Origin of the sequence: Exiguobacterium sp. TNDT2, from assembly GCF_003331145.1 — a bacterium.
Lineage (GTDB): Bacteria > Bacillota > Bacilli > Exiguobacteriales > Exiguobacteriaceae > Exiguobacterium.
In genome coordinates this window covers 1-56,962 of sequence record NZ_QLVE01000030.1, presented here as the reverse complement: position 1 = coordinate 56,962, position 56,962 = coordinate 1, and the positions used below count along the sequence as shown (strand labels likewise).

Annotated in this window: 59 protein-coding genes and 1 other annotated feature (1 of these 60 cut by a window edge); of the genes, 20 read left to right on the top strand and 39 right to left on the bottom strand. The window is 51.2% G+C overall.

Annotation, left to right across the window (positions count from 1 at the left end; genetic code table 11):
- Positions 1-1,549, bottom strand: the start of a protein-coding gene (gene dnaE / locus DPV68_RS13020) for a DNA polymerase III subunit alpha (RefSeq protein WP_232819648.1). 1,622 nt of this gene lie to the left of the window's left edge; 1,549 of the gene's 3,171 nt are visible here — the first part of the coding sequence; the start codon lies at positions 1,547-1,549; its stop codon lies beyond the left edge, outside the window.
- Positions 1,550-1,651: 102 nt separating this feature from the next.
- Between dnaE and DPV68_RS13015 the strand changes: the two genes are divergently transcribed.
- A complete protein-coding gene (locus tag DPV68_RS13015; RefSeq protein ID WP_021065615.1) occupies positions 1,652-1,843 on the top strand; it encodes a YtzJ family protein in 192 nt (63 codons plus the stop codon).
- Between the two features lie 18 nt (positions 1,844-1,861).
- Here the strand turns inward: DPV68_RS13015 and DPV68_RS13010 are convergent, their stop codons facing one another.
- Positions 1,862-2,827, bottom strand: a complete 966-nt coding sequence (locus DPV68_RS13010) for a DHH family phosphoesterase (protein ID WP_114167254.1) — start codon at positions 2,825-2,827, stop codon at positions 1,862-1,864.
- Between the two features lie 77 nt (positions 2,828-2,904).
- Here DPV68_RS13010 and DPV68_RS13005 point away from each other — a divergent pair, with 77 nt between their 5' ends.
- Positions 2,905-3,219, top strand: coding sequence for a YtpI family protein (locus DPV68_RS13005; protein ID WP_232819647.1), 315 nt, complete (start codon positions 2,905-2,907; stop codon positions 3,217-3,219).
- 45 nt (positions 3,220-3,264) lie between these two features.
- On the opposite strand, the gene DPV68_RS13000 is transcribed toward DPV68_RS13005, so the two are convergent.
- Positions 3,265-4,575: a DRTGG domain-containing protein gene (locus DPV68_RS13000; RefSeq protein ID WP_114167252.1), complete on the bottom strand. Its 1,311-nt coding sequence runs from the start codon at positions 4,573-4,575 to the stop codon at positions 3,265-3,267.
- A gap of 161 nt (positions 4,576-4,736) precedes the next feature.
- Here DPV68_RS13000 and DPV68_RS12995 point away from each other — a divergent pair, with 161 nt between their 5' ends.
- The gene (locus DPV68_RS12995; protein ID WP_114167228.1) at positions 4,737-5,834 is read left to right on the top strand and encodes a M24 family metallopeptidase; all 1,098 of its coding nucleotides are present in this window, start codon (positions 4,737-4,739) and stop codon (positions 5,832-5,834) included.
- Positions 5,835-5,878: 44 nt separating this feature from the next.
- On the opposite strand, the gene DPV68_RS12990 is transcribed toward DPV68_RS12995, so the two are convergent.
- A complete protein-coding gene (locus tag DPV68_RS12990) occupies positions 5,879-6,595 on the bottom strand; it encodes a metallophosphoesterase family protein (protein ID WP_232819649.1) in 717 nt (238 codons plus the stop codon).
- 18 nt (positions 6,596-6,613) lie between these two features.
- Positions 6,614-7,339: an SDR family oxidoreductase gene (locus DPV68_RS12985; protein WP_114167226.1), complete on the bottom strand. Its 726-nt coding sequence runs from the start codon at positions 7,337-7,339 to the stop codon at positions 6,614-6,616.
- 183 nt (positions 7,340-7,522) lie between these two features.
- Between DPV68_RS12985 and DPV68_RS12980 the strand changes: the two genes are divergently transcribed.
- The gene (locus tag DPV68_RS12980) at positions 7,523-7,960 is read left to right on the top strand and encodes a universal stress protein (protein WP_114167225.1); all 438 of its coding nucleotides are present in this window, start codon (positions 7,523-7,525) and stop codon (positions 7,958-7,960) included.
- 54 nt (positions 7,961-8,014) lie between these two features.
- On the opposite strand, the gene DPV68_RS12975 is transcribed toward DPV68_RS12980, so the two are convergent.
- From DPV68_RS12975 to tpx, 4 genes are all read right to left on the bottom strand, one after another.
- Complete coding sequence (locus DPV68_RS12975) at positions 8,015-8,608, bottom strand: 3D domain-containing protein (protein WP_114167224.1); 594 nt, start codon at positions 8,606-8,608, stop codon at positions 8,015-8,017.
- 433 nt (positions 8,609-9,041) lie between these two features.
- Positions 9,042-10,253: an acetate kinase gene (locus tag DPV68_RS12970; RefSeq protein WP_114167223.1), complete on the bottom strand. Its 1,212-nt coding sequence runs from the start codon at positions 10,251-10,253 to the stop codon at positions 9,042-9,044.
- Positions 10,254-10,379: 126 nt separating this feature from the next.
- On the bottom strand, positions 10,380-11,267 hold the full coding sequence (locus tag DPV68_RS12965; RefSeq protein ID WP_114167222.1) for a class I SAM-dependent methyltransferase: 888 nt from the start codon (positions 11,265-11,267) through the stop codon (positions 10,380-10,382).
- Positions 11,268-11,366: 99 nt separating this feature from the next.
- Positions 11,367-11,855, bottom strand: a complete 489-nt coding sequence (gene tpx / locus DPV68_RS12960) for a thiol peroxidase (RefSeq protein ID WP_114167221.1) — start codon at positions 11,853-11,855, stop codon at positions 11,367-11,369.
- 165 nt (positions 11,856-12,020) lie between these two features.
- Between tpx and DPV68_RS12955 the strand changes: the two genes are divergently transcribed.
- Positions 12,021-12,830 (top strand): NAD kinase, encoded by an 810-nt coding sequence (locus DPV68_RS12955; protein WP_114167220.1) that lies wholly within the window; start codon positions 12,021-12,023, stop codon positions 12,828-12,830.
- A gap of 42 nt (positions 12,831-12,872) precedes the next feature.
- Here DPV68_RS12955 and DPV68_RS12950 read toward each other — a convergent pair whose 3' ends face one another.
- The gene (locus DPV68_RS12950; RefSeq protein WP_114167219.1) at positions 12,873-14,444 is read right to left on the bottom strand and encodes an amidohydrolase; all 1,572 of its coding nucleotides are present in this window, start codon (positions 14,442-14,444) and stop codon (positions 12,873-12,875) included.
- A 74-nt stretch (positions 14,445-14,518) separates the two neighbouring features.
- Positions 14,519-16,249: a septation ring formation regulator EzrA gene (gene ezrA / locus DPV68_RS12945; protein WP_114167218.1), complete on the bottom strand. Its 1,731-nt coding sequence runs from the start codon at positions 16,247-16,249 to the stop codon at positions 14,519-14,521.
- Between the two features lie 237 nt (positions 16,250-16,486).
- Between ezrA and DPV68_RS12940 the strand changes: the two genes are divergently transcribed.
- Entirely contained in the window at positions 16,487-16,969 is a 483-nt protein-coding gene (locus tag DPV68_RS12940) for a GAF domain-containing protein (RefSeq protein ID WP_114167217.1), read from the top strand.
- A 223-nt stretch (positions 16,970-17,192) separates the two neighbouring features.
- Positions 17,193-17,792 (top strand): 30S ribosomal protein S4, encoded by a 600-nt coding sequence (rpsD, locus tag DPV68_RS12935; RefSeq protein ID WP_114167216.1) that lies wholly within the window; start codon positions 17,193-17,195, stop codon positions 17,790-17,792.
- A 42-nt stretch (positions 17,793-17,834) separates the two neighbouring features.
- Here the strand turns inward: rpsD and DPV68_RS12930 are convergent, their stop codons facing one another.
- Entirely contained in the window at positions 17,835-18,461 is a 627-nt protein-coding gene (locus DPV68_RS12930) for a GTP pyrophosphokinase (protein ID WP_114167215.1), read from the bottom strand.
- Positions 18,462-18,568: 107 nt separating this feature from the next.
- Positions 18,569-19,816 carry a tyrosine--tRNA ligase gene (gene tyrS, locus DPV68_RS12925; protein WP_114167214.1) on the bottom strand — a complete coding sequence of 416 codons (1,248 nt, stop codon included), beginning with the start codon at positions 19,814-19,816 and terminating at the stop codon, positions 18,569-18,571.
- 47 nt (positions 19,817-19,863) lie between these two features.
- Positions 19,864-20,061 (bottom strand) — a binding site (T-box leader).
- 168 nt (positions 20,062-20,229) lie between these two features.
- On the opposite strand from tyrS, the gene DPV68_RS12920 reads away from it, so the two are divergent.
- Positions 20,230-22,644 (top strand): transglycosylase domain-containing protein, encoded by a 2,415-nt coding sequence (locus tag DPV68_RS12920; RefSeq protein WP_114167213.1) that lies wholly within the window; start codon positions 20,230-20,232, stop codon positions 22,642-22,644.
- A 49-nt stretch (positions 22,645-22,693) separates the two neighbouring features.
- Here DPV68_RS12920 and acsA read toward each other — a convergent pair whose 3' ends face one another.
- On the bottom strand, positions 22,694-24,400 hold the full coding sequence (gene acsA / locus DPV68_RS12915) for an acetate--CoA ligase (RefSeq protein ID WP_114167212.1): 1,707 nt from the start codon (positions 24,398-24,400) through the stop codon (positions 22,694-22,696).
- 155 nt (positions 24,401-24,555) lie between these two features.
- On the opposite strand from acsA, the gene DPV68_RS12910 reads away from it, so the two are divergent.
- The 3 genes from DPV68_RS12910 to DPV68_RS12900 are packed head-to-tail and all read left to right on the top strand — an operon-like array spanning position 24,556 to position 26,996.
- A complete protein-coding gene (locus DPV68_RS12910) occupies positions 24,556-25,185 on the top strand; it encodes a GNAT family N-acetyltransferase (RefSeq protein WP_114167211.1) in 630 nt (209 codons plus the stop codon).
- Between the two features lie 12 nt (positions 25,186-25,197).
- Complete coding sequence (locus DPV68_RS12905) at positions 25,198-25,830, top strand: acetoin utilization AcuB family protein (RefSeq protein ID WP_114167210.1); 633 nt, start codon at positions 25,198-25,200, stop codon at positions 25,828-25,830.
- Entirely contained in the window at positions 25,827-26,996 is a 1,170-nt protein-coding gene (locus tag DPV68_RS12900) for an acetoin utilization protein AcuC (protein ID WP_114167209.1), read from the top strand. Before DPV68_RS12905 ends, DPV68_RS12900 begins: the two co-directional genes overlap by 4 nt.
- Before the next feature lie 53 nt (positions 26,997-27,049).
- Here DPV68_RS12900 and ccpA read toward each other — a convergent pair whose 3' ends face one another.
- The 4 genes from ccpA to DPV68_RS12880 all read right to left on the bottom strand — a co-directional run bounded on the left by ccpA (position 27,050) and on the right by DPV68_RS12880 (position 30,742).
- Positions 27,050-28,063: a catabolite control protein A gene (gene ccpA, locus DPV68_RS12895; protein ID WP_114167208.1), complete on the bottom strand. Its 1,014-nt coding sequence runs from the start codon at positions 28,061-28,063 to the stop codon at positions 27,050-27,052.
- A gap of 126 nt (positions 28,064-28,189) precedes the next feature.
- A complete protein-coding gene (locus tag DPV68_RS12890) occupies positions 28,190-29,281 on the bottom strand; it encodes a bifunctional 3-deoxy-7-phosphoheptulonate synthase/chorismate mutase (protein WP_114167207.1) in 1,092 nt (363 codons plus the stop codon).
- Between the two features lie 136 nt (positions 29,282-29,417).
- Positions 29,418-30,194, bottom strand: a complete 777-nt coding sequence (locus DPV68_RS12885) for a YtxH domain-containing protein (protein ID WP_114167206.1) — start codon at positions 30,192-30,194, stop codon at positions 29,418-29,420.
- A gap of 23 nt (positions 30,195-30,217) precedes the next feature.
- Positions 30,218-30,742, bottom strand: coding sequence for a DUF948 domain-containing protein (locus tag DPV68_RS12880; protein ID WP_114167205.1), 525 nt, complete (start codon positions 30,740-30,742; stop codon positions 30,218-30,220).
- A 172-nt stretch (positions 30,743-30,914) separates the two neighbouring features.
- On the opposite strand from DPV68_RS12880, the gene DPV68_RS12875 reads away from it, so the two are divergent.
- The gene (locus tag DPV68_RS12875) at positions 30,915-32,027 is read left to right on the top strand and encodes an aminopeptidase (protein WP_114167204.1); all 1,113 of its coding nucleotides are present in this window, start codon (positions 30,915-30,917) and stop codon (positions 32,025-32,027) included.
- Between the two features lie 39 nt (positions 32,028-32,066).
- On the opposite strand, the gene DPV68_RS12870 is transcribed toward DPV68_RS12875, so the two are convergent.
- The 6 genes from DPV68_RS12870 to DPV68_RS12845 form a co-directional block, all read right to left on the bottom strand.
- Positions 32,067-32,519: a Dps family protein gene (locus DPV68_RS12870; RefSeq protein ID WP_114167203.1), complete on the bottom strand. Its 453-nt coding sequence runs from the start codon at positions 32,517-32,519 to the stop codon at positions 32,067-32,069.
- Positions 32,520-32,621: 102 nt separating this feature from the next.
- Complete coding sequence (gene murC, locus DPV68_RS12865) at positions 32,622-33,929, bottom strand: UDP-N-acetylmuramate--L-alanine ligase (protein ID WP_114167202.1); 1,308 nt, start codon at positions 33,927-33,929, stop codon at positions 32,622-32,624.
- An 85-nt stretch (positions 33,930-34,014) separates the two neighbouring features.
- Positions 34,015-34,899, bottom strand: a complete 885-nt coding sequence (locus DPV68_RS12860) for a hypothetical protein (protein WP_114167201.1) — start codon at positions 34,897-34,899, stop codon at positions 34,015-34,017.
- Positions 34,900-34,952: 53 nt separating this feature from the next.
- Positions 34,953-35,573 (bottom strand): YtpR family tRNA-binding protein, encoded by a 621-nt coding sequence (gene ytpR / locus DPV68_RS12855; RefSeq protein ID WP_114167200.1) that lies wholly within the window; start codon positions 35,571-35,573, stop codon positions 34,953-34,955.
- 47 nt (positions 35,574-35,620) lie between these two features.
- A complete protein-coding gene (locus tag DPV68_RS12850) occupies positions 35,621-36,412 on the bottom strand; it encodes a DUF1444 family protein (RefSeq protein WP_114167199.1) in 792 nt (263 codons plus the stop codon).
- 5 nt (positions 36,413-36,417) lie between these two features.
- Positions 36,418-36,729 (bottom strand): thioredoxin family protein, encoded by a 312-nt coding sequence (locus tag DPV68_RS12845; protein ID WP_114167198.1) that lies wholly within the window; start codon positions 36,727-36,729, stop codon positions 36,418-36,420.
- Positions 36,730-36,843: 114 nt separating this feature from the next.
- Here DPV68_RS12845 and DPV68_RS12840 point away from each other — a divergent pair, with 114 nt between their 5' ends.
- Positions 36,844-37,176 (top strand): hypothetical protein, encoded by a 333-nt coding sequence (locus tag DPV68_RS12840; protein WP_114167197.1) that lies wholly within the window; start codon positions 36,844-36,846, stop codon positions 37,174-37,176.
- 51 nt (positions 37,177-37,227) lie between these two features.
- On the opposite strand, the gene DPV68_RS12835 is transcribed toward DPV68_RS12840, so the two are convergent.
- Both DPV68_RS12835 and DPV68_RS12830 read right to left on the bottom strand, forming a co-directional pair.
- Entirely contained in the window at positions 37,228-38,244 is a 1,017-nt protein-coding gene (locus DPV68_RS12835; RefSeq protein WP_114167196.1) for a PTS sugar transporter subunit IIC, read from the bottom strand.
- A gap of 126 nt (positions 38,245-38,370) precedes the next feature.
- On the bottom strand, positions 38,371-39,444 hold the full coding sequence (locus tag DPV68_RS12830; RefSeq protein ID WP_114167195.1) for a M42 family metallopeptidase: 1,074 nt from the start codon (positions 39,442-39,444) through the stop codon (positions 38,371-38,373).
- Between the two features lie 135 nt (positions 39,445-39,579).
- Here DPV68_RS12830 and DPV68_RS12825 point away from each other — a divergent pair, with 135 nt between their 5' ends.
- The 4 genes from DPV68_RS12825 to dhaM all read left to right on the top strand — a co-directional run bounded on the left by DPV68_RS12825 (position 39,580) and on the right by dhaM (position 41,939).
- Entirely contained in the window at positions 39,580-39,882 is a 303-nt protein-coding gene (locus DPV68_RS12825; protein WP_114167194.1) for a PepSY domain-containing protein, read from the top strand.
- A gap of 103 nt (positions 39,883-39,985) precedes the next feature.
- Positions 39,986-40,963: a dihydroxyacetone kinase subunit DhaK gene (gene dhaK, locus DPV68_RS12820; protein ID WP_114167193.1), complete on the top strand. Its 978-nt coding sequence runs from the start codon at positions 39,986-39,988 to the stop codon at positions 40,961-40,963.
- A 24-nt stretch (positions 40,964-40,987) separates the two neighbouring features.
- A complete protein-coding gene (dhaL, locus tag DPV68_RS12815) occupies positions 40,988-41,578 on the top strand; it encodes a dihydroxyacetone kinase subunit DhaL (protein ID WP_114167192.1) in 591 nt (196 codons plus the stop codon).
- Positions 41,571-41,939 (top strand): dihydroxyacetone kinase phosphoryl donor subunit DhaM, encoded by a 369-nt coding sequence (dhaM, locus tag DPV68_RS12810; RefSeq protein ID WP_370447080.1) that lies wholly within the window; start codon positions 41,571-41,573, stop codon positions 41,937-41,939. The genes dhaL and dhaM overlap by 8 nt, the downstream gene beginning before the upstream one ends.
- Positions 41,940-42,007: 68 nt before the next feature.
- Here the strand turns inward: dhaM and DPV68_RS12805 are convergent, their stop codons facing one another.
- The 3 genes from DPV68_RS12805 to trmB form a co-directional block, all read right to left on the bottom strand.
- Positions 42,008-42,127 carry an IS3 family transposase gene (locus DPV68_RS12805; protein ID WP_114167191.1) on the bottom strand — a complete coding sequence of 40 codons (120 nt, stop codon included), beginning with the start codon at positions 42,125-42,127 and terminating at the stop codon, positions 42,008-42,010.
- Positions 42,128-42,195: 68 nt separating this feature from the next.
- Positions 42,196-42,705, bottom strand: coding sequence for a hypothetical protein (locus DPV68_RS12800; RefSeq protein ID WP_232819646.1), 510 nt, complete (start codon positions 42,703-42,705; stop codon positions 42,196-42,198).
- 105 nt (positions 42,706-42,810) lie between these two features.
- Positions 42,811-43,458, bottom strand: coding sequence for a tRNA (guanosine(46)-N7)-methyltransferase TrmB (gene trmB, locus DPV68_RS12795; protein ID WP_114167189.1), 648 nt, complete (start codon positions 43,456-43,458; stop codon positions 42,811-42,813).
- Between the two features lie 135 nt (positions 43,459-43,593).
- Between trmB and cydS the strand changes: the two genes are divergently transcribed.
- Entirely contained in the window at positions 43,594-43,704 is a 111-nt protein-coding gene (gene cydS / locus DPV68_RS15235) for a cytochrome bd oxidase small subunit CydS family protein (protein ID WP_483297295.1), read from the top strand.
- Between the two features lie 45 nt (positions 43,705-43,749).
- On the opposite strand, the gene DPV68_RS12790 is transcribed toward cydS, so the two are convergent.
- From DPV68_RS12790 to pepV, 6 genes are read right to left on the bottom strand one after another with little or no spacing between them, the layout of a single operon-like run.
- On the bottom strand, positions 43,750-44,544 hold the full coding sequence (locus tag DPV68_RS12790) for a phosphotransferase family protein (RefSeq protein ID WP_255418327.1): 795 nt from the start codon (positions 44,542-44,544) through the stop codon (positions 43,750-43,752).
- Between the two features lie 50 nt (positions 44,545-44,594).
- Positions 44,595-46,760: a type I pullulanase gene (pulA, locus tag DPV68_RS12785; protein ID WP_198662318.1), complete on the bottom strand. Its 2,166-nt coding sequence runs from the start codon at positions 46,758-46,760 to the stop codon at positions 44,595-44,597.
- A 21-nt stretch (positions 46,761-46,781) separates the two neighbouring features.
- On the bottom strand, positions 46,782-47,621 hold the full coding sequence (locus DPV68_RS12780) for an NERD domain-containing protein (protein WP_114167187.1): 840 nt from the start codon (positions 47,619-47,621) through the stop codon (positions 46,782-46,784).
- Positions 47,591-48,166 carry an RNA 2',3'-cyclic phosphodiesterase gene (thpR, locus tag DPV68_RS12775; protein ID WP_114167249.1) on the bottom strand — a complete coding sequence of 192 codons (576 nt, stop codon included), beginning with the start codon at positions 48,164-48,166 and terminating at the stop codon, positions 47,591-47,593. Before thpR ends, DPV68_RS12780 begins: the two co-directional genes overlap by 31 nt.
- Positions 48,167-48,171: 5 nt before the next feature.
- Entirely contained in the window at positions 48,172-49,323 is a 1,152-nt protein-coding gene (locus DPV68_RS12770) for an MFS transporter (RefSeq protein ID WP_232819645.1), read from the bottom strand.
- Positions 49,324-49,382: 59 nt separating this feature from the next.
- A complete protein-coding gene (pepV, locus tag DPV68_RS12765) occupies positions 49,383-50,768 on the bottom strand; it encodes a dipeptidase PepV (RefSeq protein WP_114167185.1) in 1,386 nt (461 codons plus the stop codon).
- A gap of 306 nt (positions 50,769-51,074) precedes the next feature.
- Between pepV and DPV68_RS12760 the strand changes: the two genes are divergently transcribed.
- Complete coding sequence (locus DPV68_RS12760; protein WP_081637897.1) at positions 51,075-51,296, top strand: DeoR family transcriptional regulator; 222 nt, start codon at positions 51,075-51,077, stop codon at positions 51,294-51,296.
- 82 nt (positions 51,297-51,378) lie between these two features.
- Here DPV68_RS12760 and DPV68_RS12755 read toward each other — a convergent pair whose 3' ends face one another.
- Positions 51,379-52,086, bottom strand: coding sequence for a pseudouridine synthase (locus DPV68_RS12755; RefSeq protein WP_114167184.1), 708 nt, complete (start codon positions 52,084-52,086; stop codon positions 51,379-51,381).
- On the bottom strand, positions 52,086-53,783 hold the full coding sequence (locus tag DPV68_RS12750) for a putative polysaccharide biosynthesis protein (protein WP_114167183.1): 1,698 nt from the start codon (positions 53,781-53,783) through the stop codon (positions 52,086-52,088). Before DPV68_RS12750 ends, DPV68_RS12755 begins: the two co-directional genes overlap by 1 nt.
- A 139-nt stretch (positions 53,784-53,922) precedes the next feature.
- Between DPV68_RS12750 and DPV68_RS12745 the strand changes: the two genes are divergently transcribed.
- Positions 53,923-55,197, top strand: coding sequence for a BaiN/RdsA family NAD(P)/FAD-dependent oxidoreductase (locus DPV68_RS12745; RefSeq protein WP_114167182.1), 1,275 nt, complete (start codon positions 53,923-53,925; stop codon positions 55,195-55,197).
- Between the two features lie 39 nt (positions 55,198-55,236).
- Here DPV68_RS12745 and DPV68_RS12740 read toward each other — a convergent pair whose 3' ends face one another.
- On the bottom strand, positions 55,237-55,749 hold the full coding sequence (locus DPV68_RS12740) for a pyrophosphohydrolase domain-containing protein (RefSeq protein WP_114167181.1): 513 nt from the start codon (positions 55,747-55,749) through the stop codon (positions 55,237-55,239).
- 14 nt (positions 55,750-55,763) lie between these two features.
- Positions 55,764-56,804: a hypothetical protein gene (locus DPV68_RS12735; RefSeq protein ID WP_114167180.1), complete on the bottom strand. Its 1,041-nt coding sequence runs from the start codon at positions 56,802-56,804 to the stop codon at positions 55,764-55,766.
- Positions 56,805-56,962 lie beyond the last annotated feature (158 nt).

Here is a 56,962-nt window from a genome sequence, read left to right as displayed (position 1 = left end):
TCAACGCCTCCATCTGCCGGAGCCTCGTCAAGTTGCGCAGACCGAGCAAATCGATTTTCAACAGACCGAGCGCTTCGAGATCCTTCATATTATATTGGGTCACTTGCTCCCCTGTCGTCGGCTGCAACGGCGTAATCGCATCGAGTGCTTCCCGGCTGAGCACGAGTCCGGCCGCATGGACCGAGGCTTGACGCGGCAACCCTTCCAACTCGGAGGCGATCTTCAAGAGCTGTGAGCGCTTTTGACTGCCGGCAAACCATTTCACTTTCGATGGGTTGGCCAAAATCCCGGCCAGCCCGTCATCTTTCACTTGCTTACTTGCCGCTTGTCCTTCTTCAAGCGTCAGGCCGAGCGCCCGCGCGACATCCCGCAGTGCCGCTTTCGCGCCGAACGTGGCGAGCGTACCGATTTGGGCCGCGTGGTTTTCGCCATACTTCTCTAACACGTAACGGACGACCTCGTCGCGCCGTTCATCCTCGAAGTCCAAGTCGATATCTGGCATCGTGATTCGTTCGGGGTTCAAAAAGCGTTCAAACAAGAGACCGAACCGGACCGGGTCGACCTCGGTGATGTGAAGCGCGAAACTGACGAGCGACCCGGCAGCCGAACCACGGCCTGGCCCGACCTCGATTCCCTGTTCTTTCGCATAGCGGACGATATCCTCGACAATGAGGAAGTACGAGGCGAAGCCAGTCCGCGCGATGACGTCAAGTTCATAGCGGGCCCGCTCGATATACTCTTCCTGAAACAAATCGAGCGCCTTCAATCGAACGGCGACGAGGCGCTTCAACCGGTCGACGGCCCCTTCGAACTCCGGGATGGACGTCGTCGCTTGCGGCAACCGGGTAACGGATACGAGAGACTCGAATCGGTCGAGTGCCTCGAGTTCGACGGGCTCGAACCAATCGTTCATCTCGCTCGGCAGGCGGACGTACCTCCCTTTTTGATGCACGTCTTCTTGGGAGATGAGCTCCCCTTCTCCGATGGCGACGATCGCACGATACGCCTCGAAATCTTCTGGTCGCATGTAACACGTTTCCGGGGCCGGGACGAGCTTTGTCCCGAGTTCGTCCCGCATCTCGCGGAGTTGTCTGAGCAACAATGTCTGTTCCGTCGTCTGCGGCGCCGGCAATCCGAGCCATAGTTTCTCTTCGTTCACGTAACCGAGCAGATGGTTATATAAGCGGCGCCTGTGAACAGGATCGTTCGTCTTCCAGTTCTCCGGTAAGACGAGGACCGCCAGTTCGGTCGTCTCGGTCAATCCATTGGCCTGGACGAGGCGATAGAGCTCCGGCAACTGTTCCTCGGTCAACGCGTAGACGAGGACCGACACGTCAAAACCGTCCATCCGCAGTGTTGTCCGCAGCCCGATGACGGGTTTGACCGCATACCGTTCACATAATCGGACGAACTGCGGCAAGCCGTATAACGCATCATCGGCAAGCGCGACGGCCCGGCTCCCCCGTTCGGCCATCAGCGCGACGTATTGTTCAAGTCGGATTGTGCTCTGCATCAAGCTAAAAGCTGATCGTACATTCAAGTGGATCACATGACCCCCCCTTTCTTTTTTCACAATTGTCAAACTCATTTCGGCACTTGTCTGATACAATAATTATAGACAAAACTTCTCCTAAAAGGGGGTATAAACCGTATGATTATTAATCGGGGTAAAATCGCACGTGACAAGCTAGAAAATTTACAGAATGGCCAGACCGTCTTCGCCGACAGTCCGGAGATTATCGAACGACTCCGCCGCTATATCACTGAGTATCAACTCGACGTCGTCGAGGATGTGACCGACCGCGGTACGTGGTTCATTCCACAAGAAGAGGATAAACGCTGAAGAGAGCTGACCAACGGGTCAGCTCTCTTCTGTTTCGAACGTGAAGGGGGCCGCGACTTCATCGAGGGCCGCAATCACCTCGTCCATCTCTTCCCATGTATCGATGGTGGCACCGGCCGCCATCGGATGACCGCCGCCGCGATAGCGCTTCGCCACATCGTTGATGACGGGTCCTTTTGAACGAATCCGTACCCGAATCTCATCTTTGTTCTCGACGAACATGACCCAGCACTTCAGTCCTTCGAGGCCTGAGAAACTGTTGACGAGCAAAGACGCCGCTTCCGGTGTCGCGTGAAACGTACGCAGGACGTCCGCGTCAATTTTGACGTAGCCGACTCCGGCCTTCGTCACGTTGACGTTTTGAAGCACGTAACCTTGGAGTTGCAACGTCGCCAAGTTTGTCTTGTACATTTGGCGATACAACCGGTTCGTATCGATGCCATAGTTAATCAACTCGGCGGCGACTTCAAACGTGCGCGGTGTCGCGTTGCGGAATTGGAACCGTCCCGTGTCGCCGACGATTCCGGCGAACAACAAGAATGCGGACGCCTCGTCAAGGACAAGCCCCCATATTCCCGCTAGTTCAGCAATCATCTCCGACGTCGAACTGACCGTCGTATCGACGATTTGATGCGCCGCGTACGCGTCCTCATCAGGGTGGTGATCGATTTTGACGACCATCTTGCCTGTCAGGGCGTGCGGTCCATCAATCCGCTCATGGTTGGCCGTGTCGAGCACGATGACGAGCGCGTCTTTGTACATGTCGGGTTCAACATGCTCCATCTTGCCTAAAAATTCTAAGTCGCGGACGATGCCGCCGACGACGTAAATCCGTTTCTCGGGATATGCGACCTTTAACATCCGCTTCAATCCGAGCTGACTGCCGAGCGCGTCAGGGTCGGGACGGACGTGTCGGTGGATCATGATCGTGTCCGCCGCTTCTATCAATTTTAATATCGTTGCTGCCTCTGGCCAGTGTGCCATCGCCATTCCTCGCTTTCTTGAACACTATTCTATGGTATGATGATAACAGATTACACGTCTGAAAGGGGTTTCTTCACTTGGGTCAATTAATTATGATCGGACTCATTTTGTTTTCGTTAGGCGCCTATTTCGTGTCAAAACGACGCGCCTATTTGACGAAGACACCATACCGGAAAGCGCTCTTTAACACGCAAGCGCTTATCTGGTTGAGTTTGTTCCTCGCACTTTTCGCCGTCAACCAAATGATTGGCGGCCTCGGGCTCGACTCGACAATCGGTTGGATCGTCAGTATCGTCATGCTCGTCTTAGGGGTCGGCAATGCCGTCGTCGGATTCATTCGCTACCGTAAAATCTATCCGCTCGCGAACGAAGAGCCGATCAAACAAGCATAAGAACAGACAGAAACGAGCTGATGACGTCATCAGCTCGTTTTTTTGTTAACGGTCGATCAATTGCGCCGTGACGAGCGCTTTGGCAACGAGTTGCGTGCCTTGCGTCATCTCGACGTCAACTTTCCCGAACTTCCGGCCGAGGTCGAACACGTTGGCCGAGACACGGATTTGACTCTCGATTTGAATCGGTTTCATGAAATAGACCGTGATATTCTCGACGACGAGGTCGCCTTTTTTCATGTGCCGCAGACTCCGGGTGGCCCCTTCGACGAGCAGTGTCGTCAGAACACCTGACGACGCCGTCCCCATATGGCTCGTCATTTGCGGCGCGACCTCGACGGTGAACGCCGTCCCGTTCGAGTTCGGGTCTTCTTTCAATTGATTCGTAATCATATTGTCGAACGTTTCACCAACTTGCGGTTGGCGGTTGGCGAGCTGGAGCGCCTTCAACACGTCTTGACGGCTGATGATCCCGAGCAGGCGACCGTAATTGTCAACGACCGGCAACATCTCGATGCCTTCCCATACCATTTGGTGGGCGGCATTGGTGACGCTCGTCTGAACGCCGACGGTAATTGGACTTTTCGTCATCACCTTCTCAATTTCGGTATCGTGCGGACGGTCGATCAAGTCTTTCGCGGTGATGACCCCGACGACTTTCATCTGCTCATCGATGACGGGATAACGGTTATGTTTCGTCCGTTCATTCAGTTCGTGCCACCGCTTGACCGTATCATCCACTTTCAAATAAAACGTGTCATGGAGCGGGATGACGATGTCCGATACGAGCAGGATTTCTTTTTTGATTAGACGGTCATAGATGGCACGGTTGATCATCGTCGCGACGGTAAAACTATCGTACGACGTGGAGATGACCGGCATATGATATTTATCCGCCATCCGTTTCACTTCATCGGTCGTGTCAAATCCTCCCGTGATCAAGACGGCGCCGCCGGACTGGAGCACGAGTTCGTGCGCCTTTTCCCGGTTCCCGATAATGACGAGCGAGTCGACATCGATGTAACGCATCATCGCTTCGAGCTTCATCGCCCCGATGACAAACTTCGAGAGTGTTTTATGAAGACCGTCTCGCCCACCGAGCACTTGTCCGTCCACGATATTGACGACTTCAGCGAACGTCAGTTTTTCAATATTCTCTTTTTGCTTGCGCTTGATGCGAATGGTGCCGACCCGCTCAATTGTCGACACAAAACCCAAATTCTCCGCTTCTTTAATAGCTCGATATGCCGTTCCTTCAGATACACCTAATTCTTTTGCGATTTGGCGGACCGAAATTTTGGACCCGACGTCGAGCGACTCAATATGTGCAATGATCTGTTCATGTTTTGTTGTCATGTCACGAGTCCCTTTCGTCAATACATTTTCTGTCATCCTCAGTATACTGTATCAGTCTTTCTTCTTCAAACTGTACTACTGAAAATGCAACATTTCCTTTCCGTTTTAGAAAACGTTATAATGGAACAGAACGCCAATGAACGAGAAGGAAGGGAAACGAGTTGAATCAACGAACCAACCATATTGCACAATCTTTGGCCACGAAAGGATTAGACGCCGCTTTCGTCACTTCGAAAGCATCGGTTTTTTACTTTTCAGGAGTGTACGCCGAAGCCCACGAACGGCTCATCGCAATTCTTGTGCTGAAGAACGGGACGACCGCAATCGTCTGTCCGGCCCTCGAAAAGGGAATCGTCGAGGCGAGCGAGTGGACTGGCGACATCGTCACCTACATGGACCACGAAAATCCATGGGACAAAGTCGTCAAACTGTTCCTCGACCAACAAATCATTCCTGAACGCATTGGGGTAGAAGGCGAGCATTTGACGTATAACCGCGCCGAACAACTCCGCGCTGGGTTCGCGGGGCTGTCAATCATCGACTTGACGGAAGAGCTGCAGGCGCTTCGCATGATCAAGTCACCGGACGAGGTCCGCTTGATGAAGCGAGCCGCCGAACTTGCCGACATGGCGATTGAAACAGGAATCCGAGCATTGCGTGAAGGCGTGACCGAACTAGAGGTCATCGCGGAAATCGAATATGCGATGAAAAAACAAGACGTCCGGGAGATGTCGTTCGATACGCTCGTCTTATTCGGAGAGAACAGCGCCGACCCGCACGGCGTCCCTGGAAACAATCGCTTGAAGAAAGGCGATTTCGCCTTGTTCGACCTCGGTGTCATTTGGCAAGGATACGCCTCGGACATCACGCGCACCGTCGTCTACGGCGAAGCGAACACGAAGCAACGGGAGATATACGAGACCGTCCTCAAGGCTGAAGAAGCCGCCATCGCGATGGCGAATGTCGGCACGACGCTCGGATCGATTGATATCGCGGCCCGCCAAGTCATCACGATGGCAGGCTACGGGGAATACTTCACGCACCGTGTCGGACACGGCATCGGCATCGAAGTTCACGAATTTCCGTCGATGGCCGCCAATAACGATATGACGGCCCAAGTCGGGATGACGTTCACCGTCGAACCGGGGATTTATCTCCCTGGCGTCGGCGGCGTCCGCATCGAGGACGACGTCGTCATGACCGAGAGCGGCCCGATTCTGTTGACGAGTTATCCGAAATCACTCCAAGAAATTGATTGAGTCGCATAGAAAGACCAGCCGCGCGCGGCTGGTCTTTCTCACGGTCAATAAAAGAGCCGGAACATGACGTCCCGTTGTGACACGTCACGGCGTTCCATCGTCTCAAGGAACGAACGTTTGTCATACGGCACGGCTTGAGGGTGAATCGAGAAGCCGGCCTCACCCCACTCGAGGATGCCGTATCGGGCCAAGTCATCACGGGCGACGCCGAGCGCTCCTGGATTGAAATAGTGTTTCGTGTCATCTCGGAACAGATGCTCCGGGTGGTGATGCCCGAAACAGATGACGTCTGCCTCATACGTTGCATATAACGCCTGCATGTTCGGGAGTGTCGCTTCTAGAATATCGTGGAACGGCTCCTCGGTGATCGGCACGTCCCGTTTCTCGGTCGGGATATGATAATGGATGCCGGATACGCGCATTTCCTCGACAACACGTTCGATCGTGCGAGGCAGCTTGAAAAGCAACTCTGCATAGGCAGGATTCAACGTTCGAGCCACCCACTCATGATGCGGACGTGTATGCGTATAGCTGTCAGGATGGCCCATCCCGGCCAGGAGCGACAAGACCGCCTCATCATGATTGCCCGTGATCATGTGCACGCCCCGGTCGAGCAGTCGTGCCATCACTTCGTTCGAGTCCGGTCCCATCGCGATCATGTCCCCTAAACTCCATATGTGGTCGATTTGTTGCCGGTCCAATTCGGCCAGCACCGCGTCGAGTGCTTGGACGTTGCCGTGGATATCGGTCAATATGGCCATCTTCACACAGACCCCTCCTTATTTTCGATATTGGTGGACGACGTTGACACCGCCGGTCACATCGATGACGGCACCCGTCACCATATCGGAATCGCGAGCGAGCAGGAATAAAATCATTCGCGCGATATCTTCGCCCGTTCCATGCCGGCCGACCGGTGTCTGGTCATCCGGTTCGGCCGCTTGAATGCGCATCTCTTTTTGAGCGCCGACGATATTGCCTGGATTGATCATATTGGCCGTGATGCCGTATGCCGCCTCCTCGAGCGCGACCGACTTCGTCAAACTGACAAGTCCTGTTTTCGCTGCCGCGAACGCCGATCGGTGAATCCAGCCCGGTGCTGTCCCGCTCTCCGGAAAGCCGTATGTGATGATGCGGCCGAACCGTTTTGTCCGCATGCTCGGGATGGCCCGGCGCATCAACCAAAACGAGGCCGACAAGTTGCCGGTGATGACCTCATCCCACTCTTCGTCCGTCAAGTCGACGAGACACTTCCGTTCGAAGATATAGGGCCCGGCGTTCAAGATGAGCGCGTCCGGCTCTCCGAATTTGGCCACCGCCTCTTCATAGCCACTTATGACAGCCTCACGGTCCGTCAACGGGGCCTCGACCATATGTAACCGTTCATGTTCCCAATCGATTGGCTTCCGCTGCAATACGCTGACATGCCAACCTTCTTCTAACAGTCGTTCCGTCACAATGCGGCCGATCCCTTTCGCACCGGCCGTGATGACTACGTGTTTCATCGTCATCCCTCCTCTGTATCATCTTACCCGTTCCGCCTGTGCATTTCCAAACTTCAACCTGTTCAAGTAGAAAGTTGTGAAAATTTCACACATTTCTGAAAGAACCGGGCGTGAATTTAGACGAAAGTGGTATACTATACATGTAAGCCGCACGTACATTTCAAGCGAAAGGTTGGGATTTACATGGCCATTGTCTACAAACATATTCTATCTGCCGTCGACGGCTCAAAAGAGGCGGAACGTGCTTTTGAAACTGCAATTGACGTCGCCCTTCGAAACGAAGGCAAGCTGTATATCGGCCACGTGATTGATACACGGACGTTCGCCACGGTCGAAGCGTATGACCGGACGATTACAGAGCGTGCCGAGACGTATGCGAAGGAATTACTCGAAGATTATGTCAATCGAGCAAAAGAACGAGGTGTCAAAGACATCGAGACAGTCATCGAGTATGGCTCTCCGAAAGTGACGATTGCTAAAAAAATCGCACCGAATCACGACATTGATCTTATCATCTGTGGAGCGACCGGATTGAACGCCGTCGAACGCTTCTTTATCGGTAGCGTCTCTGAAAGCATCGTCCGCTACTCGAAGTGTGATGTTCTCATCGTCCGCCAATAACACAATACATGAGAAGGGCCATCACGTATGCGATGGCCCTTCTCATGTATCTACTTATAACACTTTGACGGTAACTGTCTTACGACCGAAATGAAGGGCCGCACTTTGCGAATACATCAAAATATCGATTTTATTCCCTTTAATGGCGCCGCCCGTGTCAGCCGCTGTGTATGTGCCCATCAACTTCCCACCGACAAACACTTGTACTTTTTTACCGAGTGGAATGACGCGCGGATCGACAGCGACGACGTTACGTTTTTGAGCCCGGACGTTCCAACCTAGTGCCGTTACGCCTGAACATCCTCTGCAATATGGTGTATAGGCCGATGCGTTCATTGTATATGTTTTCCCGCTTGACTTCGCGACCGATCCTTTCACAGTGCGTAAGTATTTTGTAGCGATCCAACCTGCCTTGCCTTTATAGTTGACACGAATCCAAGCCCCTTTTGAACCGGTGCGTTGGAGTTGTTGACCTTTATTGATTTTGCCGATGACTTTGCCGCTAAGGGAGCCCGCCGAGCGCACATTCAATCCGTTGACCTGGCTTTGAACGTAAACTTTTGAAGACGCTTCAACTTGTTGTTGTGGTAAGAACATTGCGAGTGTCATGACCGTCAGTAGTAAGACCGTTCCAATTTTTTTGAGCATGGGGTTCGTCCTCTCCTATTCGGTTTGTGAGCTGTCTATTCATGGTGTCGAATCCGTGGTGCTGCATTCACTGTCACATATCGCATACATTGCTAATTGTTTCGTCCAGATAACTATATGACGAAATATGAAGATGTGCGTTTACAACTAAAATTCATTTAAGTGTCAGGAAAGTTACGTTTCAATTACAAAACCGTCATTCTTTAAAGGCAAATCACGGTTGTGACAAGAAACTTAAGTTTTCGTCATAACAATTTCCAATTAACGGAACTAATATATCTGATTTGTTACGAAACCTACCTTTTCTTACGTCAAATGTTACAAGCAAGATTAAAGTATTCGGTCTATTGTCATCATGTCATTCCACTTCATGTGTCAAAAGCACTAAAAAAAACGCCCGTCCCGCAAGAAACGGAACGGACGTAGCAATTGCTTAAACGTGTGATTCGACGAGGTTGGCGATGCGAACTGTATCGCGCGCGATGACCAATTCTTCGTTCGTCGGGATGATGATGACTTTGACCGGTGAGTGCGGGTAGTTGATGAACAACTCTTTGCCGCGTGCCCCGTTGTTGAGCGATGGGTCCCAGTAGACGCCCATGAACTCAAGGCCACGAAGGATACGCTCACGGATGACGTCAGAGTTTTCTCCGACACCAGCTGTGAAGATGATCGCATCGACACCGTTCATCTCTGCCGCATACTGACCGATGTAGCCGTGAATACGGTTCGAGAAGATTTTGAGCGAGATTTCGGCACGGTGGTTACCTTCAGCCGCTGCCTGCTCGATGTCGCGCAAGTCACTCGAAATCCCTGAAAGACCGTAGACGCCTGACTCTTTGTTCATGACGTTCAATACGTCTTCAGCCGACTTGCCTGTCTTTTGCATCAAGAACGGGATGAGAGCCGGGTCGAGTGATCCGGAACGTGTGCCCATCGTGATCCCTTCAAGCGGTGTGAAGCCCATCGTCGTATCGATTGAACGACCACCGGCAACCGCTGCAATCGATGCACCACTACCGAGGTGACATGAGATCAAACGAAGGTCTTCAAGCGGACGACCGAGAAGCTCCGCCGCGCGTTGCGTGACGTACTTGTGGCTCGTCCCGTGGAAACCGTACTTCCGGACGCCGTGCTCTGTGTAGTACTCATACGGGAGGCTGTACAAGAAGTTCTCTTCCGGCATCGATTGGTGGAACGCTGTGTCGAAGACAGCGACTTGTGGCACGTTCGGCAAAATCGATTGGAACGCACGAATCCCCGTCAAGTTTGGCGGGATATGGAGCGGTCCGAGTTCGACGAACGATTCGATATTCTTCATGACTTCATCGTCGATGACGACCGAATCCGCGTACAACTCTTTCCCGTGAAGGACACGGTGACCGACGCCTGCGATTTCATCGAACGACTGGATGATATCAAGGTCAATCAATTTTTCGAGCGAGAGTTCGACCGCTTCCTTATGTGAATGAAGCGGCGTGACGATATGGAACTTTTGTCCTTCGCCATATTTAATCGTGAAGATCGCATCTTCTTTTCCGACACGCTCGACGAGACCGACGGCGAGCATCTTCTCAGATGGCATCTCGAGAAGCTGGAACTTTAATGACGAACTACCTGCGTTGACTGCCATAATTTTTGTCATGTCATACACCTCTTACCTTTCGATTTAAACACGAGTCTTTATCTGTTCTCTTAAAAACCGATAACTGTATCATAATGAAGATACTTGATATGGTATATGTTTTTCAAGTCTTTTGCCCAATAAAAATTATGTTGTTTTAAACCAGTCATCAATCTGTTTCACAATGTTGGCAACCGCACGTACGTCCGTGAACGACGGCAACTCGACGAGGAGCGCTTGTTTCGGGCGTTTGACGCCTTCCCCGAGCTTTTGTAACAGCAATAGGCTCTTCGCATACCGCTCATCTTTAAACATCGTCGTCGGCAATTGAAGTACACCTTTGACGACGGCCTCACGGTCCATCCACTGTTTTAATTTCCCTTCGTCATCTTGTTCAAACAAATTGTTCGGGATGACAAAAATCCCGTGACCGCCTGGTTTCAAGTGACGCATCGCTTGTTCAATCAACAAGAAGTGCGAGTAGGAATGACCTTCATCCCGTTTCAAGGCGTAGCCGGACGCCACCTCATCATTCGGATAATATCCGATTGGCAAATCGACGAGCGCCAAATCGCTCGGCTCGACGAACAGGGACGCGAGCGCATCTTGATGGAAGTACGATACCGGTTTTCCAAGCAAATTGCTGATTGCGTACGACAGACGGAGCATCGTCTCATCGACCTCGACAGCTTGGGCGGTGGCATCTTCCAATTGTGTCAACACGGCATGGGTGAGCGTCCCCGTCCCGCTTCCAAGTTCAAGCACATTCGCCCCGTCTTTGACGAGCTTCGTCGCTAAGTACCCGATGAAGAGGCTAACGGCGTCCGGCGTCGGTTGGTGGTTCGGCGGGAGCGTCGTCGTCTCTTCGAGGACGAGCAGGCTTACCGCTTTGCGGACGTCATCTGCCTTCTCTCGTTCAACATCGACTCGTTCAAATACTTCAATCAACGCCTCGAGCGGCAACAAATCAAGATCGGTCGTCAGCTTCTTCGCCTCTTTCTTCCAATCCCGATATAACTGTTCAAATCGTTCCATCTTCGATCATCCTTTCCATACAAAACCGGCTCTCTTGTGGAGAGCCGGTCGGTTCACGTCTATAAGTGTAAGCGATTCGTGGCCATTTCGCCAAGCGAATCAGTTCGCTTTATCAAACGCCTCGAGCGCTGCATCGAAATCAACCTCGTCTGTCATCTCATCCATGTACTGGACATACTGGACCGTGCCTTCCGAATCGATGACGAACACCGAACGCGCGAGAAGACGAAGTTCTTCCATCAGTACCCCGTACGCTTTTGCGAACGATTGATCACGATGGTCCGACAACATGATGACATTCTCAAGCCCTGACGCCGCACACCAGCGACGTTGTGCGAACGGTAAATCGTTCGATACGGTCAAGATGGTCCCGCCAAACGTTGCGGCCTTTTCGTTGAACGCACGCGTTTGTGCATCACAGACGCCTGTATCGATCGACGGGACGACACTAATCAGTTTTTTCCCCGGGTAGGATGCGAGCGTCACCTCGTCAAGTGCCGTCGTCAGCGCTGTAAAGTCCGGTGCGGCATCTCCGACTTTGACCGGGTCCCCTTGCAGTGTAACGGTATTGCCTTTAAATGTTGGCATCGTTTCATCCCCTTTAACTTGATTTTTTACTTCTTCATCATATCGATGGCGCCGTCCTCATAACAAGTCTCCCGACTCAGACGGCCTGATTGTGATTTTCCCTATATCGAGTGTCTAAAACGCTGTATAATAAAAGAGACTCAATTGACAAAGGGGATGACTTAGATGAGAAACAACGTTTATTTGTACCATCGTAACGTCAACGACTTTACGAAAGAGGTAAAGAAACTAATTGAAATCGGTGAGAAGCACGGTTTTAACGTCGTCAATCGTCCGGAAGACGCCAACATCATCGTCGCCATCGGGGGAGATGGCGCATTCTTACAGGCCGTTCGTTATACAGGATTCCGCCAAGACGCCATTTACGTCGGGTTCGGTCGCGGCTTGAACGAGTTTTATTGCGACTTCGATATACATAAACTTGACGAAGTCGATCGCTTGTTCTCGGACAACAGTGCTCGCATCGAAGCCGGCCTCGAGGTGCGGAAATACCCGCTCTTGTCGGCGTCAATCAATGAATCGACACCGATGCTTTGTTTGAACGAGGCCTCGATTAAATCAAGTATCATCAAATCGCTTGCCATTGAAGTATACATTGACGACCTGCACTTCGAGACGTTCCGCGGCGACGGCATGGTCGTGTCGACGCCGACCGGCTCGACGGCTTACAATAAATCACTCGACGGCGCGATCGTCGATCCGCTCATCCCATGCATGCAAGTGAGCGAAATCGCGTCGGTGAACAACAACCGTTACCGGACGCTCGGTTCGTCATTCATCGTCCATGAATCTCGAAAGCTGTCCCTCCGGATCGTCGAGGACGGGAACGACTATCCGATTATCGGGATGGACAACGAGGCGCTCAGCCTAAAGTACACCGACCGGATTGATATCGAACTCTCTGACCAAGTCGTCAAAACGGTCAAATTAAAAAACAACTCGTTCTGGCACAAAGTACAACGCTCATTCTTTTAAGCGACGAAAGGCTAGCCATCCTCATGGATGACTAGCCTTTTCTTATGCGGTGACGACGTCGGCCTCGTATACGGGCGTCCCTTCGACGACCGTCATGACAAGTCGGTTGTCGAGGATATCGCGTCCGCGGAGTTCGAAGAAATCTTCTTCCCATACGGTGAACGTCGCGTTATAGCTTTGAATCAATAGGCCGTCACGTCCGTGTGTGCCTGTGGCGACGCGCGGTGCGTAGGTGAAGCTACGGAGCGCCTCATACATCGACAGGCGTTCCGGTGGATTGAGCGCGCCTGACTCCTCGAACGATTGACGAGTGACCGCCGCATATAAGCCTTTCCGCACATCGACTGAAGAGATCGGGGCATCACTGCCTCCAAGGAAGAGCGCTCCCGTTTCGAGCATCGATTTGAAGCGATAGGCCTCATCGACCCGATCGTTCCCAAGTCTGTCGAACAATAAGTTCATATCATCTGACAAGAAAATTGGTTGTGCATCAATCAATACAGGAAGAGCCTGAATCCGTTTTAACAACGCATCGCTCAGAAGCGAGGCGTGAATGATTCGGTCTCGCGTCCCACGTTTGGCCGGATACTTCTCGAGCAAGGTGATGAACTGTTCAGCGGCGGCGTCACCGATGACATGGGCTGCCACGTTCATCCCGTACGACCGCGCCTTTTTAACGAGCGCCTCGAGATGATCCGGGCGATGCACCTCGATTCCGCGCTGACCCGGTTCGTCCGTATATGGTTCTGATAAGAGCGCCGTCCGTCCCCCGAACGATCCGTCGACGAACAGTTTCATCGCTCCAAAATCGAAGCGCGGCCGTTTTGCGAGCGCGTCGTGACGAATCAATTGATCGACGACTTGCTCATGAACGAGCAGATGGGCATGGAACGGAAGATCCGCTAACACATCCTCATACGCTTGAATCGTCTCGAGCGGGTCACCGTGATAGAACAAGTCTTCCGTATGCGCACCGACGATCCCGTGGGCGAAGAGCGAGTCGATGGCCCGATGGAGCGAGGCGATATTCTTCTCGCGATTTCCGCCGAGTTCTTTATGGAGCAGGTCGAGCGCCGCGTCATAGAGCACCCCGTTTAACTTCCCGTCCGCATCGCGTCCGAGTTTCCCGCCTTCGATGACGGTGTGATGAATCAAGCCGAGCCGTTCTAACCCTTTCGAGTTGACGACGGCGACGTGGCGACAGACGCGCTTCAAGACGACGGGCCGGTCTGGGATGATTGCATCAATCATCTCGCGTGTCGGCATCGTTCCGAGCAGACGGTCATTAAACCCTTCCGCAACGAGCCAATCGTCGCTTCCGCCCTTCTGCTTCATCGATTCGAGCAGAGCTTGCAAATCTGTCGTATCGGTCGCGTCGACCCGGTCGAGGGCTTCCCCATATCCAATTAAATGCATATGTGAATCAGTGAACGCAGGATATACACTCTTCCCTTCAAGATTCACAATTTGTTTGATCCTTCCAGCATAGATACGACGAAGGTGTCCTTCTTCCCCCATCTTTACGATCCGACCATGATCAACATACATGGCACGTGCCAATTCATCCTCTTTATTCATCGTATAAATTTTTCCGTTTACCCATAACGTTCCCATCAAACATTCCTCCTCGATTCAAAAAAAGATTGACGTCTACGTTAATTCCCGTTTACGTCAATCTTCATGCATCATTATTTTCGTAATAGTTCTTGTTGCTCCAAACCTTTTTCGACCCGCTGACGAATTTCATGAGTGGCACGTTCATCAAAGCGTCCGAGGACACGTTCACCGATTTCGACGGCCGTCCCGTACTCACCATGTAAAAACTTATTCTCGGCGAGCGTCAAGGCAATATGGACCTCATTGTCCCGCCGGCGGTACCGGTTCGCATATTGCAGAAGTTGCTCAGCGTAAGTGACTTGGCGCAAGAGCGCTTTGACCCGATCGCGAAAGTTGTCCATCGTCTCCTCGACGTCATGGCTGAGTCCGACGATATAGGTCATGTTAAATGGCGCCTTCTCGAACTGCTCATCTAGTGAGTGAACACCTTTTTGCAACTGACGCATATCACTCGTCAAATCTGCCGGGACGACCGGCATGGCGCTTTTCGTGAGAAGACGACGGTGAGCTGACAGTTCCTTTTTCCAAGACTCGAGTTTGTTGCGAACTTCGAGCTCTTCTTTACGGAGCGAGTTCGTATTCTCGATGAACCGTTCATGCATGGCGCTGAACTGATCGAGCGACCGTTTCGCTTCTTGCACCTTTGCTTTAATCATACTGTACGGAATAACTTGGGCGACGAGTGCCTGTTCGATGTCAAGCACGTTCGCCGTGAGCGTTGTCCGTTCACGTTCGAGCTGCTCGAACTCTTCTCCGACCCTGGCGTTGATCTCATAGTTGCTGACGAGTCGGGTCATTTCTTCATGGAGGCGTGCCATAGCTTCGCTCGTCTGCCGGTCCCGCTCTTTCACGTTTGCGAATTCTTTTTTCACGTATTGGCGGGCGTCGACTTCGGTCCGGAATGCTTCGAACAACTGATCGATATCTGAACTGAGCTGCTGCATATCCATCTCGAAATGATCGAAGTCGAGTTGTTCGATGCGGTCCATGAGGGCCGACCGACGATCTTCCGCCTGTTCAATTTCTTCCATTAAACCGAGCGGCTCGAGCGCATAGCCATCCATTTGCATCTCTTTATGCCCCGATCGCAATTGGTTGAGCTGTTGTTTTAAGTCCATTTGTACCGTACGGACAAACTGCGGAATCGTATTGACGAGTTCACGGATTTTCGCCACTTTTTCAGACAAATCCTGCCCCGCCGTGTATGCCTCCGACACCTGACCTTCTTGCTTTAGCGTAATCATTTCCGTTCGTTTGGCTTCTGCTGCCGCGATTTCAGCCTCGACGAGTTCATATGTCGGACCAAATGCACTGCTTTGAGCGACGAGCGTCTTTCGGAATTGGTACAGCTCTTTCTCATCTTTTTTAACAATATCGAGGAGTGACGAATGATGTTGATCGAACTCCACCATCTCGTCGAGCATGGTATGTACCATTGACTCGAGTTCTTCAATCAACTGTTCGGTCGTATTTAAATCCGCTTTGACCTTGAGAAAGCGATACTTGTCCAAATCTTCTTCTGCGTGATAGAGTGCCTCATCAATTTGACCGGTATGTACGGTGACGAGTTCATCCCACGACTGATGCCATCGTTCGAACTTTTCTTTCGTCTCGCCTTCCATCGGCCATTGTTTGAACTTCTGCAGTTCGGCTGGTACGCTGGCGCTGAGCACGCTTTGTTTACGCATATCTAAATCATCAATTTTTTGATAAAAATTCTTCCGCATAAGCATGCTTCCCAGCATCGCCCCTAATGCGATGACAATAATTCCAATTAAAATTCCATAAATTCCGTAATCCATTTCTGTCACAACCTCCAAGCCGCTTTCGTGGACTTATGTATCTGAATGAATAAATGAAGTATTTTATGAGTATAGATAATACTAATCATATTATAGAACCAATGATTTGCATAGGTTTTCCAACGGTTTAGGGAGAGAATGTTATTTTTCGCTTGAATCTTTTATGAAGACAAAATAAAAAAATGCGTGTACCATAATCCTAATCAATCTTGCTTTCATTCATTAGGAGGGAATCCCATGTTCCAAACGACTACTTACTCTGGCGACTTGGCCGCCGGTTACGACCTACTAAACAAACAGCTCGCGGCATTGCTCGAGGGCGAGACGAACCGCGTCGCGAACCTCTCGAACGCGAGCGCGCTACTCAATCAATTTCTCGACCGGATCAATTGGGTCGGTTTCTATTTAACAGAAGGCGAAGACGCCCTCATCCTCGGACCGTTCCAAGGCCTACCGGCTTGCGTCCATATCGCGTTCGGCAAAGGAGTCTGCGGCACAGCCGCCTCGACGCAAGAAACGCAACTCGTCGCAGACGTGCACCAATTCCCGGGCCATATCGCTTGTGACGCAGCCTCGAACTCCGAGATTGTCGTCCCGCTCGTCCGTGACGGCAAAACCATCGGCGTGCTCGATATCGACAGTCCGGAATTCGACCGTTTTTCAGAGATCGACCGTCAAGGGTTGGAGCAATTCTGTCAAACATTACTTCGCTTTATCTGATTGACAAGCGAATCGATTCATCGTATACTGATTTTTGTGCATGAAATGACGATAGCAGTCATTGACAGACGTATCCACCTTTCGGGCCTCGACCGAGTCGGAGGAGCATCTTGTAGCTTCGCTATCAAGTGAAGGTGCTTGAACCTATGAAAGGGGCGTCACCCGTCTTTGACACCGTTGTTCTTTTGTGCAAAATACATGAACAACAAGGAGGAGTCCAAACATGGCTCGTTACACAGGTCCAGCTTGGAAACTCTCGCGTCGCTTAGGCATCTCGCTTAGCGAAACGGGTAAAGAATTAGCAAAACGTCCTTACGCACCAGGTCAACACGGCAATGGTCGTCGTAAAATCTCAGAATACGGTCTTCAGCTTCAAGCGAAGCAAGCACTCCGTCATATGTACGGAATCAACGAGAAGCAATTCCGTCGCATCTTCAACGATGCAGGGAAAATGCAAGGGATTCACGGTGAGAACTTCATGTTCTTGCTCGAGTCACGTCTTGACAACCTCGTTTACCGTATGGGTCTCGCTCGCACACGTCGCGGAGCGCGCCAACTTGTCAACCACGGTCACATCCAAGTTGACGGTTCACGTGTAGACATCGCGTCTTACCGTGTAAAACCAGGTCAAGTCATCTCAGTCCGCGAGAAGTCTAAAAACTTCAAAGCGATCGCTGAAGCTCTCGAAGTAGCACCAGCTACAAAAGACTTCGTCACATTCGATGCTGAGAAGCTCGAAGGTACATTCGTACGTCTTCCTGAGCGTGATGAATTGAACGACCAAATCAAAGAGCAACTCATCGTTGAGTACTACTCACGTTAATGCTTTTATCCCCTTTCCTGCCTCGGCAGGAAAGGGGATTTTTTATTTCATTAAGATTTGTTCGCGAATCCGGCCCATTTGTGTATCAAGGGCGTCCGCCATCTTCGCCGCCTCAATCAACTCGAGTTTCGATGCCTCCGGGACGACGTGCTGATACTTATATTGAAGCTTATGCTCCGTCGCCGCCCAAAAGTCCATGGCGAGCGTGCGGATTTGAATCTCGGCTGGGACCCAGATGACGCGTTCCGCCAAGTACACTTTTGTTCGGACGATTAAATGTAAGCTCCGATAGCCGCTCAGTTTCGGATGTTCGATATAATCCTTGATCTCATCGATTTGCAGATCGTCCCGTTTTTTCAAATGTTCAAGGATGGCATAGATGTCATCACGAAAACTCGTAACGATCCGGACTCCGGCGACGTCATAAATATTGTCCCAGAGCGCTTCCACTTCGAGCGGGAGCCCTTTTTGATTCATCTTCCGGATGATGGACGGCAGCGTCTTCATCCTCGTCTTCACATGTTCGATTGGTGAATAGCCGAGCCGCGTCTGCCAATCGAGGTCGATGATGCCGAGGTCGCTCTCGAGTTCGGTGATCGCCATCTCATAGTAGCGGAATCGCTCCCGCCATTGGTGGAACTGTTCGCCAAAAAACTCTTCGATATCCATAACCATGCCTCCTTGTCGTCTATACATGCCATCGTAGCAGACCGAACCCAGGTTCGGATAATAAAAAAACGTCCATCCCCGTACAGTTACGGGAATGAACGAATGCATCAGACGTGACGGATGACGAAGTATTTTTTCTTGCCCCGACGGATGACCGTGAACTCACCGAGCGTGTCGGCGCGTGTCACCGTCTTGTCGAGTGCTTGTTCGCGTTCTCCGTTCAAATAGATCGCCCCGTTTTGAACGTCTTCACGAGCTTGACGTTTCGATGGTGCAATCTTCGCTTCGACGAGAAGGTCGACGAGATTACGTTCTCCGTCGAGCTCGAACTGAGGCATACCTTTGAAGGCGGCGTCCATGTCTTCTGGCTTGAGCATCTTCAAATCACCGCTAAAGAAGGCCGTCGTGATGCGGAGCGCTTGGTCGAGACCCGCTTCTCCGTGCACGAGTTTCGTCATCTCTTCGGCGAGACGACGTTGGGCGACGCGTTTTTCAGGAGCAGATGCCACTTCGCTCTCAAGCGCCAAAATGTCCTCATGCGACAAGAACGTGAAGTATTTGATGAACTTGATGACATCGGCATCGTCGACGTTGATCCAGAACTGGTAGAACTCGTACGGTGTCGTCTTATCGGCGTCGAGCCAGACTGCCCCGCCGGCCGTCTTCCCGAATTTCTGTCCGTCCGACTTCGTCACGAGCGGCACCGTCAAACCGAACGCCTTCTCCGAGTGACCGAAGCGACGAATCAGTTCGAGACCGGCCGTGATGTTCCCCCACTGGTCGCTCCCCCCGACTTGAAGACGGCAGTTCTCATTTTCATACAACTTCAGGAAGTCGAACGATTGCAGGAGCATGTATGAGAATTCCGTGTACGAAATCCCGTTCTCTAATCGTGAGTCGACCGAGTCTTTGGCGAGCATGTAGCTGATTGGGAAGTGTTTCCCGATATCACGCAAGAAATCGATGATTGACAACTCTTCCGTCCACTCATAGTTGTTGCGGATAGAGATGGGATTCTCCCCTTCAAGCGGCAAGAAACGGCTCAATTGATCTTTGATTCGATCTGAAAATTCTTTGACCGTGTCGAGTGTGTTGAGCGATCGCTCGTCCGAACGACCTGACGGGTCACCGATCATGCCGGTCGCCCCACCGACGAGTGCGATCACATGGTGCCCCGCCTCTTGGAAACGTTTGAGCGTTAAAATCGGGAGCAAGTGCCCGATGTGGAGCGAGTCCGCCGTCGGGTCGAACCCGGTGTAGAGCGTCGTCGGTTTGTTCAATTGTTCTTTCAATCCTGCTTCATCCGTCATTTGGTTGACGAGACCTCGAAATTCTAAATCCTTCAATAATTCCATCTGTTCCACTCCTTCAATTGACATAAAAAAACGTCCCTTCTCATATGAGAAGGGACGGAGATTCCGCGGTACCACCCTAATTGCCACAGCTGTGGCCACTTGTAGCGAGAGATAACGGTCTCGACCCGGCCGATTGGCACGCTCCAAAAGTGTAATTCATCGTTTGACATTGACTAGTTCACAGCACCCACTAGCTTTCTGGACAAGCGGTCAATCGACTACTCCGTTTTTTTCATCGCGTCATTGTTTATGGACTATGCTTTACATTTTATAAGTTCCATTTCCAAGTTGTCAACTAAGAAGATGGAAACTTGCATCCGGTAGTCGATTCGGGGTAAGGTCAGGAAAGACTTGTGCTATAATCGTATATATTACTGTCAAAAATAGTTTTACACCATATTAAGGAGGCTGTCATGCTGCAAAAGATTCGAGACTTATGGAACCAACCAACATCCTTGAAAGCCCGTCGTTATGCCAATGTGCTTTATGATGTGTCGTGGAACGTTTTACTCCTCACCATCATTTCTGTCGTCCTCATTGGATTTTTAGTCACCGGGATTGGGGCAGGTTATTTTGCTTCACTCGTCAAGGATATGCCGGCACCCGCTTATAAGACGATGACGTCACAAATCAATACGTACTCGTCGACTTCTGACATTTATTTCGGAAGCGGTGAACGGATTGGAAACTATACGACGGATGAAGTGCGCGTTCCGATTGCCGTCGACCAAGTCTCTCCGTTCGTCGTCGATGCGTTACTTGCGACCGAGGACGTCGAATTTTACGAACATGACGGGGTTGTGCCGAAAGCGACGCTTCGCGCCATCTTGCAAGAAGCGACCGGGTCTGAAGACCGGACCGGCGGCTCGACCTTGACACAACAGCTCATTAAGAACCAAATGTTGACGAACGAAGTCTCATTCGAACGGAAAGCAAAAGAGATCTTGCTGGCCCTCCGTCTTGAAAAAGCGATGGATAAAGATGAAATTTTGAATGCATACTTGAACGTCGTCTCGTTCGGTCGAAATTCGATGGGACGAAACATCTCAGGCATCGAGGCCGCTGCTCGCGGTGTCTTTAACACTTCAGCTGAGAAGTTGACGTTGCCACAAGCCGCTTTCCTCGCCGGAATCCCGAAGAACCCGTTCCTATATACACCGTATTATCAGGGCGGTGTCATTAAAGAGGACGTGTCCCCGGCCATCAATCGGATGAAGACGGTACTCAATCGGATGTACGTTGCCGGTAAAATCACAAAAGAAGACTACGACGCCGCGTACAACTACGACATCACGCAAGACTTCATGAAGACGCAATCGAAGCCGCGTGATCGTTATCCGTACGTCATTGACTTAGCCGAACGTGAAGCGCTCGCGATCGTGACCGCACACCTTCTGAAACAAGACGCGATCAACTTGAACGATCTCGAACCAAAGGAACGGAAAGAAATTAGTTCTAGTTATGGAAAACGCGCTCATAACGCCCTTCGACAAGGCGGATATAAAATCCATTTGACGCTCGATAAACAGATTCACGAATCGATGCAACAACCAGCGAAAAATGCCGGTAACTTTGGTCCAAATCAGAGTATTGATGGGAAGAGCTATCCGGAACAAACAGCCGGTGTCATGGTTGAAAACAAGACCGGCCGCGTCCTTGGATTCGTGGGTGGGCGTTATATTAACGGTAAAACGGAAGATTATAACCACGCCTTCCAAATGAAACGCCAAATCGGGTCAACAGCGAAACCGATTCTCGTTTACGCGAACGCGATTGAAGCAGGTATGATTACACCTGAGACAACAGTCATCGACGAAGAATATTTCTATAAATTTGATTACAGCGAACGGAAAGAACCTGTTAAAAATGAAAGCGCCCAGTACCGTGGGGCTGTGACTGTGCGTGATGCGCTCAAACTATCGTTAAACGTTCCAGCGGTCAAAATTTATGAAGAACGGAACGAGATGAAGTCGGATACTCAGAAACTAATTGATATGGGGATTGACGTATCAGATACGAACCGCACAGCATCGTCCATGGCTCTTGGTGTTGGTGAAGTCAGTCCTGTGAACTTGGCCTCGACATACGCGATGCTCGCCAACTATGGTGAACACGTCGAACCTTACGTCGTCGAGCGAATCGAATATCAAGGCGAGACAATTTTCAAAGCGCAACCGAAGAAGACGCGTATTTATGAAGACCGTACAGCTTATCTCGTCGTCGACATGTTGCGTGACGTCTATACGTCCGGGACAGCGCGATACGCCAACTCACTCTTGAACGCTCCTGGCGACTGGATGGGTAAAACCGGAACGACACAAAAGCAACGAGATTCGTATATCGTCGGGTCGACGCCAGACGTCACACTAGCCGTCTGGTCAGGTTACGATAACCAAACGCTTGAGATGTCTGATCGATACCCATACGGACCATACTATCAACGCACGCAACGCATCTGGTCGCAGATCGCGAACCGGGTGTACGCGGATAAACCAGAAACGTTCAACACCAAGGCACGATTTACCCAGCCATCTAGTGTCAAACCGGACGATTTCAAAGACTCAGGAACGTTCTCTGAGAAGAGGAAATTAGAAGAGAAACAGAAAGAAGAAGAAGCGAAGAAGAAAGCCGAAGAAGCGAAAAAAGAAGCAGATCAGGCACAACAAGATGCCGATGCAAAACGCGACGCAGAGGCGAAAGCAAAAGCTGAAGCTGAAGCGAAACAAAAAGCCGAAGCCGAGAAAAAAGCTGCAGAGGAAGCAAAGAAAAAAGCTGAACAAGAAGCGGACGCTGAGGCGGAGGCGGAAAGTGACGCCGAGAACGAATAAGTTGAACGACATGAAAGGCCGACACGCGATGTGTCGGCCTTTGTCATGCTCAATCTTCCATTGTCGATAAGTCACCTGTCTCCAAATTCAATTCCCAAGCCTTCAAGACACGACGCATGATTTTCCCGCTTCGCGTTTTCGGCAGCTTGTCCTTGAACTCGATCTCACGCGGTGCCGCATGGGCCGCGAGACCTTCCTTGACGAACTTTTGAATCTCGGTCTTCAACTCATCCGACGGCTCGTAACCTTTCCGGAGTGCGATGAACGCTTTGATGATTTCTCCACGAACCGGATCCGGCTTCCCAATCACCCCTGCCTCGGCGACAGCCGGGTGCTCGACGAGACGACTTTCAACTTCGAACGGACCGACCCGTTCGCCTGCCGTCATGATGACGTCATCGACACGGCCTTGGAACCAGAAGTAGCCGTCTTCGTCCATGTAGGCCGAGTCGCCTGAGACGTACCAATCGCCCCAAAAATAGCTCTCGTACTTGGCATCGTTCTTCCAAATCTTTCGCATCATCGAAGGCCACGGCGTCTTGAGCGCCAAGTTACCCATCCGATGCGGCGGGAGCGGTTGACCCCGGTCGTCCAAAATCGCAGCTTCACAACCTGGGATGGCCTTGCCCATCGAACCCGGTTTGATGTCCATCGTCGGGTAGTTACAAATCATCATCGCGCCCGTCTCCGTCATCCACCACGTATCGTGAATCCGTAACCCGAACGACTCGTTCCCCCAACGAATGACTTCCGGGTTAAGCGGTTCACCGACTGAGAGGATGTGGCGGAGAGATGATAGATCATATTTCTCGAACGCCTCTTCTCCAGCGCCCATGAGCATCCGGAACGCAGTCGGCGCACTGTACCAGACCGTGACCCCGAATCGCTCGATGACCGAGTACCAGAACTCCGGATTGAATCGTCCCCCGACAATCACGTTCGTCGCCCCGTTCAGGAACGGTGCGAAAATCCCGTAGCTCGTCCCTGTCACCCAGCCTGGGTCGGCCGTGCACCAGTAAATGTCATCCGGTTTTAAATCGAGCACCCATTTGCCGGTCATCAAGTGTTGCACCATGGCATTATGGACGTGCAAGACGCCTTTTGGCTTCCCAGTCGACCCTGACGTATAGTGCAAAATCATGCCGTCCTCACGGTCGACCCATGTGATGTCGAGGTCAGTCGAGGCGTCATTCGCCAACTTACGATAATCAATGATCTTCCCTGACTCCTCCACTCCTTCACCGACGATGAGAATCGTCTCCAAGTGCGGGAGTTGATCGACCGGGATGCGTGGCAAGAGCGCCTCGGTCGTCACGATGACTTTCGCTTCAGAGTCAAGAAGCCGATCGTGGACGGCTTGTTCCATGAACGCCTCGAACAATGGTCCGACGATGGCACCTAGTTTGAGTGAGCCGAGCAAAATAAAATAAAGTTCTGGACTCCGTGGCATGAAGATGAAGACGCGGTCGCCTTTCTCCACTCCAACCGATTTCAGAACGTTTCCAGACCGATTGCTTTCTCGTTTCATATCTTCATACGTATAGCGCTCTTCTCGTTCCCCATCGAAATAGAGCAATGCCAGTTTTGCGGCCAGTTCCCCTTCGGCGTGCCGATCGATTGCCTCGTACGCCATGTTGACATTCCCCGTTAAATTCCAAGAAAACAATGCTTCTGCTTGTGTCCACTCGAACGACTGACAAGCCTCTTCATACGACGCCAATTGATGTTCCCCTGATAACGCTTTCAATTTTTCCATCGCTAAAGATTCGCCTCCCCTGTAATGAATGGTATAACCACTCTCAGTATAGTGTTAATATTGTGACAAATCAATGAATTTCCAAAATCTCCAAAAGAGCGTGAACGAAACAGAATGAAAGCGCTATAATAGAAGATGGAAAAGGTGGTGACTCCATGGAAAAACAATATCATTCAAAGGTGTGGGAAACCTCACTCGGAGCCGTAATCATCGATGGGCCAATCGAAAGCGATGTACTGGCAACGTATCGTCTCGACGAGGGATTGACCGCATTTCGTGAACCTGAGGACCAACATCACGCCCTCGTTGAAATCTCAGACTTGAAAGAAGGTCGAATTATTGTGGCGCGCGTCGATGACCTCGTCATCGGTTATGTCACGTATTTATATCCAGATCCGTATGAACGGTGGAGCGAAGGAAACGACCCGTATATTCTTGAGCTCGGCGCCATCGAAGTGAGTCCACGCTTCCGCGGCCAACGGATCGGAAAACAGCTGCTCGAAGTGTCGATGATGGATCCGCATATGGATGACTTCTTGATTTTGACGACGGAATATTATTGGCACTGGGACCTTAAAGGAAGCGGACTCTCCATTTGGGATTATCGGAAAGTCATGGAGAAGATGATGAACCACGGCGGTCTCGTCTTCTTCCCGACCGACGACCCGGAGATCGCCTCGCACCCGGCCAACTGTCTCATGGCACGGATTGGCAAGAACGTCCGGCAAGAAACGATCGACCACTTCGATTCACTCCGGTTGCGACGCCGGTTCATGTATGACTGAGGAGGATGTCCGATGCTGATTGAACAAATGATGAATCGTCATGTCGTGACGATTCAGCCGACCAATACGATCGCCCATGCGGCCAAGCTCATGCGCGACCATAAAGTGCGCCATCTCATTGTCACAAATCCGGCCCGTCAAGTCGTCGGCATCGTCGGCCAGTTCGAGATGAGTGGTGCGACGAGCGTGTTCCACCCTGAAAGCGAGAGCGCCGACTTTAAAAACCCTGTCTCGAGCATCATGCGTCAAGACGTGACAACGGCGCATCCGTACGATTTTTTCGAGGACGCGGCTGCTCTATTTTATGAATATCGTTTGACGTGTCTCCCCATCATCGAGCAAGGAAAGCTCGTCGGTGTGTTGACCGAGACGGATTTGTTGCGTTACTTCGTCCAATTGACCGGTGCACTCGAACCGAGTTCGCAAATTGAAATCTTAGTTGAAAACACGACCGGCACGCTTGAGAAAGTGACGCGGCTCCTCGCCAAGACGAACGTGAATATCATCAACGTATTCGTCCACCCGACGACTGACCCATATAAACGGATCATCTCGTTCCGCGTCCAGACGATGAATCCGCTCCGCATCATCGAACGGTTGAAACGGGAAGGCTTCGACGTGCTCGGTCCGGAGATGTCCCAATGAGACCGGCCTACATATTCGGGGAGAACGAGAACTCGTATCGCTTCCATGAAGATCACCCGTTCAATCCGATTCGCTTGGAACTGACAACGTCCCTCCTGATCGCCTCAGGTAAGCTCCAACCTTCCGAGTGTATCGCCCCTCCCCTCGCCTCGGTCGAGTCGCTCGCGCTCGTGCACGACCTCGATTACATCGCGGCTGTCCAAGCGGCGGCGGCAGGTGAGCTATCGACGTTGAAAGCGAACAAGTTCGGCCTCGGGACGGAAGACACACCAATTTTTCCAACGATTCATGAAGGGGCGGCCCGACTCGTCGGCGGGACGATGCATGCCCTTGACTTAGTCGCGAGCGGGAAAGTCGAGCGTGCCTTTCACGTCGGAGGCGGCCTGCATCACGGAATGAGACGAAAAGCATCCGGCTTTTGTGTGTATAACGATGCGGCGGTCGCCATCGCCCACGTCCGTCAAACGTACGGGTCACGTGTGTTGTATGTCGATACTGACGCCCATCACGGTGATGGTGTCCAGTGGCTGTTTTATGACGATGCGGATGTGATGACCTTGTCCATCCACGAGACCGGTCGTTACTTGTTCCCTGGGACAGGAGCAGTGACGGAGCGTGGCAACGGAAACGGTTACGGCTATAGCTGGAACGTTCCGGTCGATGCGTTCACCCAGGATGATTCTTTCCTGCATTGTTACGAGACGGTATTTCGAGAAGCATGCGAGTGGTTCAAACCCGATATCATTCTGACTCAGAACGGGGCCGACGCCCATGCGTTCGACCCGTTGACACACCTCGCTTCGACAATTCGGACGTTCGAACAGATTCCACAGATCGCCTCACGGCTCGCAGATGAATTTACGGAAGGTCGCCTCGTCGCTCTCGGCGGCGGCGGATATGACTGGTATCGGACGGTACCGCGTGCCTGGTCACAAGTGTGGGCCGGTCTGACACGCGAGGCGCCATACAGTGGTGACATTCCAAGCGAATGGATTGACAAGTGGCAGGAAAAGGCGGACCAGCACTTGCCAAGACGATGGGATGACCAGACGTACACATTTCAGCACATTCCACGCCGGCAACAAATCGAGGAAAAGAACTGGGAAGTGTCGAAACGCGCCTTTTGGCCGTTCATCTCGAACGACCGCAAATCGCTTTATGTGTAAAATCTAAAAAAACCTCGTCCGCCGGAAACGTTCCAGCGGGCGAGGTTTTTCGTTCAATCGTTACGCAAAGAGTCACGACGTTCGATGCGGTGCGGCAAGACGACATTCTTCTCTTCGATTTCTTCGGCGTTCAAAATTTTCGTCAAAAGACGCATGGCGACGGCCCCGATGTCATACATCGGCTGAACGACCGTCGTCAACTTCGGACGAATCATCGTTGCGAGGCGTGTGTTATCGTGACCGACGACTTCAAAATCGTTCGGGACCGAATACCCGGCGTCTTGAATCGCATGGATGACACCGAGTGCCATTTCGTCCGTACCGGCGAAAATCGCTTTCGGGCAATCATCGCGTTCGAGCATCTTCTGCATCGCTTCGAGGCCTGATGCGTACGTGTAGTTCCCGAGAATGACATCGTTCTCACGGAATGGGAGGCCGGCGTCTTCAAGGGCACGGCGGTAACCAGAGAATTTCTTCTCGCCATTGATTTGTTGCTCGAGTGGTCCTGTGATGAAACCGACTTGTTTGTGACCATGTCCGATCAACATTTCGGTCGCATCGTATGCTGCCTGCTCATAATCGATGTTGACCGCCGGAAGGTCATACCCTTGGTTGAGCGTCGCCGCCAGGACAATCGGGACCGGTGACTTTTTAAACTCGTTGACGAGATCTTCATGCAGACGTCCACCCATGAAAATGATGCCGTCGACTTGTTTGCCGAGCAACGTGTTCAGTAAATGAATCTCTTTGTCACGGTTCGAGTCTGAGTTCCCAAGGATGATGTTGTACTTGTACATCGTCGCGACGTCTTCAATCCCTCGCGCGAGGTCTGCAAAGAAGATGTTCGAGATATCAGGAACGATGACGCCGACCGTCGTCGTCTTCTTGCTCGCAAGTCCGCGGGCGACCGCGTTCGGACGATAGCCAAGGCGATCAATCGCGTCCTGGACTTTCTTTCGGGTCGTCGGCTTGACGTTCGGGTTCCCGTTGACGACGCGTGATACGGTTGCCATCGACACCCCGGCTTCTCGTGCGACATCATAGATCGTTACATTGTTACTATTCATTAAAACTCCTCCTACAAGCAATGATTTTCAAACGATTTTCAAAAAACGTGTCAAAAAAGGAAGACAGGTATCTGTCATCATTTTACCCTGTCTTCACGCTATATAAAACGTTTCCAATTGGAAAGCTTACTTTTTCACCAAATCAAGTTGAGGGAACTGGGCCGTTAGCCCGTCCACGAATTGATCGAATTGGTCGAAATCGAGTTGTTGTTGGGCATCCGATAAGGCGATTGCCGGGTTCGGGTGTACTTCCACCATGACCCCATCCGCTCCGACCGCAAGTGCCGCTTTGGCCGCCGGGAGTAACAAGTCGCGTCGTCCTGTCGAGTGTGTGACGTCCACCATGACCGGCAAATGCGTCTCTTGTTTCAAAATCGGGACCGCCGTGATATCGAGCGTATTGCGTGTCGCCCGCTCATACGTCCGAATTCCGCGTTCGCACAAGATGACTTGGCTGTTGCCGCTCGCCATGATGTACTCAGCCGCATAGATGAATTCTTCAATCGTTGCCGACAAGCCACGCTTTAAGAGCACCGGCTTATCCGTCTTCCCGACTTCTTTTAATAAGTCGAAGTTTTGCATATTGCGTGCGCCGACTTGAATGATATCCACATAGGGTAGTGCCGATTCGACTGCCCCAGGCGTCATAATTTCAGAGATGACCCGTAAATCATGACGATCTGCCGCTTGCTTCAACAGTTTTAATCCCTCGAAGCCGAGACCTTGGAAGTCATATGGTGACGTGCGTGGCTTATACGCCCCGCCGCGTAAGATTTTTACACCGGATTGCGCCAATTTTTCGGCGACAGCGTTCACTTGCTCCAATGATTCGACTGCACATGGACCAGCAATCAATTGTGGACGTCCATTACCGATTATAACGTCGTCGAGCATGACAAACGTATCTTCGGCTTGACGTTTCCGCGAGACGAGCAACGTCTTGTCACGGTCATCGCCTTGCAGCTCGGCGGAAGCTTTAAACATCTCTTTGAACAGATGTTGCAGACGAGCCGTCTCAAACGGACCCGGATTTTCTGCAGCGACGAAGTCGAGCATCTCACGTTCACGTACCAGATCGTATCGCTCCACACCTTGCAGACGTTTTACTTTTCCAATCTCAACAGCGAGCGTGCCTCGGCGGCTGAGCAAGTCGAGCATCTCACGATTCAACTCATCCATCTCGCGACGTAATCGATTCAACTGATCTTGTGGACTCATAATTACCCTCTCATTTCTAAGCCGTTCTTTCCAGATTCCTAATTATAACGAACTTTAATCGCTTTGTCATAGGGAAATGGGCTGACGACACAAAATCAACAAAAAAAGCGCCCGGATGGCCCGGACGCTTTACGCATTACTTGTTGCCGTTTTTAAGCTCGTTTTTCAAGTTGTTCAATTCTTGTTTCGACTCATCGTCGAGCAAATCTTTAACCGGGGCCTCGAAATCCGATTCATAATCTTTTGATTGATCACGACTGCTCTTTGCATCTTGTTTATTTGAAGCTGACTTCGTCGAATCTGATTTATTCGTATTCGATTGATTGTCAGTTTGCCCCGTCTGTTTCTTCGAGTCATCAGACTTGGAAGAGGCAGTTTCCTTTTCTTTAGACGAATCATTTTTCTTAGACGAATCATTTTTCTTAGACGAATCGTTTTTCTTAGACGAATCGTTTTCCTTGGATGACTCGCTTGACTCAGATGATTGATCTTCAGAAGCGCGGTCGAGTTGCTCTTTCACTTCAGCTTCTGCCTCGGCGACGAGTTGGTCAGCTTTTTCCATCGCTTCTTCAATTGATAGCTCGTCTTCATCGACTTGTTGTTTCAATTCAGCTGCTTCTCGAGCCTTGTCTTTCACGAGGTTTAAGACCGGCGCTGCTTTATCACTTGCCACTTTAATCCATTCTCCGACGAGCGGTTCTGCTTTTTCACGCACTTCTTTCGACTTAACCGTCAATCGTTCGCGCGATGTCGACGTCTTCTCATCTAAAAACGTACGCACCTCGCGTCCACTTTTTGGTGAAGTGAGGAGTGCAACAGCAGCACCGATCACACCTCCGAGGACCACGCCCGCTAAAAATCCACCGCTCGGTTGTTGTTCGTTGTTATATGTTTTGTTCTTGTCGTAAGTCATGGTTGTTTCCTCCTTGTAATGGGTTAAGACTTAATCGTGTCATCCGTTGCAATTAAACCAGGGGAGACCGTTGTCGGCTCTTGTTCTTGTTTACGATCTCGACGACCACGGCGACGAGACGGTCGCTCATTTGAAGATGTGTCTGACTTATTTTTCTTAAATAATTCTACAGCGACAGAGCCCCATCTTACCGCCTGCGCAATTTGTTCCTTATTCTCATCTGCTGCCACGTGAACAGAAGATGAGACCGTCCGTACCGATTCTGTTACTTCGTTGAGTGAGGTGCCTAACTCATCAAGCGCGTGAGCCACAGGGGCGAGCAATTCTGTTTTCTCCTCGACGTTATCCACGAGACGGTTCGTCTTATGTAAGAGCGCCGTCACTTCCATTGTGATTCCGTCTAACTGACGTTCTAAGTTTTCAGTCGTCTTGGCGACGCTCTCAAGTGTCCGATTGACGTTTGATAAGACACGTGCCAAGAAAAATACGAGTACGACAAACGCGAGTGCTGCGATAAGACCCGCAATGCCTCCTAATGTAATCTCCATGCATTCATTCCTCCTGTTCGAAAATGTGGTGTTTTCATTATAGCACCATTATGACTGAAAAGATTTGTCTCAATCGTTTTCGCCATCCGGTCTGATTATTCCTTTACCCGTTTTTATGTTTTCGATTACACTAAAATAGAAATAAATTAAAAAAAGTTTAAGGGGTGGACGAATGAGAGATCCTAGAATCACTCAACTCGCTGATGGGCTGATTAACTATTCAGTTGAATTAAAGCCTGGAGAGCGTGTATTAATCGAGAATTTCGGCGTTGAAGCATCGCTTGTTGAAGCACTGGTTGAAAAGGCGTACGAAGCCGGGGGACACCCGTTCGTCTTATTAAAAGAGAGCCGCATCCTGCGCAAACTTTACGCGAGAGCGAGTCAAGACCAGCTCGAGCTCATGGCAGATATCGAACGCAAACAAATGCAGGCGATGGACGCTTATATCGGCTTACGGGCGGGTGACAATATTAATGAACTGTCAGATGTGCCAGCAGAGCAACAAAAACTCGTCGGTGCCACCATCGGTAAAATGCATACCGAGGATCGGGTAAAAGGAACGAAATGGGTCGTGCTCCGTTATCCGTCACCATCAATGGCCCAACTTGCCGGCACCTCGACCGAGGCGTTCGAGGACTTCTATTTCAACGTCTGCACGCTCGACTATGGGAAGATGGACCAGGCCATGGACGCGCTCGTCACACTCATGAACGAGACCGACCGTGTCACAATCAAAGGACCGGGAACAGACCTTACTTTCTCGATCAAAGACATCCCGGCCATCAAATGCTCCGGTCAAATGAACATCCCGGACGGTGAGGTGTTCACCGCACCGGTCAAAGACTCAATCAACGGTGTCATCACGTATAACACACCGTCTCCATATCATGGCTTCACATTCGAGAACGTGTCGCTGACGTTCAAAGACGGTAAAATCGTTGAGGCGACGGCAAACGACACAAATCGAATCAATGATGTGTTCAACACGGATGAGGGCGCACGGTATGTCGGTGAATTCGCCATCGGCGTCAATCCGTACATCCAACACCCGATGAAAGATATCTTGTTCGACGAGAAAATCGACGGCAGCTTCCATTTCACACCGGGTCAGGCATATGACGACGCCTATAACGGGAACGATTCTTCAATCCACTGGGATCTCGTCAATATCCAACGTCCTGATTACGGGGGCGGCGAGATTTGGTTCGATGACGTCTTGATTCGCAAAGACGGACGTTTTGTCGTCGACTCGCTCTTGCCACTCAATCCAGAAAACTTGAAGTAATAAAAACAAGCGTGTCGATTGCGGCACGCTTGTTTTTCGTTACAGTTTGGTCTTTTTGCCGAGCGCTGCCGACATCATCCATATCTCTTTCTCAAGGCGTTCAATGTGAGATACGAATGTGTCTTCAATCGCTTCGTCCCCGTCTTCAAAGTTTTCCATCGCATCTTGCATCTCTTGGCGGATTTGTTTAAAGTCACTGATGACATCCTTGATCATTTGGTCTGTATCTGCATGACGATCCCCCTCTTGCAAGGTCGAATGTTCAAGATATTCTTTCATCGTCGCATACGGTTCACCGTCGTTCATCAATAATCGCTCCGCCACGTCATCGTACAGTTCAGCGACGAGATTATATAGTTCCTCTAATTTCTCATGATACGTGAAGAAATGGGGGCCGCTAATGTACCAGTGATAGTTATGCAGCTTGACGAATAAGAGACCATAATTGGCCACCTCTTTGTTCAATGTGTTCAATGCGCCTTGGCTTGCCATCTTTAACATCTCCTTTTCCAAATTCAGTCGCTAATACTATTACCGTCCTAACTCGATGTTAAACACAAAAAAAGCGAACGGCTAAAGCCATTCGCTCTCACATTACATTTCGAGTTGAGCCTGATTCTCATATTCACGTTGATACGTTTGGATGTCTCCGGCCCCCATGAACAGGAGAACCGCGTCTTTGTGTTGGCTCAAGACACTGACTCCGCCTCGATTGAGGACGTTCGCGCCTTCGATACGCGATTGCAAGTCTTCAATCGTGACCGTACCTTCTAGCTCGCGAGCCGAACCAAAAATATCGCACAAGTACACGACATCCGCTTCTGCCAATGCGGCAGCGAAATCATCAATGAATGATTTAAGACGTGTATAGGTATGTGGTTGGAAAATGGCTACAATTTCACGCCCGCCATATTTTTTACGGGCCGCTTCGACTGTCGCACTGATTTCCCGTGGATGGTGGGCATAGTCATCCACTAACACTTGGTTACCTAGCATCGATTCACTGAAGCGACGCTTCACACCGTTAAACGTTTCGAGACGATTTTTGACCAACTCTTTTGGCAGGTTCTCATAGTCACATGTGGCAATGACAGCCAGGGCGTTCAAGACGCTATGATTACCGTATCCCGGAATCCGGAACGTCCCGTAAAAGTCATCACGTAAATAAACATCGAATGTCGTTCCATTGTCTGTCGAATTCACATTCTCGGCACGAAAATCGTTATGGGCACCGAAACCGTAATAGACGATTGGTACGTTCGCTTGAATGTGTTGCAAATTCTCATCATCGCCACAAGCGATAATGCCTTTCTTCACCTGCTTCGCCATCTCTTGGAAGGCATCGATCACGTCAGCGAGACCAGAAAAATAATCCGAATGATCGAAGTCGATGTTCGTCATGATGGCATAATCTGGATGATAGTATAAGAAGTGACGTTTATACTCACATGCTTCAAAGACGAAGTTTTTCGAATCTTCGACCCCTTCTCCTGTACCATCACCAATCAAGAACGACGTCGGCTCGATCCCCCGCATGACGTGGGCCAAGAGGCCTGTCGTCGAGGTTTTCCCATGTGATCCTGTAATCGCGACACTCGTGTAATGATTGGCCAACTCGCCGAGAAACTCATAGTATTTGTATATCGTCAATCCGAGTTCACGCGCTCGAACGATTTCAGGGTGATCGTCAGCAAAGGCATTACCTTGTACGACGATTTGCCCTTCGGTAATATTTTCAGGATCGAACGGAAGGATTTCTATTCCTTTTCGGTTCAATGCTTCTTCAGTAAAAAATGCTTTGTCAACGTCCGAACCTCGGACTTCATTGTTCATGTCATTTAAAATTTGAGCTAAAGGACTCATGCCCGTTCCTTTAATTCCGACGAAGTGATAACGGTTCATCTGTAAAAAGCCCCCCTAATTCATTGCGGTTTGAAAAAAAGCGACAAACCTTTGTCATTATAGCAAAACTCCAGAAGTCATGCTATTACAGATTGTTGTTTTTTTTCGCCAAACGACGACTCTTATACATCGCCATCCGGTCTTGCGGAGTCATCATGACGTTGAGCGGTGGGCCTTCCGCTTTATACGAGACGCTCATACCAGGTGTCAGCTCTTCTTCATCGAGGACTTCATGTGGCACATCAGTCTGTAATGTTTTTGCAACATCTTCGACGATTGGTGCCGTCTCCTCAATCAATGTGTGAATGGGCATGTCCACTTCGTTCACATCTTGTTTTTCTTCCCGGACGGTAATTTTCGAAGATTTCAAGTCGGTCGAACCCATGAACACGGAAGCGAATCCGTTTTCTAAAATAGACACTTCGCCGAGAATTGGTTTCGTCTCTGACTCAGCCATTTCATCTTCACGGGAACCCGGAATTTCCTCAATCGTTTCCGTGGAAATAACCGTCTTCTCACTTGGTATTTCCATTTCCTCGGCGACCATTTTTTGATCGTCTATCGCGTTTAAGTCGACCTGATTCACGCTCGTTTCGACGGATGTATTTACCGCTTCATCCTTGACCGCAGTCTCCTTGACCGCAGTCTGCTCTGCGACGACTCCTTCCTCAGACTCGGGTTGAATCGGAGTTGGTGTTAGAGCATCAACAGTAGCTGATTGGGCCGATTGTGAGACCCGTTGCGCTTGCCGGATCGACGAGTCGTCCCTCGTTTCAGGGGAATGGTCGACCGGAAGATTGATTTTCGGTTTAGGTCGGGCATAGCCGTAAATCGGGGATGGCACATCTGACGGAATGAACTCATCCTTCGGTTCGGGCTTCGGTACAGGTGCACCTTTCCTCCCTTCCTGAGAAAGTTCGCGTCGAATTCGGTCTGCTTGCTGTTTCAATGAACGTTCATATGCATCCATACTTGATTCCTCGCTTTTTCACTCAATCCTATTTAGCAAAAAATCGGTCGAATTTAGCGACCGATTTCAAATGCTTTCCCTACTTCATATTCGTCATCCAATACGAGAATCCCTTTTTCTTGCGGTGCGTCAGGTAAATTCAATTCTCGAGCTGAACAAATCATTCCGTGTGAGCTTTCGCCCCGTAATTTCGATGGACGAATGATCAATCCAGACGGCATGACCGCCCCCGGTTTCGCGACCACGACTTTTTGGCCGGCCGCGACGTTCGGTGCACCGCAGACGATTTGGACATCACCTTGATCAGTTTCAACTTGGCAAATCGATAACTTGTCCGCATCCGGGTGCTTTTCGGCTTCCTTGACGTAGCCGACGACAAATTTCGGGGTGAAGTCCACGCCCGACAGCTCGGCTTCGATGTTTTGTTTACGTAAGATGACACCGAGCGTCTCAATCAACTCGGCCGTCAATTCGACCGGTCCGTGCCAGTCGCTGACATCAAAATAATTACTGGCATTGAAAATGTTATAGCCATTGACTTTTCCCGTCGCCGATTTAACGATGGCGACATCGTCTTTCCGTTCAACGACTTGGTGGTGGCGATCGCCTTCTCTTAACAAGACCATGAGGACATCGCCGATTCCTTCACGATTATAAAAAGCATTGATTTGCATACTAATGACGCCCTTTCTTTCAGACTAGACACAACTAGTTTAGCAGATTATGCGTCCGATGGTGGGTTCTTTTTTCCGACAATAAAAATGGGTTCGAGACCGCCGTCCTCATAATGGAAAGAAAGAGCCGTTACCGGAATCCGTCCATTCGTGAAAAAATCGAACATGAGCTGTTGCATCGCATCGTAACCTTCGTCGTTACGAACGTCCGCGATAATCATTACGTCCTGATGTGGCACCCCGACGAGCATATCGCCTTCGATGCGACGTTCCATGACCCGCAAAAACTCATCATTTAAGACACGTGACGCTTCATAGCCGTCCCGGGTGGCCAGGAAATAGAACGTATTCCCGGCTACGGTGTCTTCTTTTAAATCAGTCGGCAATTTTTTGACGTTCTCCCGCGCTAACTCGTCGAGACGAGTCAAGGGCATCCCGTCCAAATGCCGCTCTTCGATCAACCGATAGCCGTTGCCCGAATCGAGCGCGTAAAAGATTGCTGTCTCGGCTGTATGCGGGGTTGTGGCGAGTGCTTCCCCGCGCTTCGTCTTTGTCGAGAACGAGGCCGAGCGGATGACAGGATAGATGTTCGCTTCATTGCCCGTAAGCGTGACCGCATCATCCGCCGAGAGCGCCGTCTTGATGTAGTCCACGACCTCGTCAATGGCGACTTCTCCTCGTACTTTCGTCTTGGCAACGAGCGGAGCGAGACGGATGTTGACGCCGAACCGGTCCGCTGACCGTTCGATACGCAACACTTCATTCTCACGGTCGTATGAGGTCCGGTACCCGTCCGTGAATCGGCTTTCGAGATGGCGTCGTAACTCATTCCGTTCCATCTAGGTCACCCTAACCCATGAAGGAAGGCCTCGACTTGCTCAGGTGTCTTCCGTTCGCGTCCGACGTAGCGATCGACTTCTTGTCCACCGTTAAAAACGACGAAACTTGGAATCCCAAAAATATCGAGCTCTTGCGCGAGTTCCATCCAGTCGTCACGGTCTACATAATAGAACGTCCAATCCTCAAACTTTGCTTCGATTTCTGGCATGAACGGATCGAGGAAACGGCAGTCACCGCACCATGTTGCTGAAAACATCAAGATGCTCTTCCCTTGTTTCGCTTCTGTATATTCGTTCATTGTTGTCAATTGTTTCATGTTCACCACTCCTGTTCTTTTTTCCTCATTCATGATAGCATAAGTCCATTGTCATATTCCGCTCTCATGTTTTATGATTATCGGGAGCGAAGACTACGTGAAAAAGGTGAAGTCATGACTAAATGGACACGTGAACAGTTGAATCCAGAAATGAAACATCCGCTCGAGCAACTCGTCGGCGTCATCGGCATGCTGGCGATTCTACGCTACGGCTACTTGTTCATCGATACGGACAAGACACGAGGCGAGATTTTAGTATGGCTCGTCGTCGGGTTTGCTGTGATTTACATACTCGAACGTGTCGGCAAGCGGCTCGTCCGCGCCTTACCGATCATTCGAAAACGATTTTTACTCCCCGTCTATGTCGTCTTGCTCGTCTTATTCTTGGCGAGCTTCCGAGTCCCGCGCGAAACCGTCGAGACCGTCCGCAATCTTTTTGGTTGGTGAACCGACGAGAGCGTCCCGCTGAATTTGCCGGGACGCTCTCTTTTGTGTCGCTCAATATTCGATTTTCATGTCGTTCGGTCGAATCCGGTTCATTCGGAGCAACACTTGATAGACCGCATAGCTGAGTATCGCCGGACCGATAATTAAAAAGCCAAGGACGACGATGACCATGTGCCAACTGAAGCCCATCGTTTCGAGCATGACGATTGGACCGACGAGACCGCTCGTCCCCATCCCGGCACCTGCTGCGACGCTCTCGAGCTCAAACAACAAAATCGCGATCGGGGCGAGCACCGCCCCCGCTAGCGTCGGCGGCAACAAGATCCAAGGATTCTTCACGATATTGCCGACTTGAAGCATCGAAGTACCGATCCCTTGGGCGATCGCACCGCCGATGCCATTGTCCCGATAGCTCGTGATGGCGAAGCCGACCATCTGGGCGGCGCATCCGACCGTTGCCGCACCGGCCGCGATCCCGCTCAATCCAAGCATGAGTGCGATGGCCGCACTCGAGATCGGTGCCGTGAGCGCGAGTCCCATCAATGTCGCAACGACGACACCCATGAATAATGGTTGTTGTTCCGTGCCCCACTCAATCCACGTCCCGAGTTGCGTCATGAACAAGCCGACGTATTTGCCGATGTAGGTCGCACTCAAATAACCGACGCCGATCGTCGTGAACGGCGTGACCAAAATGTCGAGCTTCGTCGATTTCGAGACGAGCTTGGCTGCCTCGACGGCGAGCAATGTCGCCACATAACTGCCGGCTGGTCCGAACTCGTAACCGAACGCCCCGACGACGAGCGCCGAGAACAAGATGAGTGGTGGTGCCTGGAGCGCATAGGCGATCGCAATGCCGATGGCCGGACCGGTCAAACTGATGGCCACGTCACCAATCGCGATGAGCGTCGACCCGAAACCGGACAGACTCGTATCGAGCAACTGCCCTCCGGCCGTCTTCATAATCAAGCCGATGATAAGGGTGCTGAATAACCCGAGTGCCATATAACTGAGCGCCGTCACGAAATAAAGCGACGGGCTGAGCGTGATTCCTTTTTTCTTGAACATGGAAATCCCTCTTTCCTGTCTTGTCAGTCGTAAAGTTTCTGTCTTCACACTTTTATCAGTATAAGCGTTTCTCGGGAAAATTCAATATGAAAAAACGCCACTCCACGAGTGACGTTCTTCATTCAATTAGCGTGAAGCCCGGAGCGTCTCCATCGTCGAACGATCGAGTCGTTTGACAAGTGCCTTCAGGAGAGCTTTCGCCGCGTCGTAGTCGTCCGTATGCAAAATCGAGGCATGCGTGTGAATATAGCGCGCCGCAACACCGATGACGGCCGTCGGCACCCCTTCTCCGCTCATATGGATGCGACCCGCATCCGTTCCACCTGGGGAGACGAAGTACTGGGTCTTAATGTTTTCATCAGACGCCGTATCGAGTAAGAAGTCACGCATCTCGGGAGACATGACCATGACCCGATCGAGGATGCGGATGAGTGCCCCTTCCCCAAGTTGACCGAACTCCGTCTTATTGCCTGATGCATCGTTGGCCGGTGATGCGTCGAGGACGAGCGCGACATCTGGACGAATCATTTCGGCTGCCGTTTGCGCTCCTCGGAGACCGACTTCTTCTTGGACGGTCGCCCCCGAGAACAAGATGTTCGGATGATCGGCTTTCGTCGTCTCTTCGAGCAACTCGACCGCGAGACCGACGCCGTAGCGGTTGTCCCATGCTTTGGCCATAATTTTTTTCGGATGTTTGAGCGGTGTGAACTCACTCGTCGGGACAGCCGGTAGACCCGGACGCACGCCCCATGATTCGGCCTCCTCTTTCGTATCGGCGCCGATATCGATAAACATCTGTTTCATATCCATCGGTTTGTTCATCGCGTCCGGTCCGAGCAAGTGGGGAGGTGTCGATGCGACGACGCCTGGAATCAATCCCTCATTCGTGACGATATCAAACCGCTGTGCCATGAGCACTTGGCTCCACCATCCACCGAGCGGCTGTATGTAAAGCATCCCGTTTTCCGTGATTCGGGTGACCATGAATGCGACTTCATCCATATGCCCAGCGACCATGATACGAGGTCCCGCCTCATCCCCAATCCGTTTCCCAAAGATCGAGCCGATGCCGTCCGTCATGACTTCATCGACATGCGGTGTGATTCGGTCACGAACAAACTGACGAACCTGTGTTTCAAATCCAGGTGCCCCTGGAAGTTCTGTCAACGTCTTGAATAAGTCTCTCGTTTTTTGTTCCATTTTCATCCATCCCTTCAACCGTTCTTTTTTTATTATATACAGAACTTTTCGACAGATGCGAATGGTTTTCGTTCCAATGGGGTACAGGTTTTGGTACGATGTACATGATAGCCATAGTTCAAGGGAGGTAGTCATATGAAGAAAAGGTATTGGTTAGTTGGAATCGGGGTTGCCATCGCGGCCGCACTTATGACGAAAAAAGTGTTAGACGAACGAAGCTTATCGGCCGAGGACGCGCTCGAGTACACGAAACGGGCATTTTCAGCCAAAGGTCACGTTCAAGGCGCGTGGATTTCGGCATCACCTGAGGTTTACACGTATGACGGACGTGAGTATGACGTCTTCAAAGGTGGCATCTCGGTTCTCGAGAACGAGGAAGAGAAGACGTACCAATTTACAGTCGATTCAGAGACTGGCGCTTTACTTGAATATGCATGATGTGAGGTCGGCGATGACATTCGCCGACTTTTTTGTTTAGCCTGGGCCAAAGAGTGGAAAATTGAATATGGTACTTTTTAAACTCAAAAAGGAGTGATCCCACGTGAAAAAACTGATCGGTGAAGCAAACGAGCTCGTGTCACAAATGGTCGAAGGCATGGTCCATGCCCATCCTGAACTGTACGGCCGTGTGGAAGGATTCAACGTCATCTGTCGTGCTGACGGGGCCAAATCTGGAAAAGTCGGACTCGTCTCTGGTGGCGGCAGCGGTCACGAACCAGCCCACGCCGGTTTTGTAGGCGATGGGATGCTCGATGCCGCTGTCTGCGGTGAAGTGTTCACGTCCCCGACCCCGGACATGGTGCTCGAAGGCATCAAGGCCGCCGACGGAGGAAACGGGGTATTACTCATTGTCAAAAACTATGCGGGTGACGTCATGAACTTCGAGCTTGCCGCCGAACTTGCGGACGCCGAAGGGATCAAAGTCGATCATGTCGTCGTCGCGGATGATGTCGCCATCTCGAACAAGGAAGACCGCCGCGGTGTCGCCGGGACCGTGTTCGTGCATAAAATCGCCGGTGCGGCCGCAGCGAGCGGGAAGTCACTCGCTGAAGTAAAAGCGCTCGCAGAGAAAGTTGCCGCTAACGTCCGTTCGATGGGAATGGCCGTCGAACCTTGTTATATGCCGGTGAGCGGCAAGCCAGGTTTTGATTTGAATGAAGAAGAGATGGAAATCGGCATCGGGATTCACGGGGAGCGCGGCGTCGAACGGAAGCCGACGACGAACGTCGATGCCATCGTGGATGACCTGCTCGACCACTTGAAAAAAGAAGTGAACTCTGGGGACGTGGCCGTCATGGTCAACGGCATGGGCGGCACACCATTGTCCGAATTGTATGTGACGTATCACTTCGTCGCGAAAAAATTGGAAGATGCCGGCTACACGTTGAAACGGAAATACGTCGGCAACTATATGACCTCCCTCGAGATGCACGGGTTCTCGATTACACTCTTGCCGCTCGATGAAGAAATGACGGGCTATCTCGATGCACCGTCGGCGGCACTCGGTTTCAAACTCTAATTCAATGAATGAGGTGTTCATGCAATGTTGACGATTGAAGGGTTCAAGCAAGCATTACGAAACGCCCAATCAGAGATTGAGGCGAACAAGGATACTCTGACCGACCTCGACCGCGCCATCGGCGACGGGGACCACGGCATCAATATGTCGCGTGGGTTCGAAGCGGTCCTAACTGTGCTCGATGACGACTATGCCAGCCTTGGTGACTTGAGCAAGAAAGTCGGGATGACGCTCATGTCTAAAGTCGGCGGTGCGGCCGGTCCGTTATACGGGTCGGCATTCGTCAAGGCTGCGCCTAAGTTTGGTGACGCGACCGAAGCCGATTTCACGCTCGTTAAAGAAGCGCTCGTCGAAGGTTCGGCAGCGATTAAAGCCCGTGGAAAATCGGAGGTCGGTCAAAAGACAATGGTCGATGTATGGGAACCGTTCTTATCCGATTTAAACGAGGCTGACGATTTCGATGCCAAACTCGACCGCCTTGTCGGTGAGACCGAAGATATGATTGCCACGAAAGGGCGGGCATCTTACTTCGGTGAAAACTCACGTGGTACGGTCGACCCTGGCGCACTCTCGAGTTCTATCGTGTTAAAGGCAATCATGAAGGAGGTTGAGTGACATCGTAGAGCTCATCATCGTATCCCATAGCGCCAAAATCGCCGAAGGGATTCAAGACTTGATGAAAGAGATGGCCCCAGTTGTTCCGATCCATTTAGCGAGCGGGCTCGAGGACGGCAGCATCGGGACAGATGTGACCCGTATTCTCGAGGCGATCGAGGCCGTCGACAAAGAAGCGCTCATCTTATCCGATATCGGTTCGGCCACAATGAACGCCGAACTCGCCGTCGATATGTATGAAGGCGATAAAACGATTCAGTTCTATGACGGTCCGATTGTCGAGAGCGCCTTCGTTGCTTCCGTCTCATCGGGTAACGGCATGGATGTCGCTCAAATCGTCGAACAATTGAAAATGGCATGAAAAAAGAGCCTTGCTGAACTGAACCAAAAAAGTAGAAAATAAATAATTTGTCATGCAACTTCGAGAACCTAGGTCCGGTATTCCACCGGGCTCAGGTTTTTTAGTCGTTTCTTGATGCGAGGATGATTGTAGTACTCGATGTAGCGTTCGACAATCTGTATTTTCAACGCCTTTGTAAATTTGGTCATAAAAAACACCCCATAAAAGCTGGATTTTTATGTCCAACTTTTATGGGGCAGTTCAGCGCGGCTCTTTTTTAACGTGGGTTATCGTTTTTCTCGTAAATCGGGTTCATGTACTCGGTCGTCGAATAAAAACGTGGAACGACGACGAACAAAATTACGACCGGAACAGCGATCAACAATAGCAAGATCAACACAGGTAACCAATAAACGACCTTTTGACCGAGCATGTCGATGTTCGCATCCGCGAATTCAGTCGCGCCTTCGACTTCTGCGAGATCAGCCGTTGCGAGGATTTTGTTGTCTGTCGCATCGTAATAATGGAACTCGGTTTTACGTGTGATGAAGATGCCATCACGGACCGTATCCAATTCGACGACCGCCCCGATGACTTCATTGCCATTCGAGTGACGGAGCGTCTCTTGTTTTACAATTTCAGCCGTTCCTTCTTTGTAGTCGTAGTGCGTGGCTTTCAAATCCTCTTCAAGGGCGTCCAAGAACGCCTCGTTTGCCGAGGTATTAAGTGGTGCGATTGTTAGAATGAAGATTAGTGCAAGCAGGCTTGCCCATGCTTTTTTCAACATCCCCATGTTCCCCCTTCTCTAATTCCAGTTTAGCGTCATTCTTATTGTACCAAGAAGAAAGAAAAAAGTGTGAAGAAAATGCTATTAAAATAAGAAAAAAGCGTGTCAAATTTTCGGACGGAACGCGGCCTCCATCCGATAAATCGGTTGTCCCATGGCGCTAAAGCGCTCTTCATACTCGGTACGGACGTTATCTGCCGGTTCGTTCACGTGAAGATCAAGTGAAATTTCTGTGAAGTACATGCCGTATTGGCTCATGCTTTCGAGCGAGTATTCGAATAACCCGCGATTATCCGTCTTGAAGTGAATCTCGCCCCCGCGCGGCAACACAGCCTCGTACGTGGCGAGGAACGTTTTATATGTCAAACGCCGTTTCGCATGGCGTGTCTTCGGCCATGGATCGGAGAAGTTCAAATAAACACGGTCGACTTCCCCCGCCTCGAAGTAGTCGACGAGTTGCTTAGCGTCAACAGTCAACACGCGGACGTTTGGCATCGGCGTCTCGACGAGCTTTTGCACAATCGATACGGCGACGCTCTCGAATAACTCGATGGCGATGAAGTTGACGTCCGGGAACTGTCGGGCCATCCCTAAAACGAATTGTCCTTTCCCCGACCCGACCTCGATGAAGAGCGGATGGTCGTTATTAAATTCTGCTTTCCAATTCCCTTTTAACGTTTCGGGATGAGTGATAAAGACGTGTTCTTGAGCTTCCATGTATTCTTTAGCCCAAGGCTTGTGACGTAAACGCATGTTTTTCCTACCTTTCGTTCAAGAAATGTTCAAGTTTATGCTGACTAGCCGCTTCGTGCGAGCAGTCCCCTTGCGATTATACACGAAATCATTGTTTAATGAACATGAATCATCCTTCACAAGGAGGTTATATCGATGAGCACATTGGATCAATTTTTAATCTTTTACGCGGCCCCGCTGACGTTCTTCGGCGCCGTCATCGCCACGTTCGTTTGGGCATATTTCATGAAACCTGATGATATCTGATGCATATGGAAAGGGATGGCTCACACTCGTGACCCATCCCTTTTTTCATTGTGTCCGTTCCTCTGCTTCATCGAGCAGTTCCCGGAGCACGGTCAATCCTTCTGCTCGGGCGATGCCATTCTGTTCCCCGTATAACGTGAGAACCGTCTGAGCGATCGCATACCAATGCATCCGGTAATGGAGCTCGGAAGTATAGCACATGCCGTAATGGCTGAACCACGTCTCCCAATCCGCCTCATCGACGTAACTGTAGACGACCATCGCCAAATCAAAAGCACGGTCGGCGATAATCGCGTCATCCCAGTCGGTCAAATATAACACACCCGTCTCGTCCTCGATCCAATTGTTATGGTTCAAGTCTGAATGACAGACGACAAGTTCACGTTCGTCATCAATCGGCTGATGTGTAGTGAGCCAACGGACCGCCTCATCAATCGTCACATCCGCCTCGTCTTGCTCATAAGCGGCACATTGACGAAGCAATAGCGTCGACGTGACCGGTGTATGATTCAATTGTTGCAACATGAATAATAGCTCTTTCGAATGATGAATCTTTCCAAGCTGTGCTGCCACATCAGACCGTTTCATATCAGTCGGCGATAGCTCACGGCCTTCGATGAACTGTTGGGCACTGAGCACGTCACCGTTGAACATCCGCTTCGTCCACAGCAATTTGGGGACGATGCCTTCGGCGGAAAGAATGGCTAAAAACGGGGACGAGTTTCGTTTGACAAAGATTTTTTGTTGGCGCGTCGTCGCTACGTACGCTTCACCTGTAATCCCGCCTGCGGAAGCCACCGTCCACTCTTCACCGAGCGCACCGATTATATCTGAATACATATTCATCACGCTCAAATCTCATTAAGAATTACAAAGATACAATCATCATATTAACACGCGATAATCGTCATTGACAACGACTCGACTCGAATCTCGCTCGGATTTCGTTCAATCGGGATGAGGCTTGCCGTTTCCCCTTGCACGTAGACGTTCCAGTCCCCTTCGGTGTGAAACGTCACGTCACTGAACGTTCCGTTCAAATAGACACGGACGCGTTGCCAGGCATCATAGGAGTGGCTCGCCGTCAATTCATAGGCGATCACGCCTGGAGGCGACGGAAGGAATTTGAATTGTTCCACGACTTTCTGCCGCGTATCGTAACGAAAACATGTATGACGGCGCCGTATTTTTAAGAGCGTCTTCACAAATTCGATTTCCTCTTTTCGCTCGTCCCGCAAATCCCAATCGAAGTGATTGATTCGGTCCGGGGCGTTGTAACTGTTCTCGACACCTTGCTTCGTCCGACCGAATTCTTGTCCGGCATGAAGGAACGGAACCCCTTGCGACGTGATGACGATGGCCGTGGCGAACCGTTGCATCCGTAACCGCACCATCTCGTCCATGTCCTCACACGATAACATCAATTTATCATACGTCGTGTAATTGTCGTGCGCCTCGACATAATTGATCGTATATTGCGGACTCGGGAATCGTCCGACGGTGACGTTCGGAATTTGAACTGCTCCCGTGATGCACTCACGAAGCTCCCATTCCCGCCATTCGTTACCGGAGACGAAACCGCGCTCGCGGTCATTGAACGTCGACCCCTTTAACGCATCCCGCATCATGTCATTGAAGTGACCGATTCGGGGCATGAAGGCGGCGTTATGCGACGAGGCTTTCAGCGATGGACTGAGTGGTGTCGCCAAATCCCACCCTTCCCCGTACATCAAAATCGAACGGTCAATCTTATCGAGCGAAGCCCGGACTTGGTTCATCGTCTCGACATCATGAATCCCCATCAAGTCGAAACGAAAGCCGTCAACGTGATACGTCTCGGCGAAGAACGTCACACAATCGACGATCATCCGCCGCATCATGTACCGCTCTGACGCCGTGTCATTCCCAACCCCGGTCCCGTTCGCGACCGTCCCATCATGTTCATAACGGAAATAGTAGTACGGGACGAGTGCCTCAAGCGACGATTGTTCGCGGATGAAGATATGATTCATGACGACATCGACGACGACGCGCATGCCGTGACGATGCAGATCATCGACCATATGGGCGTATTCTAAAATTCTCGATAACGGCTCGGCTGGCTCTGAGGCGTAGCTTCCCTCTAACCCGAACCAATGAATCGGATCGTATCCCCAATTGTAAGGCATCCGGGTCGCCTCATCGACACTGCCAAAGTCATGGACAGGTAACAGTTGTAAATGAGTGACCCCGAGCTCTTTCAAGTAGTCGAAGCCGGCACTGTTCTCGCCCCTCGTTTTCAACCCGGTCTCGGCGACGCTGCCATACAGCCCTCGCATCCGACTCATCGAGGACGGATGGCTTGTGAAATCCCGAATGTTCAGTTCGTAGATGACGGCATCGGTCGCTTTTCGAAGCGGTGGCCGTTCCGTCGGTGTGACGTGCGCGGCAACCTGCGCCTCGACATCAATCAATACGCCAAATTCGCCATTGAGGCTGACGGCTTTCGCGTAAGGATCGACGACTTCGTTCGTTTCGACCGGCGTCTTAGCGTACAGTCGATAATAACACCCTTCGTAAAAGCGAGGCACATCGGTATGCCAAACACCACGGTCCTCTCGAGACATGCGGAATCGTTCGATTTCACGATGTGTCGTCGAATCGTAGATGACGAACCAAATCGAGAAGGCGACGGGTGACCAAATATATGCCTCGATTGAATGCTCAGAAAAAAGGAGGCCGAGCGGTCCATCATAGGCATAGCGGCGCTCGAACTCGTCCGTATGCACGATTTCACGAGGCACGACTACAATTGTCTTATGTCCAGGATGAAATACGGTATAGACCGCTTCTAGCGTGACCGGCCGGGCCAATCGGATATTTCGTTCAATTGTTCCGGTCTCTGTCGTCCATTCATTAAGCACCATATAGTCGACCGGTCGACCGTTCTGTTCGATGTGCACTGGAACGGATTCATACTTGGCGATGACTTCCAGTCGAATCGTCTCGAAGGAAAGCAAAGAAGCCCGTTCAATCGTCACATGTGATGTCGTTTTTTGCTCTGGCGTATGATGCATATGCGTTCCATCCTCTCCAACCTACTGGTCCAAAAATTGTCGAAACGGCATCTTGGCTGTCGCATCTAGTAGTTTCGCCACATCTCGAATTTGTTGGGCTTTGACGATCGGCGCCCTTGTATTCACTTGTTTCAACCACTGCTCATACTCGGAGCGTGAAATGAACTGTGTCGATCGTGATTCAGGCAGACCATCGAAATAACCTTCTGGGGCCAACGTTACTTTTTGGATGACCCCGTCATAGGACGGAAGAAACTGTCGAATGATTTCTTCAGTGCGCGTCAACGCGATGAGCGGATTGACTACACGTTTATTTTCCCCTTTGAGCGGTTGATGAATCCACGTCTTCTGCTTTGAGATATGATAGATGCTTCGATCCCCGTCGAGCCATTCGACCACATACAAATGTGATGGTCCGATGATAAGGTGACTCAGTTCGACCGTCGCTCCGTTCCATTCGACAACCGGACGATACATGAAGAAGTGCTGGTCGTTCCACTCGGTCATCATCTTGCGATAACCATATTCACGGAGGAACGGCAAGAACGGTGTGTCCGCCTCGGTCGCCCCTTCACACGCAAACTGCAATTTTTGGATATGACGCCGGGTCGCGAGGAGCGCCTGAAACTGTGTCTCCGAGAGCGGGGTCGGTTCGAGTTCGATCCGTTCCGTGCGGCGCCAAAATTTCCACCACGGGTTTTCGAACTCCATGACCTCGGGCGGGTTCAATCGATTGGACTCGTGGAGGCGGCGCATGCGGGCCATGTCTGACTCGATATATTCTTGGAATCGATTGAACTGGTCGAGCATGTTTCGTTCATATTTTGAAGTTACGTCAAAAATTTTAATCGGGATCGCCATGTGTCCTCCTCTGACCGCTGTAGCGGAAATACTTCAACTGCCTCATAGGCAGGGGTGTGGTTCGGATTGATTCGATACAGGATGACGGCTTCGATCGTCTCTTCGATTTTGAACGTCGGGGGGATGTATGGAATGATCGTTCCGGTGTCCCACTTTTTGGCGAGCGTGACATGCGGGACGAACGGTTTCCGGTCGAGTGACGCGATCTCTTCAGACAGCTTGCGCCGGAGCGTCCCCGTGAGCGCCGTCAATTCTGCAGATGAATCGGGAACGATCGTCAACACTCGAGGACGATCTGGTCTCCCGAAGTGATCAATTTGTTGGAACGTCAGTGAAAACGGAGCCGTCACTTTCGTCACGTCACGCGTGATCTCTTTGACTGCCTCGACTTCATCATCGTCCAATGTGCCAAGAAACTGAAGCGTCAAATGGAACTCTTCCGGCCGATACGTCCGGCGATACGAATAAAACGGCAAGATGCCCCGTTGAACGCGTTCGAACTCCGCCTCCTCCATCGGTAGCGCTATAAAGTAATGTGTCGACATCGGAATCATCCTTTCTCACGAAACCGTCTCAATCCTAAGAATAAAATCGCGCCAACCATACTGACGGCTGTGTACATCCAAAATACACCGATAATGCTGTTCACTTCAATGATGATTCCACTCAACTGGTTGAAGGCGGCCGTCGCCAAACCAGAAGTGACCGCCATATAGACACCAATCGCCGTCGAGGTGACGTTTCGGCTGACAAGGCTTCGCACAAACTGAAGCGCAACCGGGATGAGCAGGCCGACGACGAGCCCTTGGACGACGGCGAGCAGCCAAACGACCCACAGTGCGGGTTCGAATGCGAGCCAGCCGTTGCGAAGTGCCGAAACTAAGGCCGCACCCGCGAGTACGTTGATCGTCCCAAGACGTTCGACGATTTGATACGCCACTTTCATGAATGGGATCTCACAAAGCACGGCCACTAAAAACAACGTCCCGACGAGCGTCGTCGAACCACCGATACTCGTCACATAGATCCCGAAGTAATAGTTGTTCGCATAAATCGGACCAAAGACGAGCATGCCCCCGATTAAAAAGGCGATGAACGGGGTGTTCCAGATAGCTGACCAGGCGAACGGAGCGACCGTCGTCGCCCGCGTTGCCACCGGTTCGGCAATCGTTCTCAACACGATGCTGCCGGCAACGAGTACGATGGCGCTGAGCAAAAATGTGCTCGCAAGCCCCCACGTCGTATCCGCGATTCGTCCCATCATGAAAACGGCGATGGCGAAACCAGCCGACCCGAACAGACGGATGGCCCCATAATCAATTTTGACACGGGCCGTATAGTCGAGCGTCATCATATCGATAAGCGGGATATGCGCGCATTGGAACACCGACCAGGCGACCATCAAGAACACGATCCAGACGTAATCGGTAGCGAACAAGAACGTGATGGAAAGGGCGGCCGCCCCGACCATGGCGATCCCGAGCCACGCCCGGACACGGCCCGTCCGGTCGGCAAGCATGCCCCAAAGCGGTTGGACACCAATCGAGAGGATCGGCATGATGGCGACGATCGTCCCGACTTGACCTGGAGACAAGTCAAAGCGTGCCTGCGAGAAGAAAAGTGCCATGTACGGAATAAGGGCACCTTGGGCAAAGAAGATGGCGACATACATCGATTGAAACGATAGTTTTTGTTGGTTCACGATAAACTTCCTTCCTAACAGACAGAGAGCCGACCGAATCAGTCAGCTCTCTCAAGTCATTATTTAGCGAGCTCATAAATCGCTTCCGCATAGATGGCGGCGGCGCGAAGCAAATCTTCAATTTCCATATATTCATCGACTTGGTGGGCGACGTCTTTTGCCCCTGGGAATAACGCGCCGAACGCGACGCCAGCCTCGAGCGAACGGGCATACGTCCCTCCGCCAATGGCCATCAAATGTGCCGATTCGCCGGTCTGACGCTCATAGACGTCCGCCAATGTTTTCACGAGCGGATGATCTTCAGCCACATGGTGCGGCGGCATATGGTGACGTGTCGATAATTCAAACCCGAACGATAAAGCGATCTCTTTCAAATTTTGTAACCGTTCTTCAAACTTTGCGGTGTACGGATAGCGAATATTGACAGTCGCCGTACGCTCATCGCCTTCGTAGCGGAATACACCGCCGTTGATCGTCAAGTCACCGGTCTCATCGGTCGCTTCGATGCCGAGCGAGATCCCACGTGAGTCAGCGAAGACGTGCCGGATGAACTCGATGTAGCGCTCTCCTTGAATATCGATCGGAAGCGTGAGCAAGAACCCGGCAAGTACATAGGCAGCATTAATCCCGTTATCCGGCTCCATTGCGTGCGCGGCGACACCTTTCATTGTGAACGTATACGTCCCCGCATCCCACGTGCATGTCCCATCCGCTTCGTATTTTTCGAGGTACGCTTCAAATTTTTCTTCGAGCACGTCGTCTGTCTGGAGAACCGCTTTTGCGAAATCCGGGACCATGTTCGGACGTTCTCCGCTCACGAACGAGACCAAGTGATATTTCGAGCCTGGTACCCGTTGAATCGGAAGTTGCATCAGCACACCATCGTACAGGCCTTTCTCCGCATTGATAATCGGAAAATCGGCATCTGGTGCGAACCCGTATGTCGGCATCGCTTCTTGTTTAAAATACTCACGGACACAACGCCATTCGCTCTCCTCGTCACAGCCGGCGATGAGGCGGACTCGTTTCGATAACGGCAAGCCAAGTTCTTTTACGATACGCAAGCCGTAATAAGCGGCCATCGTCGGTCCTTTGTCGTCATTGCTGCCACGGGCGAACAATTTCCCGTCCGCGATTGTCGGATTGAACGCCCCATACGTCCATCCGTCTCCGGCCGGAACCACGTCTAAGTGACAGAGGATCCCGACGATCTCATCGCCTGACCCGTACTCTAAATGGCCGGCATACCCGTCGACATCTTTCGTCACAAATCCGTCACGCTTTCCTAACGCAAACATGTAATCGAGGGCACGACGGACTTCCGGACCAAACGGTTCGTTCGGTCTGGCCTTCTCCTCATCGAGAACGCTCGGGATTCGTAACAATCCGTTTAAATCTTCTAAAAAAGCGTCTGTTCGTGCGTTGACTTCTTGTCTCCAATTCATCTCAATCTCCCCTTTGCGAATGTTCTCTCCTTTATTAGTATATCCAAATGTTAGAAAGACGAACATTCATTTCAAAAATAAATTTTTGTTCGTTTTTTGCTCTTTAATTTGTTTATTTACACAATGTTCATTCGATATTTACGTTCATAACATGTTTTTTACATTCGTAATGTTCGTTCTTTTCCCTTGCATTTCTTTTTAATAGCGGTATACTAAAGATGTAATTTTAGAAAATAACAATTTCATATTTCATTTGTCGTCCGTAGGTTATGTTTTCTATCATTCTACGCATTGGGAGGTCATCCAATGAAAGGTTCAACAGATCGTATGCTTACCCGTATCAAGTCCATTTATTTGTTTATCAACGAAAGGGAATGCGTCACTACTTCAGAACTAGTAGAGGAATTTGGAATTACGTCACGTACCGTCCAACGCGATTTGAACGTTCTTGAATACAACAATCTGGTTGAAAGTCCGAGTCGGGGCACGTGGACGTCATCGAAACGTTCGCTCAAGACGGCAAATTGAATGACAAGTTACAAGGGATTCCGCACGCGGGTCCCTTTTTTGCGCCTAAAAAGGCACGTGTCGGCTGACACGTGCCTTTGCTTCATGTGAAGAACAAGTCAACTTCTTCTTCGCTCAATTCCCGATACGCTCCGGGTTCGAGCGTCAAATCAAGTTCGAGCGCACCAATTTGGACGCGTTCGAGCCGCTCCACATGCTTACCGACCGCGGCGACCATCCGTTTCACTTGATGGTATTTCCCTTCTGAGAGCGTCAAACGAATCGTCGAGCGGCGACCTTTGCTGAGCAGTTCAAGTCGTGCCGGTTTCGTCGTGTAGCCGTCCTCGAGTACGACGCCTTCCGCGAACTGCCGAACATCATCTGCCGTCATTTCCCCATCGACTTCGGCGATATAGACTTTGTCGACGTGTTTACGCGGTGACATGAGCGCGTGATTGAACGCTCCATCGTTCGTGAGGAGCAACAGACCGGTCGTGTCCTTGTCGAGACGTCCGACTGGGAACAAATCATAATGGGCATAGGACGGGTCGATCAAATCGATGACCGTCGCCTCGACTTTATCTTCGGTCGCGCTAATGACACCGGCCGGCTTGTTCATCATCAAATAGACGAACGGTTTATACTCGACGACCTCGCCTTGCACGGTCACTCGTTCCGTTTCAAGGTCGACTTGACGTTTCGCGTCTTTGACAGGTTGGTCATCGACGCGGACGACCCCTTGTTTCAGTAAAATCTTGACGTCTTTGCGCGAACCGTAGCCCATGTTCGCCAATAATTTATCAATTCGCATTATGCTTTCCTCCGATAGTGGAATCGTTTCCCTAATAGTTTGCCGGCCAAGTGGCTTCTCCAACCGAGATAGCCGTATACGACGAGACCGATTCCGAAACCGACAACTGTAGCCAAGATATCGTTGCCCCAACTCGGTTCATTGGTGAGCGTGACAAACAGCGAGCCGTATACCGCGATGAACATCGCACCACCCATGGCGAACATGAGCATCGTCCGACGCAACAATTGCTTATACGGGAAGTGAAGCGCCCGTTGAATTTTCCAAACCATGAGGATGATGGCGACGACATAACCGGCAATTGTCGCATAGCCGGCGCCGATGCCGCCGAGAGCGTAGACAAACGGAACGTTGAGTGCGGCTTTCGTCAATAGTCCCATTACCGTCGCGAAGATGGTGAAATATTGACGATTGATTCCTTGCAGAATGGCCGCCGCCACTGAGTAATAGGCGAGGAAGAACGCACTCGGCGCATAGTGAAGCAAGTAAACCCACCCTTCACGGTCTCCTGGGAACAATGTCCCGAACAATGGTTCCGCGAGCGCGATGAGACCAATGACGGCCGGGATTGTGACAAAGAACGACACTTGGAAAATGTGATTCACTTGATTGCGGACTTTATTCATGTCGCCATGCGTGAATGATTTCGTCACGAGTGGGATCGTCGCCATCGACACACTTGCCGCGATCGACACCGGAATCAAGACAATCTTATGGGCGTTCCCAGTCAAAAAACCGAACGCGGACGTCGCTTCGGCGACCGACTTTCCAGAATTGAGTAACGTGTTGACCATCGTCAACTGGTCTACGAACTGATAGAGCGGCGTCGACAGACCGACCATGACGATTGGAATCGAATAGCTAAGCAACTCGAGCAAGAGGGACTTCATCGAACGGACCGGTGTGCCGGTCGGATTGTCCGTCTGTCGCTGGACGTCTTTCCGTTTGCGCCAGTACATGGCGAGCACGACGATACTCCCGATCGCACCGATAAAGGCGCTGAACGTCGCAATCGTCACGGCGAGCACTTTCAAACCATTCAACTCCGTCGTCGCCACTGCCGCAGTCCCACCGAGTGAATCGGCGAGCGGACGAACGAGCTCTGAATCCGAGAAGACGAACAAGACGAGCATCGTCCCGCTGAGCAGGAACATGATGCGGACGATTTGTTCGATGACTTGGGAGATGGCCGTCGGGGCCATGTCCTGATGTCCTTGGAAATAGCCGCGCACCATGCTCATCGCTGGGATGAGTAAAAGTGCGAAGCTGACGCTACGCGTGACGAGCGTCAACGAATCGATATACTGCTGATTGTTCTCCGAGTTGCGGACCATGAGTTCTGATAACCACGGTGCCGAGAAAAACAGTAATAAAAAAGCGATGACTCCGGTCACGAGCATCAGCTTCATCCCTTGGCGGAACAAGCGCTGACTCGTGCCATATTCGCCGAGCGCGTTATACTTGGCGATAAATTTCGAGACGGCCACGGGAATGCCCGCCGTCGAAATAGCGATCATGAGCGCATAATAGGTGTACGCCGCTTGATAGAGCGTGACACCGGCAATCCCGACCATCGCTTGGAACGGGAACGTGTAAAGCAGTCCGAGCGCACGAGAAATCAAATTTCCGGCTGATAAGAGCAGCGTGCCTTTGACGAAGGACTCTCGTCCTGAATCTTGTTTGACGCTTGATGACATGAGATACCTCCATCTATTTCGTTCACAACTAATGTACCTAATTTTACAAAACGACCGTTTCTCATTATACTCTTACTGTTGCAGATAATAAAGTTACGAACCGTTAAAGTTTAGATTGAGAAGAGAAACGAGGGATACCATGATGAAAGATGTCATCGTCATCGGAGGAGGCCCAAGCGGCCTGATGGCGACCTACGCCGCCGCCAAAGCCGGAGCGAACACGCTCCTGATTGATAAAGGTTCGAAACTCGGACGTAAGCTCGCCATCTCTGGCGGAGGACGCTGTAACGTGACGAACCGCAAGCCCGTCGACGAGTTGATTCAATTCATCCCGGGGAACGGACGCTTCTTATATAGCGCCCTTGCCCAGTTCGACAACCAGTCGATTATCGACTTGTTCACCGGGTTCGGCATCCCGTTAAAAGAAGAAGACAACGGCCGGATGTTCCCGGTGACGGATAAAGCGCAAGACGTCGTCAATACGCTCCTCGGGGCCATCGACCAACTCGGCGTCGAGATTCGCAAAAATGCGAAAGTAAAGACGCTCCATTTTAATGAAGCAAATGAGTTCGAAGCGGTCGAACTCGAGGACGGGGAGCGGATCGAGGCCGGTGCTTGCGTCATCGCCGTCGGTGGACAATCCGTCCCTCACACCGGTTCGACCGGGGACGGCTATCCATGGGCCGAGAAAGCCGGCCATACAATCACCGAGCTGTTCCCGACCGAAGTTCCAATCTTGTTGAACGATGCTTTCATCGGCACGAAACAACTTCAAGGGCTGTCGCTCCGTGACGTCGCCCTCACGGTTCACGGCAAGAAAGGCAAACCGATCAAGACACACCGGGGCGACATGATTTTCACGCACTTCGGAATCTCGGGTCCGATTGCGCTCCGGTGCAGCCAATATACGATTAAAGAGCGTAAACGCAGCAAAGAGCGCATCGTCGCCCTCTCGCTCGACTTGTTCCCGGACATGGCCCGTGACGAGCTATATCAACAGCTGTGGAACCAAGTGCAAGACCAACCGAAACGGGCCGTCAAAAACGTCTGGAAAGGGTTCATCCCGGAACGGATGCTCGACCTGTTGTTGGCCGACCTCGCTTTCGGCGAAGAAGACGCGAGTCAATTGAAAAAGCAATCGGTCATCGATTTCGCGACCCGGTTGAAGACGTTCGACCTGCATGCGACCGGCACGCTCGACTTCGACAAGGCGTTTGTCACGGGCGGCGGCGTCTCCGTCAAAGAGATTGCGCCGCAAACGATGATGTCTAAGAAAGCGGACGGCCTGTTCTTCGCCGGCGAAGTACTCGACATCCACGGCTATACAGGTGGTTATAACATCACGGCAGCCTTCACGACCGGGCACTGTGCCGGGTCGCACGCCGCAAAATTTGCTGTACGTACGACCGTATAAGAAAGAGAGCCTATCGCGCGATAGGCTCTCTTTTTGGTATCACTGTTTCGCTTCAAGTTGACGTCGGACTTCAGCCTCGAGCTCTGGCTCGGGTGGCAACCAACCTTCCGGCTTCATAACTTTATTGTCTGATGCCCGAAGGATCGGCTTGCCGTCTGGTCCGAGCTTCGCCATATTGGCGCGCTGTACGATTTCAAACAATGGCACCGGATCGAGCCCGAGCTCGACGAAACTGCCCATCACGAAATAAAGGGCGTCCGTGAGCGCGTCACCTTGTCCGACGAGTCGCTCGACATCATTTTTCGGTGGAGCGTCCTGAAGCGATTTTTGAACAGCCTGTTCGAATCCTTGTTGGAACGTGGCAACGGCTTGCAGGAACTCTTCCTCGCTCCGTGCCGATTGATGCAAAAATTCGACGACTGCCTCTTCTGCCGTCCAGACCGACCGTTTGACGGCCCGGTCTAACTCGAGCGGCTGCGGCGCACTCGCTTCCGGGTGTCCGAACGTCTCATGGAACTGGCGAACTTCTTCATAGAAATAACGTTTGCTCATCTAATCCTCTCCTATCAGTCGACTGAGACAAAATCGTCAAGGTCGAACACATCTGGTCGCACGATAGCAAAAATCTCATTGTCTTGTAAGAACATCCCGGTCGAGCCATAGACGCGCGGCGTGACCATCTGCCCGTTCATCGTCCCTTCGTCCGGGTTAATCGTATACAGGACGAGCTCTTCTGAATCAAGGACGTAAATCCGGCCTTGGCGTTCGACGAGACCGACCCCGCGGAATTTTTCATGTTTTTGTTGAATCGAGGCGCTCATCCCTTCGGTCGTGAGCGGTTTTCTCGACTCGATGGCCCATTCCGTCTTCGGTTCCGGTGCCGTTTCAGCGTTCGCTTCAGCTGTCGTCGATGTCGCATCGTCGTCTGAATCTGCTTCAGTCGCTACATTCTTCTCCGTCTCACTGTCGTTGGCCGTCTCTTCCTCGAGCGTCCGCTCTTGGACGTACAACAGTTCCACATCCGGCGTGTCCGCCAAACGGCTCATGATGATCAGTCGTTTCGTCTCCTCATCGTAACCGAGGCCGAACAACCGGTCCGACGACGCGAGTCCTTTAATCAATTTGCGTCGTTGTTCCGTCCACCGGCCCTCCACCCGCTCAATCGTCACGAGAACCCCGTTCGCCGTGACGGCATAAATCTTGTCCTCGGAAATCATGCGCATACCGATGAACTCGCCGAACCGATAGGGCTGTCCTTCGTTCTCCAATATAAGCGTCGCGTTCACGCGATTGGCGTTCCCGCTCACTTCGAAGAACTCTTTATTTTTCGTCAAGACAAGATACGCTCCGATTGTGTCACTGTAGTACACTTCATCAAGCTGCTGAATCTGATCGAGCGCATCGGTCGTATCAATATCTTCTACATCTGGCGACGCCTCGACCGGAGGCATTGATGTCGCCTGATGACTCGTTTGAATCTCGATTTTCTCAAACGTCAAGGCGATTTGGCTTTGGATATCTTCGTCTGAAAAGACGAACACATAGCACAAAATCACACCGACGACGACGGCAAACAGCGTCGTATATAGTACGTAAGAACGTTTCATGGACATTTCGTCCCCTTTATATGCAGTATCGCCCTTTAGTGTAACAAACTCGTCCGGAAAAGAAAACGACATCATACAAAAGAAAGGAATGTGTGACAATGTCACACATTCCTTTCAGATTGTAGACAAAGTCACGTTTCAGGCGAACTGAAACGTGA

Excerpts from the sequence above, each read along its gene's own strand:
- DPV68_RS12905 (WP_114167210.1), top strand. The coding sequence starts at position 25,198 with ATGCTGATTGAACAAATGATGAATCGTCATGTCGTGACGATTCAGCCG.
- DPV68_RS12970 (WP_114167223.1), bottom strand. The coding sequence starts at position 10,253 with ATGACAAAAATTATGGCAGTCAACGCAGGTAGTTCGTCATTAAAGTTC.
- DPV68_RS12835 (WP_114167196.1), bottom strand. The coding sequence starts at position 38,244 with ATGTTCAAGAAAAAAGGAATCACGCTCAGCCCGTCGCTTTATTTCGTG.
- acsA (WP_114167212.1), bottom strand. The coding sequence starts at position 24,400 with ATGGAAAAATTGAAAGCGTTATCAGGGGAACATCAATTGGCGTCGTAT.
- DPV68_RS12845 (WP_114167198.1), bottom strand. The coding sequence starts at position 36,729 with ATGAAACAATTGACAACAATGAACGAATATACAGAAGCGAAACAAGGG.
- DPV68_RS12940 (WP_114167217.1), top strand. The coding sequence starts at position 16,487 with ATGTTCCAAACGACTACTTACTCTGGCGACTTGGCCGCCGGTTACGAC.
- DPV68_RS12950 (WP_114167219.1), bottom strand. The coding sequence starts at position 14,444 with ATGGGAACGTTATGGGTAAACGGAAAAATTTATACGATGAATAAAGAG.
- DPV68_RS12780 (WP_114167187.1), bottom strand. The coding sequence starts at position 47,621 with ATGGCGATCCCGATTAAAATTTTTGACGTAACTTCAAAATATGAACGA.
- DPV68_RS12985 (WP_114167226.1), bottom strand. The coding sequence starts at position 7,339 with ATGAAACACGTAGTCATCACGGCCGGTGCGAAAGGGATCGGCCGCATT.
- trmB (WP_114167189.1), bottom strand. The coding sequence starts at position 43,458 with ATGCGTTTACGTCACAAGCCTTGGGCTAAAGAATACATGGAAGCTCAA.
- ytpR (WP_114167200.1), bottom strand. The coding sequence starts at position 35,573 with ATGCAAATCAATGCTTTTTATAATCGTGAAGGAATCGGCGATGTCCTC.
- tpx (WP_114167221.1), bottom strand. The coding sequence starts at position 11,855 with ATGCCAACATTTAAAGGCAATACCGTTACACTGCAAGGGGACCCGGTC.
- DPV68_RS12980 (WP_114167225.1), top strand. The coding sequence starts at position 7,523 with ATGGCCATTGTCTACAAACATATTCTATCTGCCGTCGACGGCTCAAAA.
- DPV68_RS12760 (WP_081637897.1), top strand. The coding sequence starts at position 51,075 with ATGAAAGGTTCAACAGATCGTATGCTTACCCGTATCAAGTCCATTTAT.
- pulA (WP_198662318.1), bottom strand. The coding sequence starts at position 46,760 with ATGCATCATACGCCAGAGCAAAAAACGACATCACATGTGACGATTGAA.
- DPV68_RS12975 (WP_114167224.1), bottom strand. The coding sequence starts at position 8,608 with ATGCTCAAAAAAATTGGAACGGTCTTACTACTGACGGTCATGACACTC.
- DPV68_RS13010 (WP_114167254.1), bottom strand. The coding sequence starts at position 2,827 with ATGGCACACTGGCCAGAGGCAGCAACGATATTAAAATTGATAGAAGCG.
- DPV68_RS12840 (WP_114167197.1), top strand. The coding sequence starts at position 36,844 with ATGACTAAATGGACACGTGAACAGTTGAATCCAGAAATGAAACATCCG.
- DPV68_RS12740 (WP_114167181.1), bottom strand. The coding sequence starts at position 55,749 with ATGAGCAAACGTTATTTCTATGAAGAAGTTCGCCAGTTCCATGAGACG.
- DPV68_RS12825 (WP_114167194.1), top strand. The coding sequence starts at position 39,580 with ATGAAGAAAAGGTATTGGTTAGTTGGAATCGGGGTTGCCATCGCGGCC.
- DPV68_RS12930 (WP_114167215.1), bottom strand. The coding sequence starts at position 18,461 with ATGGATATCGAAGAGTTTTTTGGCGAACAGTTCCACCAATGGCGGGAG.
- DPV68_RS12885 (WP_114167206.1), bottom strand. The coding sequence starts at position 30,194 with ATGACTTACGACAAGAACAAAACATATAACAACGAACAACAACCGAGC.
- tyrS (WP_114167214.1), bottom strand. The coding sequence starts at position 19,816 with ATGGAATTATTGAAGGATTTAGAATTTCGAGGTCTCGTCAACCAAATG.
- DPV68_RS12955 (WP_114167220.1), top strand. The coding sequence starts at position 12,021 with ATGAGAAACAACGTTTATTTGTACCATCGTAACGTCAACGACTTTACG.
- DPV68_RS12860 (WP_114167201.1), bottom strand. The coding sequence starts at position 34,899 with ATGGATGCATATGAACGTTCATTGAAACAGCAAGCAGACCGAATTCGA.
- DPV68_RS12965 (WP_114167222.1), bottom strand. The coding sequence starts at position 11,267 with ATGGAACGATTTGAACAGTTATATCGGGATTGGAAGAAAGAGGCGAAG.
- DPV68_RS12750 (WP_114167183.1), bottom strand. The coding sequence starts at position 53,783 with ATGTCATCAAGCGTCAAACAAGATTCAGGACGAGAGTCCTTCGTCAAA.
- rpsD (WP_114167216.1), top strand. The coding sequence starts at position 17,193 with ATGGCTCGTTACACAGGTCCAGCTTGGAAACTCTCGCGTCGCTTAGGC.
- DPV68_RS12745 (WP_114167182.1), top strand. The coding sequence starts at position 53,923 with ATGATGAAAGATGTCATCGTCATCGGAGGAGGCCCAAGCGGCCTGATG.
- DPV68_RS12805 (WP_114167191.1), bottom strand. The coding sequence starts at position 42,127 with ATGACCAAATTTACAAAGGCGTTGAAAATACAGATTGTCGAACGCTAC.
- DPV68_RS12990 (WP_232819649.1), bottom strand. The coding sequence starts at position 6,595 with ATGGCCATATTGACCGATATCCACGGCAACGTCCAAGCACTCGACGCG.
- DPV68_RS13015 (WP_021065615.1), top strand. The coding sequence starts at position 1,652 with ATGATTATTAATCGGGGTAAAATCGCACGTGACAAGCTAGAAAATTTA.
- thpR (WP_114167249.1), bottom strand. The coding sequence starts at position 48,166 with ATGTCGACACATTACTTTATAGCGCTACCGATGGAGGAGGCGGAGTTC.
- DPV68_RS12790 (WP_255418327.1), bottom strand. The coding sequence starts at position 44,544 with ATGTATTCAGATATAATCGGTGCGCTCGGTGAAGAGTGGACGGTGGCT.
- DPV68_RS12735 (WP_114167180.1), bottom strand. The coding sequence starts at position 56,804 with ATGAAACGTTCTTACGTACTATATACGACGCTGTTTGCCGTCGTCGTC.
- DPV68_RS12755 (WP_114167184.1), bottom strand. The coding sequence starts at position 52,086 with ATGCGAATTGATAAATTATTGGCGAACATGGGCTACGGTTCGCGCAAA.
- DPV68_RS12880 (WP_114167205.1), bottom strand. The coding sequence starts at position 30,742 with ATGGAGATTACATTAGGAGGCATTGCGGGTCTTATCGCAGCACTCGCG.
- cydS (WP_483297295.1), top strand. The coding sequence starts at position 43,594 with ATGAGCACATTGGATCAATTTTTAATCTTTTACGCGGCCCCGCTGACG.
- DPV68_RS12890 (WP_114167207.1), bottom strand. The coding sequence starts at position 29,281 with ATGAGTCCACAAGATCAGTTGAATCGATTACGTCGCGAGATGGATGAG.
- ezrA (WP_114167218.1), bottom strand. The coding sequence starts at position 16,249 with ATGGATTACGGAATTTATGGAATTTTAATTGGAATTATTGTCATCGCA.
- DPV68_RS12800 (WP_232819646.1), bottom strand. The coding sequence starts at position 42,705 with ATGTTGAAAAAAGCATGGGCAAGCCTGCTTGCACTAATCTTCATTCTA.
- DPV68_RS12920 (WP_114167213.1), top strand. The coding sequence starts at position 20,230 with ATGCTGCAAAAGATTCGAGACTTATGGAACCAACCAACATCCTTGAAA.
- DPV68_RS12850 (WP_114167199.1), bottom strand. The coding sequence starts at position 36,412 with ATGGAACGGAATGAGTTACGACGCCATCTCGAAAGCCGATTCACGGAC.
- murC (WP_114167202.1), bottom strand. The coding sequence starts at position 33,929 with ATGAACCGTTATCACTTCGTCGGAATTAAAGGAACGGGCATGAGTCCT.
- DPV68_RS12910 (WP_114167211.1), top strand. The coding sequence starts at position 24,556 with ATGGAAAAACAATATCATTCAAAGGTGTGGGAAACCTCACTCGGAGCC.
- ccpA (WP_114167208.1), bottom strand. The coding sequence starts at position 28,063 with ATGAATAGTAACAATGTAACGATCTATGATGTCGCACGAGAAGCCGGG.
- DPV68_RS12870 (WP_114167203.1), bottom strand. The coding sequence starts at position 32,519 with ATGGCAAGCCAAGGCGCATTGAACACATTGAACAAAGAGGTGGCCAAT.
- pepV (WP_114167185.1), bottom strand. The coding sequence starts at position 50,768 with ATGAATTGGAGACAAGAAGTCAACGCACGAACAGACGCTTTTTTAGAA.
- DPV68_RS12830 (WP_114167195.1), bottom strand. The coding sequence starts at position 39,444 with ATGGAACAAAAAACGAGAGACTTATTCAAGACGTTGACAGAACTTCCA.
- dhaL (WP_114167192.1), top strand. The coding sequence starts at position 40,988 with ATGTTGACGATTGAAGGGTTCAAGCAAGCATTACGAAACGCCCAATCA.
- DPV68_RS12875 (WP_114167204.1), top strand. The coding sequence starts at position 30,915 with ATGAGAGATCCTAGAATCACTCAACTCGCTGATGGGCTGATTAACTAT.
- DPV68_RS13000 (WP_114167252.1), bottom strand. The coding sequence starts at position 4,575 with ATGACAACAAAACATGAACAGATCATTGCACATATTGAGTCGCTCGAC.
- DPV68_RS12900 (WP_114167209.1), top strand. The coding sequence starts at position 25,827 with ATGAGACCGGCCTACATATTCGGGGAGAACGAGAACTCGTATCGCTTC.